At 71.1% G+C, this 57488-nt stretch carries 53 protein-coding genes and 1 riboswitch (2 of these 54 only partly in view); of the genes, 31 read left to right on the forward strand and 22 right to left on the reverse strand.

The window, feature by feature from the left end; translation table 11 throughout:
• From HC028_RS11020 to gcvP, 11 genes are all read left to right on the forward strand, one after another.
• Positions 1–653: the 3' portion of a patatin-like phospholipase family protein gene (locus HC028_RS11020; RefSeq protein WP_168076106.1), read on the forward strand. It extends 301 nt beyond the left edge of the window; the window shows 653 of its 954 coding nt (coding positions 302–954); its start codon lies off the left edge, out of view; the stop codon is at positions 651–653.
• A 126-nt stretch (positions 654–779) separates the two neighbouring features.
• Positions 780–1412 carry a cardiolipin synthase ClsA gene (gene clsA / locus HC028_RS11025; protein WP_168076108.1) on the forward strand — a complete coding sequence of 211 codons (633 nt, stop codon included), beginning with the start codon at positions 780–782 and terminating at the stop codon, positions 1410–1412.
• Positions 1409–2371, forward strand: a complete 963-nt coding sequence (locus HC028_RS11030) for a DUF881 domain-containing protein (RefSeq protein ID WP_168076110.1) — start codon at positions 1409–1411, stop codon at positions 2369–2371. Before clsA ends, HC028_RS11030 begins: the two co-directional genes overlap by 4 nt.
• Complete coding sequence (locus tag HC028_RS11035) at positions 2368–2700, forward strand: small basic family protein (protein WP_168076114.1); 333 nt, start codon at positions 2368–2370, stop codon at positions 2698–2700. Before HC028_RS11030 ends, HC028_RS11035 begins: the two co-directional genes overlap by 4 nt.
• A 2-nt stretch (positions 2701–2702) precedes the next feature.
• Entirely contained in the window at positions 2703–3707 is a 1005-nt protein-coding gene (locus tag HC028_RS11040; RefSeq protein ID WP_240940007.1) for a DUF881 domain-containing protein, read from the forward strand.
• A 49-nt stretch (positions 3708–3756) separates the two neighbouring features.
• On the forward strand, positions 3757–4134 hold the full coding sequence (gene gcvH, locus HC028_RS11045) for a glycine cleavage system protein GcvH (RefSeq protein ID WP_168076117.1): 378 nt from the start codon (positions 3757–3759) through the stop codon (positions 4132–4134).
• 206 nt (positions 4135–4340) lie between these two features.
• Positions 4341–4778 carry an oxoglutarate dehydrogenase inhibitor Odhl gene (odhI, locus tag HC028_RS11050; RefSeq protein WP_168076119.1) on the forward strand — a complete coding sequence of 146 codons (438 nt, stop codon included), beginning with the start codon at positions 4341–4343 and terminating at the stop codon, positions 4776–4778.
• Between the two features lie 147 nt (positions 4779–4925).
• Positions 4926–5669 carry a transcriptional regulator FtsR gene (gene ftsR / locus HC028_RS11055; RefSeq protein ID WP_168076524.1) on the forward strand — a complete coding sequence of 248 codons (744 nt, stop codon included), beginning with the start codon at positions 4926–4928 and terminating at the stop codon, positions 5667–5669.
• Positions 5670–5777: 108 nt separating this feature from the next.
• Entirely contained in the window at positions 5778–6242 is a 465-nt protein-coding gene (locus tag HC028_RS11060; RefSeq protein WP_168076121.1) for a bifunctional nuclease family protein, read from the forward strand.
• Positions 6243–6378: 136 nt separating this feature from the next.
• Entirely contained in the window at positions 6379–6918 is a 540-nt protein-coding gene (locus HC028_RS11065) for a MerR family transcriptional regulator (protein ID WP_168076123.1), read from the forward strand.
• Between the two features lie 166 nt (positions 6919–7084).
• Positions 7085–7180, forward strand: a riboswitch (glycine riboswitch).
• Positions 7181–7264: 84 nt separating this feature from the next.
• The gene (gene gcvP, locus HC028_RS11070; protein ID WP_203981105.1) at positions 7265–10108 is read left to right on the forward strand and encodes an aminomethyl-transferring glycine dehydrogenase; all 2844 of its coding nucleotides are present in this window, start codon (positions 7265–7267) and stop codon (positions 10106–10108) included.
• A gap of 77 nt (positions 10109–10185) precedes the next feature.
• Here gcvP and HC028_RS11075 read toward each other — a convergent pair whose 3' ends face one another.
• Complete coding sequence (locus HC028_RS11075; RefSeq protein WP_168076528.1) at positions 10186–10398, reverse strand: DUF5999 family protein; 213 nt, start codon at positions 10396–10398, stop codon at positions 10186–10188.
• Positions 10399–10592: 194 nt separating this feature from the next.
• Here HC028_RS11075 and HC028_RS11080 point away from each other — a divergent pair, with 194 nt between their 5' ends.
• Entirely contained in the window at positions 10593–11732 is a 1140-nt protein-coding gene (locus HC028_RS11080; protein WP_168076125.1) for a chorismate-binding protein, read from the forward strand.
• A gap of 43 nt (positions 11733–11775) precedes the next feature.
• Here the strand turns inward: HC028_RS11080 and mgrA are convergent, their stop codons facing one another.
• Positions 11776–12813 (reverse strand): L-glyceraldehyde 3-phosphate reductase, encoded by a 1038-nt coding sequence (mgrA, locus tag HC028_RS11085; RefSeq protein ID WP_168076127.1) that lies wholly within the window; start codon positions 12811–12813, stop codon positions 11776–11778.
• Positions 12814–12933: 120 nt separating this feature from the next.
• On the opposite strand from mgrA, the gene HC028_RS11090 reads away from it, so the two are divergent.
• From HC028_RS11090 to HC028_RS11100, 3 genes are all read left to right on the forward strand, one after another.
• The gene (locus HC028_RS11090; protein WP_168076138.1) at positions 12934–15642 is read left to right on the forward strand and encodes a response regulator; all 2709 of its coding nucleotides are present in this window, start codon (positions 12934–12936) and stop codon (positions 15640–15642) included.
• The gene (locus HC028_RS11095) at positions 15639–16046 is read left to right on the forward strand and encodes a response regulator (RefSeq protein WP_239075213.1); all 408 of its coding nucleotides are present in this window, start codon (positions 15639–15641) and stop codon (positions 16044–16046) included. The genes HC028_RS11090 and HC028_RS11095 overlap by 4 nt, the downstream gene beginning before the upstream one ends.
• A gap of 104 nt (positions 16047–16150) precedes the next feature.
• On the forward strand, positions 16151–16393 hold the full coding sequence (locus tag HC028_RS11100) for a hypothetical protein (RefSeq protein ID WP_168076140.1): 243 nt from the start codon (positions 16151–16153) through the stop codon (positions 16391–16393).
• Positions 16394–16405: 12 nt separating this feature from the next.
• On the opposite strand, the gene HC028_RS11105 is transcribed toward HC028_RS11100, so the two are convergent.
• Positions 16406–16894 (reverse strand): hypothetical protein, encoded by a 489-nt coding sequence (locus HC028_RS11105; RefSeq protein ID WP_168076143.1) that lies wholly within the window; start codon positions 16892–16894, stop codon positions 16406–16408.
• Between the two features lie 82 nt (positions 16895–16976).
• Positions 16977–18092 carry a carboxylate-amine ligase gene (locus tag HC028_RS11110; protein WP_338091277.1) on the reverse strand — a complete coding sequence of 372 codons (1116 nt, stop codon included), beginning with the start codon at positions 18090–18092 and terminating at the stop codon, positions 16977–16979.
• A 336-nt stretch (positions 18093–18428) separates the two neighbouring features.
• Here HC028_RS11110 and HC028_RS11115 point away from each other — a divergent pair, with 336 nt between their 5' ends.
• Positions 18429–19712, forward strand: coding sequence for a citrate synthase (locus HC028_RS11115; protein ID WP_168076157.1), 1284 nt, complete (start codon positions 18429–18431; stop codon positions 19710–19712).
• 69 nt (positions 19713–19781) lie between these two features.
• Here HC028_RS11115 and HC028_RS11120 read toward each other — a convergent pair whose 3' ends face one another.
• The gene (locus HC028_RS11120) at positions 19782–20204 is read right to left on the reverse strand and encodes an Imm1 family immunity protein (protein ID WP_168076159.1); all 423 of its coding nucleotides are present in this window, start codon (positions 20202–20204) and stop codon (positions 19782–19784) included.
• A gap of 392 nt (positions 20205–20596) precedes the next feature.
• Here HC028_RS11120 and HC028_RS11125 point away from each other — a divergent pair, with 392 nt between their 5' ends.
• The 4 genes from HC028_RS11125 (at position 20597) to HC028_RS11140 (ending at position 23698) form a co-directional block, all read left to right on the forward strand.
• On the forward strand, positions 20597–21151 hold the full coding sequence (locus tag HC028_RS11125; RefSeq protein WP_168076161.1) for a pentapeptide MXKDX repeat protein: 555 nt from the start codon (positions 20597–20599) through the stop codon (positions 21149–21151).
• Positions 21152–21273: 122 nt separating this feature from the next.
• Positions 21274–21693 (forward strand): response regulator, encoded by a 420-nt coding sequence (locus HC028_RS11130; RefSeq protein WP_338091275.1) that lies wholly within the window; start codon positions 21274–21276, stop codon positions 21691–21693.
• A gap of 92 nt (positions 21694–21785) precedes the next feature.
• Positions 21786–22166 (forward strand): STAS domain-containing protein, encoded by a 381-nt coding sequence (locus HC028_RS11135; RefSeq protein ID WP_168076163.1) that lies wholly within the window; start codon positions 21786–21788, stop codon positions 22164–22166.
• Positions 22167–22180: 14 nt separating this feature from the next.
• Positions 22181–23698: a PP2C family protein-serine/threonine phosphatase gene (locus tag HC028_RS11140; protein ID WP_168076165.1), complete on the forward strand. Its 1518-nt coding sequence runs from the start codon at positions 22181–22183 to the stop codon at positions 23696–23698.
• Here the strand turns inward: HC028_RS11140 and HC028_RS11145 are convergent.
• The 4 genes from HC028_RS11145 to HC028_RS11160 form a co-directional block, all read right to left on the reverse strand.
• Positions 23690–24913 (reverse strand): sensor histidine kinase, encoded by a 1224-nt coding sequence (locus HC028_RS11145; RefSeq protein ID WP_239075214.1) that lies wholly within the window; start codon positions 24911–24913, stop codon positions 23690–23692. The genes HC028_RS11140 and HC028_RS11145 overlap by 9 nt on opposite strands.
• A 77-nt stretch (positions 24914–24990) precedes the next feature.
• Positions 24991–25731 (reverse strand): FAD:protein FMN transferase, encoded by a 741-nt coding sequence (locus HC028_RS11150; RefSeq protein ID WP_203981106.1) that lies wholly within the window; start codon positions 25729–25731, stop codon positions 24991–24993.
• A 7-nt stretch (positions 25732–25738) separates the two neighbouring features.
• A complete protein-coding gene (locus HC028_RS11155) occupies positions 25739–26281 on the reverse strand; it encodes an FMN-binding protein (protein WP_168076176.1) in 543 nt (180 codons plus the stop codon).
• A 25-nt stretch (positions 26282–26306) separates the two neighbouring features.
• The gene (locus tag HC028_RS11160) at positions 26307–27701 is read right to left on the reverse strand and encodes a ferredoxin reductase family protein (protein ID WP_168076178.1); all 1395 of its coding nucleotides are present in this window, start codon (positions 27699–27701) and stop codon (positions 26307–26309) included.
• Positions 27702–28002: 301 nt separating this feature from the next.
• On the opposite strand from HC028_RS11160, the gene HC028_RS11165 reads away from it, so the two are divergent.
• The gene (locus tag HC028_RS11165) at positions 28003–28962 is read left to right on the forward strand and encodes a hypothetical protein (RefSeq protein WP_168076180.1); all 960 of its coding nucleotides are present in this window, start codon (positions 28003–28005) and stop codon (positions 28960–28962) included.
• Between the two features lie 7 nt (positions 28963–28969).
• Here HC028_RS11165 and HC028_RS11170 read toward each other — a convergent pair whose 3' ends face one another.
• Positions 28970–29827, reverse strand: a complete 858-nt coding sequence (locus HC028_RS11170) for an NAD(P)-dependent oxidoreductase (RefSeq protein WP_168076182.1) — start codon at positions 29825–29827, stop codon at positions 28970–28972.
• A 185-nt stretch (positions 29828–30012) separates the two neighbouring features.
• A complete protein-coding gene (locus HC028_RS11175; RefSeq protein ID WP_239075215.1) occupies positions 30013–30765 on the reverse strand; it encodes a COG4315 family predicted lipoprotein in 753 nt (250 codons plus the stop codon).
• Positions 30766–30950: 185 nt separating this feature from the next.
• On the opposite strand from HC028_RS11175, the gene HC028_RS11180 reads away from it, so the two are divergent.
• Complete coding sequence (locus HC028_RS11180; RefSeq protein WP_168076186.1) at positions 30951–32432, forward strand: amidase; 1482 nt, start codon at positions 30951–30953, stop codon at positions 32430–32432.
• Here HC028_RS11180 and HC028_RS11185 read toward each other — a convergent pair.
• Both HC028_RS11185 and HC028_RS11190 read right to left on the reverse strand, forming a co-directional pair.
• Positions 32429–33886, reverse strand: coding sequence for an amino acid permease (locus HC028_RS11185; protein ID WP_239075216.1), 1458 nt, complete (start codon positions 33884–33886; stop codon positions 32429–32431). The genes HC028_RS11180 and HC028_RS11185 overlap by 4 nt on opposite strands.
• Positions 33887–33973: 87 nt before the next feature.
• Positions 33974–34981 carry a lactonase family protein gene (locus tag HC028_RS11190; RefSeq protein WP_168076190.1) on the reverse strand — a complete coding sequence of 336 codons (1008 nt, stop codon included), beginning with the start codon at positions 34979–34981 and terminating at the stop codon, positions 33974–33976.
• Between the two features lie 153 nt (positions 34982–35134).
• Here HC028_RS11190 and HC028_RS11195 point away from each other — a divergent pair, with 153 nt between their 5' ends.
• Both HC028_RS11195 and HC028_RS11200 read left to right on the forward strand, forming a co-directional pair.
• Positions 35135–36715 (forward strand): Na+/H+ antiporter, encoded by a 1581-nt coding sequence (locus HC028_RS11195; protein WP_168076192.1) that lies wholly within the window; start codon positions 35135–35137, stop codon positions 36713–36715.
• The gene (locus HC028_RS11200) at positions 36712–36975 is read left to right on the forward strand and encodes a UBP-type zinc finger domain-containing protein (protein WP_168076194.1); all 264 of its coding nucleotides are present in this window, start codon (positions 36712–36714) and stop codon (positions 36973–36975) included. The genes HC028_RS11195 and HC028_RS11200 overlap by 4 nt, the downstream gene beginning before the upstream one ends.
• Before the next feature lie 13 nt (positions 36976–36988).
• Here HC028_RS11200 and HC028_RS11205 read toward each other — a convergent pair whose 3' ends face one another.
• Positions 36989–38161 (reverse strand): GAF domain-containing sensor histidine kinase, encoded by a 1173-nt coding sequence (locus HC028_RS11205; RefSeq protein ID WP_168076196.1) that lies wholly within the window; start codon positions 38159–38161, stop codon positions 36989–36991.
• A 141-nt stretch (positions 38162–38302) separates the two neighbouring features.
• Positions 38303–39709 (reverse strand): alpha,alpha-trehalose-phosphate synthase (UDP-forming), encoded by a 1407-nt coding sequence (locus HC028_RS11210; RefSeq protein WP_168076198.1) that lies wholly within the window; start codon positions 39707–39709, stop codon positions 38303–38305.
• 282 nt (positions 39710–39991) lie between these two features.
• Here HC028_RS11210 and HC028_RS11215 point away from each other — a divergent pair, with 282 nt between their 5' ends.
• Positions 39992–41686: a putative bifunctional diguanylate cyclase/phosphodiesterase gene (locus HC028_RS11215; protein WP_168076200.1), complete on the forward strand. Its 1695-nt coding sequence runs from the start codon at positions 39992–39994 to the stop codon at positions 41684–41686.
• A gap of 77 nt (positions 41687–41763) precedes the next feature.
• Positions 41764–42126: an STAS domain-containing protein gene (locus tag HC028_RS11220; RefSeq protein WP_168076202.1), complete on the forward strand. Its 363-nt coding sequence runs from the start codon at positions 41764–41766 to the stop codon at positions 42124–42126.
• Between the two features lie 24 nt (positions 42127–42150).
• Here the strand turns inward: HC028_RS11220 and HC028_RS11225 are convergent, their stop codons facing one another.
• The 4 genes from HC028_RS11225 to HC028_RS11240 form a co-directional block, all read right to left on the reverse strand.
• Positions 42151–43194: an acyltransferase family protein gene (locus HC028_RS11225; RefSeq protein ID WP_239075217.1), complete on the reverse strand. Its 1044-nt coding sequence runs from the start codon at positions 43192–43194 to the stop codon at positions 42151–42153.
• 260 nt (positions 43195–43454) lie between these two features.
• On the reverse strand, positions 43455–44930 hold the full coding sequence (locus tag HC028_RS11230) for a glutamate-cysteine ligase family protein (RefSeq protein WP_168076204.1): 1476 nt from the start codon (positions 44928–44930) through the stop codon (positions 43455–43457).
• Between the two features lie 103 nt (positions 44931–45033).
• Positions 45034–45810: a C1 family peptidase gene (locus HC028_RS11235; RefSeq protein ID WP_168076206.1), complete on the reverse strand. Its 777-nt coding sequence runs from the start codon at positions 45808–45810 to the stop codon at positions 45034–45036.
• A 190-nt stretch (positions 45811–46000) separates the two neighbouring features.
• Positions 46001–47587 (reverse strand): MDR family MFS transporter, encoded by a 1587-nt coding sequence (locus HC028_RS11240; RefSeq protein ID WP_308441997.1) that lies wholly within the window; start codon positions 47585–47587, stop codon positions 46001–46003.
• Positions 47588–47710: 123 nt separating this feature from the next.
• On the opposite strand from HC028_RS11240, the gene HC028_RS11245 reads away from it, so the two are divergent.
• Together HC028_RS11245 and HC028_RS11250 are read left to right on the forward strand one after the other, a co-directional pair.
• Positions 47711–48262 carry a TetR/AcrR family transcriptional regulator gene (locus tag HC028_RS11245; RefSeq protein WP_168076208.1) on the forward strand — a complete coding sequence of 184 codons (552 nt, stop codon included), beginning with the start codon at positions 47711–47713 and terminating at the stop codon, positions 48260–48262.
• Positions 48263–48344: 82 nt separating this feature from the next.
• Positions 48345–48971, forward strand: a complete 627-nt coding sequence (locus HC028_RS11250; protein ID WP_168076210.1) for an ATP-dependent Clp protease proteolytic subunit — start codon at positions 48345–48347, stop codon at positions 48969–48971.
• On the opposite strand, the gene HC028_RS11255 is transcribed toward HC028_RS11250, so the two are convergent.
• The 3 genes from HC028_RS11255 to HC028_RS11265 all read right to left on the reverse strand — a co-directional run bounded on the left by HC028_RS11255 (position 48968) and on the right by HC028_RS11265 (position 52304).
• Positions 48968–49387, reverse strand: coding sequence for an ATP-binding protein (locus HC028_RS11255; RefSeq protein WP_168076212.1), 420 nt, complete (start codon positions 49385–49387; stop codon positions 48968–48970). The two genes, HC028_RS11250 and HC028_RS11255, sit on opposite strands and share 4 nt — an antisense overlap.
• Before the next feature lie 159 nt (positions 49388–49546).
• Positions 49547–49843, reverse strand: coding sequence for an acylphosphatase (locus HC028_RS11260; RefSeq protein ID WP_239075218.1), 297 nt, complete (start codon positions 49841–49843; stop codon positions 49547–49549).
• A gap of 37 nt (positions 49844–49880) precedes the next feature.
• Entirely contained in the window at positions 49881–52304 is a 2424-nt protein-coding gene (locus tag HC028_RS11265; RefSeq protein WP_168076214.1) for a hypothetical protein, read from the reverse strand.
• 295 nt (positions 52305–52599) lie between these two features.
• Here HC028_RS11265 and fdh point away from each other — a divergent pair, with 295 nt between their 5' ends.
• The 3 genes from fdh to nrfD all read left to right on the forward strand — a co-directional run.
• The gene (fdh, locus tag HC028_RS11275; RefSeq protein WP_275408211.1) at positions 52600–55893 is read left to right on the forward strand and encodes a formate dehydrogenase; all 3294 of its coding nucleotides are present in this window, start codon (positions 52600–52602) and stop codon (positions 55891–55893) included.
• Between the two features lie 103 nt (positions 55894–55996).
• Positions 55997–57019, forward strand: a complete 1023-nt coding sequence (locus HC028_RS11280) for a 4Fe-4S dicluster domain-containing protein (RefSeq protein WP_239075241.1) — start codon at positions 55997–55999, stop codon at positions 57017–57019.
• 140 nt (positions 57020–57159) lie between these two features.
• Positions 57160–57488: the 5' end (the start) of an NrfD/PsrC family molybdoenzyme membrane anchor subunit gene (gene nrfD, locus HC028_RS11285; RefSeq protein ID WP_168076555.1), read on the forward strand. Its footprint extends 640 nt past the window's final position; the window shows 329 of its 969 coding nt (coding positions 1–329); its start codon is at positions 57160–57162; the stop codon falls past the right edge of the window.

The following is a 57488-nucleotide window of genomic DNA, read 5'->3' on the forward strand; positions in this document are numbered from 1 at the left end:
CGGCCGGCTGGACGTGGCTGCTCGACCCGGCCCCGATGCGGGCGACGCTGGCCAGGCACGTCGGCCGGGCCCGGCTCGGCGAGACGAGTGACGTGACCGTCGTGCTGCCCGCCGTCGACGAAGTCACCGGCACGACCGTCCGGTTCTGCTCACGGCTGCCGCCGAAGCGCCGCCGCGACCCGTGGTTCCGGCAGGTCGACCTGACCGTCGACCACGTGCTGGCCAGCGCTGCCGTGCCGCTGCTGTTCCGGCCCGGCAGCGAGGACAGCCGGGCCCTCGTCGACGCGGGGCTGGTGGCCGCGACGCCGCTCGCGCCCGTCATGCGGTACGAGCCCGAGCGGGTCATCGTGGTCTCCGGCGCCGGGATCAGCCGGCCGACCAGCGCTCCGGACTCCCTCGGCGCGGCGATCGCGCTGCTCGCGGACAACATCGCGGCGGCGGCGCTGGCCGCCGATCTCGGTCACGCCCAGACCGTCAACCGGCTCGCCCGCGCCGCACCCGGCTCGACGGTGAAGCGGGACGTGCCGATCCTGCTCATCGAACCGGCGGCGCCGGGGTACCCCCTCGACTGGTTCCTGGAGTTCTCGGCCACCCGGGCCAGACGGATCATGGAGTACGGGCGTGAACAGGCCGGCAAGGCGCTGGCGGGCTAGCACCAGCCGAGGTGGGCAGGGGGTGCGTCCTCCATTCGGCGACCACCTGGCCCTGCTAGCCTGCTAACCGTTCTCGGCGGTCCGACCAGCGGGTCATCGAGCGGAGCGGCCAGGGGAGCGGCACACGTGGATCCGACACGCGGCGACGCGCCGGTCAGTGCCGGCCGGATCCTGACGATCCCCAACCTCATCAGCTTCGCCCGGCTGGTCGGCGTACCGCTCTTCCTGTACCTGTTCCTGGTCTCGCGCGACTACGGCGCTGCGGTGATCGTGCTCGCCCTCGGCGGCACCACCGACTGGGTCGACGGCTACCTGGCCCGGCGCCTGGGTCAGGTCAGCCGCCTGGGCGAACTGCTCGACCCGCTCGCCGACCGGCTCTACATCCTCGCCACGCTGGTGGCGTTCACCGTGCGCGACATCGTCCCGTGGCCGTTCACCGCGGCGTTGCTGCTGCGCGAGGTCGTGGTCGGCGCCACGATCCCGGTGCTCCGCCGGTACGGGTACGGGCCGCTGCCTGTCCACTACGTGGGCAAAACCGCGACGTTCCTGCTGCTGGCGGCGTTCCCGGTGCTGCTGCTGGCCCGTGTCGGCGGCGGATCGGTCGCCGGGCCGATCGGCTGGGGCCTGGCGTGGTGGGGCATCGTCCTGTACTGGGTCGCGGGCGTGCTCTACCTCATCCAGTTCTTCGCGGTCGTGCAGGCCGCGCGCCGGGAGCGCAGAGCGAACGGGCTCAGGGACGACGGCGCGGTGCCGGCGTGACCGGCCTGCCACCCGCCCGGGGGCGCGCTCGCGTCCGGTCGGACATCCTGACCGAGCTGTTCCGCGTCCCCCTCGACCCCGGGTATGCGCAGGCCGCCCGCAAGCGCGCCGCCGGCGCCCTGGAGCCCGCTACCTGGCGGCGCGGGACCGCCCGCGGCGTCCTGCTGGTCGCGCTGCTGGCGATCGGCTTCCTGCTCGCCGTCTCCTACCGGTACGTCACAGCCGCGCAGCCGGAGACGACCAAGGCGCGGGCCGGGCTCGTCGCCGACGTCCATGCCCGCCGCGCGACAACCGACGAGCTGCAGAAACAGGCGGACCAACTGCGCGAGCAGGTCGTACGGGCGCGCGACGCGGCGCTGGCGGACAGCGATGAGAGCGCCCGGCTGCGCAACCTGGAGGTGGCCACTGGCCTGACCCGGGTGCACGGGGACGGCATCGTGGTCCGGTTGGTCGACGCCCCGGCGCCGGTCGACCCGGTCACCGGCAAGCGGTCCAGCACCAACCCCGGCAGGATCCTCGACCGGGATCTGCAGGACATCTCGAACGAACTGTGGCGGCTCGGCGTGGAGGCGGTGTCGATCAACGGCGAGCGGCTCACGGGAACCTCGACGATCCGGACGGCCGGCGGGGCGATCCTCGTCGACTTCCGCCCGGTCACGGCGCCGTACGAGGTCACCGCCATCGGTCCGGGCTCCCTCAAGGACGAGTTCAACGGCTCCTCGACGGCGAAGCGGTTCCGCGCCTACGTGGGCACGTACCGGATGCAGTTCTCGGTCGACCAGCGCGACGGCATCACCCTCGGGGCGGCCGTACCGCCCCGACTGCGCTACGCGCAGGCGCCGCAGTCCCCGGCGCCCCAGGCGTCCCCGGGGCCGCTGCCGTCCGGCGCGCCCGGGCGGACAGCGACGAGGCGTCCGGCCAGTCCACCCGTACCCTCGGCGTCTGGAGGTAACAGATGATCGCGGTACTCGCGTTGCTCGTCGGTGTGGTGCTCGGCGTCGTGCTGGAGCCCACCGTTCCGGTCGGGCTCCAGCCGTACCTGCCGATCGCCGTCGTTGCGGCGCTCGACGCCGTGTTCGGCGGGATTCGGGCCAAGCTCGACGGGATCTTCGACGACAAGCAGTTCGTCGTGTCGTTCGTTTCCAACGTGCTGGTTGCCGGCCTGATCGTGTACCTGGGTGACCAGTTGGGCGTCGGTGGCCAGCTGTCCACCGGTGTCGTGGTCGTCCTGGGCGTGCGTATCTTCGGCAACGTCGCGGCCATCCGCCGGCACCTGTTCCGGGCGTGACGATGGCGGGCACCGACGACGAGCGGCCCGGGCAGGACAAGGGCACCGCAGGTGAGACCGCCGCCGAGGGGATGGCCGCCGAGGGCGAGGCCGCTTCGGACCAGGCCGCCGCGGACCGGACGATCGAGATCAGCGTGGCTCAGGTCAGCGCGGCCGGGGACCGGACCGTCCCGATCAGGGTGCCTGTCGACGACCGGACGGTCGAGCTTCGGGCGGCTGCGGTGGGGGCGGAGCGCGAGCGGGCCGACGCGTACGACGAGGAGCCCGGCGGGGAGTATGAACCGGACACCGCCACCCGACCGGCGGGCAAGGCGCCCCGGCTCTCGGCGGCGGCCGCCATGATCGGTCTGCTGCTGGGCCTGCTCGGTTTCGCGCTGGTCGTCCAGTTACGCAGCAACGCCACCGACCCCGAGCTCGCCACCGCGCGACCGGAGGATCTCGTCCGCATCCTGTCCGACCTGGACGGCCGCCAGGACCGGTTGCGCCAGGAGATCGCCTCGCTGGAGGCGAGCCAGCGCAAGCTCGCCTCGGGCGTACAAGGCCAGGCGGCGGCCCTCGAGGAGGCCCGCCGTCGGGCCGACGAGCTCGGCATCCTGGCCGGAACCCTGCCCGCCCAGGGGTCAGGGCTGCAGGTCAAGTTCGTGGCCGGCAGCGAGGCGATCGCGGCGAGCACCGTGCTGGACGCGGTCGAGGAGCTCCGCGGCGCGGGCGCGGAGGCGATGCAGATCGCGGGTGAGGGCGGCAGTCCGGTCCGGATCGTCGCCTCGACGTACTTCGCCGACTCCAAGGGCGGGCTGGTCGTCGATGGCGTCCGGCTGACCGGGCCGTACACGCTGTCGGTGATCGGAGATCCGCAGACCATGCATACCGCGCTCAACATTCCCGGTGGGGTGGTCGACATGGTCCACCAGCGCGGCGGTAACGTGATCGTTCAGGAATCGGACACGGTCGGAGTGACGGCGCTGCATGAGGTTGTCGCCCCCAAGTTCGCGCGTCCGGTCTCCTGACACCCATCCGCACGCACCGGCGACCGCCGATTGGGCAAAGGAACGCGACGTGATTCCTGAGGACCTGCGATACACCGCTGAACACGAGTGGGTGCAGCCGCAATCGAACGCGGTCCGCATTGGCATTACCCACTACGCCCAGGATGCGCTGGGTGACATTGTTTATGTCCAATTACCGGACCTGGACACCCAGGTGGCGGCTGGAGACTCGCTCGGCGAGGTCGAGTCCACCAAGAGCGTGTCGGAGATCTATGCTCCGGTCGCCGGTAAGGTGGTCGCCCGCAACGAGCAGCTTGCCGACGCCCCCGAGCTGATCAACTCGGACCCCTACGGCGCCGGGTGGCTGGTTGAGATCGAACCGGCTCAGCCGGACAGCGTGAACGACCTACTAGACGCCGCGGCGTACCGCCAGTTGACCGAACAGTGATCTTTATTGGGCGCGCGGATTCGCGCGTCCAGTTGACCCCACATTTCGGCCATGACTAGGCTCGCTCAGTCGACCGTGAATCCACGGTCGCGGGTGAGGCTACGTCAGGTGGCCGGGGGAACAGCGCCGCAACTCCGCTTCGGGGCAGTGCTCCAGCCGTGTCCCGTCGCATCCGACGCCCGACCGATAACCCGTGAGGTGGTCTGATGACGCGCCCAGACGACGAGTTCCCCCCGCTCGACGTCACGTCCACGCTCAATCTCGGCAACCTTGACGAGACGATCGAAGGCACTGACGCCGACGTGGCGCCGAGTCGGGTGTCCGGCTCGCTCCCGCCGGGGATGGCGCTGCTCGCGGTGCGCCGCGGTCCGAACGCGGGGGCGCGCTTCCTGCTCGACCACGACGTGACGACGAGCGGGCGCCACCCCGACAGCGACATCTTCCTCGACGACGTCACCGTGTCCCGCCGTCACGCGGAGTTCCACCGCGAGGGCGGTACGTTCACGGTTCGTGACGTCGGCAGTCTCAACGGAACCTACGTCAACCGCGAGCGGGTCGAGTCGGCTACCCTCAGCAGTGGTGACGAGGTCCAGATCGGCAAGTTCCGCTTGGTCTTCATCGCGGGTCCCCGCACTGAGGACTAGCGAACGACGGCAGGTCGTGCGTATGCGAGGACTCGCGACGGTGCCCCATCGGGGCACTGTCGCGAGTCCTTGACTTGCGACGGTTGGGGAGGCTGAGTGAGCGGGGCGTCGGCGGCCGCGTCGGAGACCGTGCGCCACGAGGGCTTGATGAGCATCGGTGAGGTCCTCGCCCACCTGCGTGCCGACTTCCCCGACGCCACGATCTCCAAGCTTCGCTTCCTCGAGAGCGAGGGGCTGATCCAACCGCAGCGCACGGCCGCCGGCTACCGCAAGTACAGCCGGGAGGACCTGGCCCGCCTGCGGTACATCCTGACCGCCCAACGCGACCAGTACCTGCCGCTGCGGGTGATCCGCGACCAGTTGGCCGCGCTCGATGCGGGGGCGCCCGCCATCGGCGGGGGCCCGACCGGGATCGCGGACCGGTCCGACGGCCGAGGCGAGGGCGCCCGGCTGCGCCCGACCCTGGTGGCGGTTCCGCCGACGCAGCAGCCAGACCCGCCGGCTGACCTGGCCGACGTGGTCCTGGGCCGCGAAGAACTCCTGACCAAAGCCGGGCTGACCGAATCGACCCTGGCCGCGCTCGAGCAGTACGGGTTGATCGCGGAGCGGCCGGGTGGCGGCTACGACGCCGACTCGTTGGAGGTCGCCACGGTCGCCGTGCGGCTGGCCGAGTACGGGCTGGAGGCGCGCCACCTGCGCGCCTACCGGGCGGCGGCCGACCGGGAGATCGGGCTACTCACGCAGCTCGTAGCGCCGCTGGCGCGGCAGAGCAACCCGGCGGCGCGCGCCCGGGCTGCCGAAACGGTGCGGGAGCTGACGGCGTACACCGACCGTCTGCGCGGCGCGCTCGTACGCGGTGGGCTCCGGCAGACGCTGGGCGGTAGTCGATGACCGGACAGTCTGTAAGGCCCAGCACGGTGTCGGCCGGTACGCCCGTCCCGTTGGTCCGATACGCCGTGTACCGTGCAGGGAGAGGGACGAAGCGACACGGAGGCGGCGGTGCGTGAGCTGAGCGTGGTCGGTGTTCGGGTGGAACTACCCACCAATCAGCCGATCGTGCTGCTCAAAGAGGTGGAAGGTGACCGTTACCTGCCGATCTGGATCGGTGCGGTAGAGGCCACGGCCATCGCCTACGAGCAGCAGGGCGTCAAACCTGCCAGGCCGCTCACCCACGACCTGTTGCGGGACGTCCTCACGGCGCTGGAGGCGCCGCTGCGGGCCGTTGAGATCGTCGAGATGCGCGACAACATCTTCTACGCCGAGCTGGTCATCGGCAACGGCGTCCGGGTGTCGGCCCGGCCCAGTGACTCGATCGCGCTGGCGCTGCGGGTCGGCGCGCCGATCCGCTGTGCTGACCAGGTCCTCACCGAGGCCGCCATCGTCATTCCGGACGAGCAGGAGGACGAGGTCGAGAAGTTCCGGGAGTTCCTGGAGCAGGTGACCCCGGAGGACTTCGCCGGCTGAGTCGAGGCGTCGGGGTGCGCCGTCGTCACCTCTCTGCCGGGCCTGTTGGCAGTTGGTTACGGCGTGTCGAGAAAAATATCCCCGTGGAGCACTGATTTGCGCTATAGGGTGATGACATCGACGCTGGAGGTGTCGTATGAGTCAGCCACCCGACCCTGGTTACGGGGGTGCCGAGGATGCCGTGGGTTACCGCGGAGTGACAGCATGCCACGCGGCCGGCATCAGTTACCGTCAGCTCGACTACTGGGCCCGTACGGGCCTCGTGGTGCCCAGCGTGCGGGACGCGTCCGGCTCGGGCACGCAGCGACTGTACTCGTTCCGCGACATCGTCGTGCTGAAAGTCGTCAAGCGACTCCTCGACGCGGGCGTCTCGCTTCAGAACATCCGGAAGGCGATCGACACCCTCCGTTCGCGCGGTGTCGCCGACCTGGCCGGCATCACGCTCATCTCGGACGGCACGTCCGTGTACGAGTGCCGCTCGCCGGAAGAGATCGTGGATCTGCTCCAGGGCGGGCAGGGCGTCTTCGGTATCGCGATCGCGGGCGCCTTCAACGAGATCCAGGGAACGCTGTCGCACCTGCCCGCCGAGCCGGCCGTCCAGGTCGACGACGAGCCGGTGTTCGACGCGACCGGCGACGAGTTGGCGGCCCGCCGTGCCCGCCGGCGCGCCGGCTGACGTACCCACCCGGTCCAGCCGCGTCGGGTGACCATGCCGTGTGCTTGGTCACCCGTACGTCGGAGTTGTCCCAGCTCCTGCGGCTGTGCGCCGGTTTCCCGGCAACCCGCTGATCATCCGGCTAGGCCGTTGGCGCAGATTCCGCTGGTAGCGTTGTCGGTGCTGGCACGTTTACGCGCGAGAGATCGTCCACAGTTCCGGACGGCGCCGAAGGGGCAAATCCTCCCCGGAACCTCTCAGGCAAAAGGACCGCGTAGGCAGGCACCTCTGGAGCGACCGAGCGCGGCTCGGCCATGACAGAGGGGGAGGCGTGAGATTTTGACACCACGACCTCCCGGAGCGTGCAATGACCGATCCCGTCGACCTGTCCGCGAACCGCGGGTTCGCCCGCCGGCATATCGGCGCCTCACCGGATGAGCAGCGACGCATGCTCGACTCGATCGGGTACGCGTCGATCGACGAGCTGATGAACGCGGCCATCCCGGAGGCGATCCGCTGGCACGGCTCGCTCGATCTCCCCGCTGCCGCCTCCGAGGCGGAGACGATCGGGGAACTGCGCGCGCTGGCCGAGCGTAACCGGCCGATGGTGTCGATGATCGGCCTCGGCTACTACGGCACCGACCTCCCCGCGGTGATCCGCCGAAACGTGCTGGAGAACCCCGCCTGGTACACGGCGTACACGCCGTACCAGCCCGAGATCAGCCAGGGGCGGCTCGAGGCGCTGCTCAACTTCCAGACCGTGATCGCCGACCTCACCGGGCTGCCGATCGCCGGCGCCTCGCTGCTGGACGAGGCGACCGCAGCGGCCGAGGCGATGACGCTCGCCCGCCGCGCTGGCAAGGCCAAGAGCAATGTGTACGTGGTTGACGCGGACACCCTGCCGCAGACGATCGCCGTGCTCGCCACTCGCGCGGAGCCGCTCGGTATCGAGGTGCGCGTCGTCGACACCGAACGCGAGGAGCTTCCGGAAGCGTTCTTCGGCCTGCACCTGCAGTACCCGGGCGCCTCCGGCGCGGTGCGCGACCACGCCGCGCTCATCGCGGCGGCCCACGAGCGAGGCGCCCTGGTCACGGTCGCCGCCGACCTGCTCGCGCTGTGCGTGCTGCGGGAGCCGGGCGCGATCGGCGCGGACATCGCCGTCGGCAGCGCGCAGCGGTTCGGCGTACCGATGGGCTTCGGCGGGCCGCACGCCGGCTACCTGTCGGTCCGCGCGGGCCTGGAGCGGATGCTGCCCGGTCGCCTGGTCGGGGTGTCCAAGGACGCCGCCGGCGACCCGGCCTACCGGCTCGCGCTGCAGACGCGGGAGCAGCACATCCGCCGGGAGAAGGCGACCAGCAACATCTGCACAGCGCAGGTGCTGCTCGCCGTGATCGCCAGCATGTACGCGGTGTACCACGGGCCGCAAGCCCTGCGCGCGATCGCGACCCGCGTCCACGAGCGGGCCGCCCGCCTGGCTGCCGGGCTGGTCGCGGGCGGGGTCGAACTGGCCAGCGAGCTGTTCTTCGACACCCTCACGGCGGTCGTGCCCGGCCGGGCCGACGAGGTCGTCGCGGCCGCCGCGGCGCAGGGAATCAACCTGCGCCTGGTCGATGCGGACCGGGTCGGCGTCGCCTGCGACGAGACGACCACCGAGGCGCACCTGCGGGCGGTGTGGGAGGCGTTCGGGGTGGCCGGGGTCGAGGCGGCCGCTGAGGCGGTGCCGACGGGGCTGCGGCGCACGAGTGAGTACCTGACCAACCCGGTGTTCTCCAGTTACCACTCCGAGACGGCGATGCTGCGCTACCTGCGGCGGTTGTCGGACAAGGACTACGCCCTGGACCGGGGCATGATCCCGCTCGGCTCCTGCACCATGAAGCTCAACGCGACCACCGAGATGGAGCCGATCACCTGGTCGGAGTTTGCCGACCTGCACCCGTTCGCGCCGGCCCACCAGGTCGAGGGGTACCGCCAGCTCACCGACGACCTGGAGCGGTGGCTGGCCGAGGTCACCGGTTACGACGCGGTCAGCCTGCAGCCCAACGCGGGGTCGCAGGGCGAGCTGGCCGGGCTGCTGGCCATCCGCGGATACCACCGCGACCGCGGTGACGAGCACCGCGACGTCTGCCTGATCCCGTCGAGCGCGCACGGCACCAACGCCGCCAGCGCCGTGATGGCGGGCATGCGGGTGGTCGTCGTGGCCTGTGACGACAACGGCAACGTGGACCTGGTCGACCTGGACCGCAAGATCGAGCAGCACTGTGACCGGCTCGCCGCGATCATGGTGACCTACCCGTCGACCCATGGCGTGTACGAGACGGGGATCGCGCAGCTGTGCGCGAAGGTGCACGACGCCGGCGGGCAGGTGTACGTCGACGGCGCCAACCTCAACGCACTGCTCGGGTTCGCCAAGCCCGGTCGCTTCGGCGCCGATGTGTCCCACCTCAACCTGCACAAGACGTTCTGCATCCCGCACGGTGGCGGTGGTCCGGGCGTCGGGCCGGTCGCTGTCCGGTCCCACCTCTCGGCGTTCCTGCCCGGCCACCCGCTGAACCACGGCAAGGGGTCGGGGCCGGTGTCGGCGGCGCCGCAGGGCTCGGCCGGCATCCTGCCGATCCCGTGGGCGTACCTGCGGATGATGGGCCCGGACGGGCTCACGCAGGCCACCGGCGTCGCGGTGTTGTCGGCCAACTACGTCGCAGCGCGGCTGCGTGACCACTACCCGGTGCTCTACAGCGGCAACAAGGGCCTCGTGGCGCATGAGTGCATCCTGGACCTGCGGCCGATCACCAAGGCCAGTGGTGTGACCGTCGACGACGTGGCGAAGCGGCTGATCGACTACGGCTTCCACGCCCCGACGATGTCGTTCCCGGTCGCCGGGACGCTCATGGTCGAGCCGACGGAGAGCGAGAACCTGGCCGAGCTGGACCGCTTCTGCGACGCGATGATCGCGATCAGGGGCGAGATCGACCGGGTGGCGGCGGGGGAGTGGCCCGCTGGGGACAACCCGCTCGCCAACGCGCCGCACACGGCGTCGATGGTGACCGCGGATGAGTGGCCGCACCCGTACCCGCGGTCGCTCGCGGCCTACCCCGCAGGCGGGGACCGTTCTGCCAAGTACTGGCCGCCGGTGCGCCGGATCGACGGCGCGTACGGGGACCGCAACCTGGTGTGCGCCTGCCCGTCGCCCGAGGCGTTCGAATCGGGCGAGTGACGTCCGGATGGGCGAGGATCTTGGAATGGGCGGACGCAGGCCCGCTCATTCCAAGATCCGGCCAAGTCAACGGGTGTTCAGGCAGCCTCGGAAATGACCGTGTGCGGGGCCGGTCCGCGGTGCGGCGCAACCGGTCTGCCGTCGGGCAGCAGTTCACCGGTGTCCTCGAACACGACGACACCGTTGCAGAGCAGGTTCCAGCCCTGCTCGGGGTGGAATGCGACGATCCGGGCCGCATCGTGGTCGACCGCTTCGGAGTCGGGGCAGGGAGGCTGGTGCTGGCAGTACATCGGGGTCTCCGACTGTCGGTGCTCTGGATGGGCTGTGCGGTAGCTCACATGAACAGTGACGCACGTTACCAACGTTTACGGCGCACATTCGAGCATCGTTCAGCGGTTGCCGGGGAATCTCATCCCTTCGGACGAGGCGGATCGATCCGATCGGCCTATCAACATTCGTTACGCTGGGTGACAAGGTACCTGAAATGGTGACGCCGAGTAGAAGGGCGTCGCCCGAGGTCGCGCGCCTGGAGTGGTGGCTCGGCGACGGCGGCGATCCGGCAACCCTGATCGAGGAGTTCCTCGCCAAGCACGGGCTGCTCGGCGAGGACCTGCGCGACGCCGGCCGACAAGGCTCAGGTGACGCCGACGGATGCGCGGCCCAACTGTTCATCTCGGCCGCAGCCAGCGCCCGGATGATCGATCACGACAGCCCGCCGAGCCCAGCGCCCGCCGTCCCCGACGTGGTGATCGTGATCCACACGCCGGGAAGAGAAGCGCCAACCATCCAGTCCAGGCCGTGGACGCTCGGGACGTGGCGGCCGAGCTGGACCCCGCAGGCGCACGCCGACGCGGTCCGCGACGTCCGGGCGGCCATCGCCCGTGGGGACGTATACCAGGTCAACCTCGTCGGCCACCAGAGCGCCGAGTACTCCGGAGATCCGCTGCCGGCGCTGCACCGTGTCGCCGTCCTGCCCGGCGCCCGCTACGGCGGGGTGCTGACCGGCGACGGATGGGCGTTGGCCTGTGCCTCACCGGAGACCCTGTTCGAGGTGTCCGAAGGTCGAATCGTCACCCGGCCGATCAAGGGCACCCGGGCCGCCACCGACCTGGGACGGCGGGAACTGCTCGCCTCGACCAAGGAACGCGCCGAGCACGTCATGATCGTCGACCTCGAGCGCAACGACCTCGCCCGCGTCGCGGCCACCGGATCGGTGCGGGTCGACGAGCTGTACGCGATCCGCCGCTGGTGCGGGCTGTGGCAGGCGGAGTCGGTGGTCTCGGCCCGCCTCGCCGCTCGCGTCGGCCTGGCCGACGTCCTGCGGGCGCTGTGCCCCGGCGGATCTGTGACCGGCGCGCCGAAGCTCGCGGCGCTCGACGTGATCGCCGATCTCGAACCGGTGGGGCGGGGGCCGAGCATGGGCGCGTACGGCTGGGTCACCCGCGACCACATCGACCTCGGCCTGACGATCCGTACCGTCGCGGTCGACGCCGAACGCGTACACGTCTGGGCCGGGGGCGGCATCACCTGGGGCAGCGACCCGTACGCCGAGGTGGCGGAGGCGGCGGCGAAGGCCGCCCCGCTGCGCGCGGCGCTCAGTTCTTCGCCGATCTTGGACGCTTAGACCGGCTACAGCCGGTCTAAGCGTCCAAGATCGCGGAGAGGTTCTACTCGGCGCTGGAGCGGGCCCAGAGGTTGATCTCCGCCTCGGTGGCGTACTGGTCGATCTCGGCGAGCTCGTCCGCTGTGAACTCCAGGTTGTCAAGGGCGGCGATGTTGTCCTCCAGCTGCCGCACGCTGCTCGCGCCGAGGACGACCGACGTCATCCGCGGGTCGCGCAGCGCCCACGCGATGGCCATCTGGGCGAGCGTCTGCCCGCGCCGCGCGGCGATCGTGTTCAGCGCCTTGACCTTCGCGAGGTTGGAGTCGGTGAGCATCGACTCGTCCATCGCGCCGCCGGTGCGTACCCGGGAGTCTTCCGGGATGCCGTTCAGGTACCGGTTGGTGAGCAGGCCCTGCGCCAGCGGTGAGAACGCGATGCAGCCGACTCCCTGCTCGCCCAGCACGTCGAGCAGGCCGTCCTCGATCCAGCGGTTCACCATCGAGTACGACGGCTGGTGGATCAGCAGCGGCGTGCCGAGCTCGCGCAGGATCCGCACCGCCTCCTCGGTCTTGCCCGGCGAGTAGGACGAGATCCCCACGTACAGCGCCTTGCCAGCGCGTACGGCCGAGTCCAGGGCGCCGAGCGTCTCCTCCAACGGGGTGTCCGGGTCGAAGCGGTGCGAGTAGAAGATGTCGACGTAGTCCAGCCCCATCCGGCGCAGCGACTGATCCAGGGACGCGGTCAGGTACTTGCGCGAGCCGCGGTCGCCGTACGGGCCGGGCCACATGTCGTACCCCGCCTTGGTCGAGATCACGAGCTCGTCGCGGTACGGCCGGAAGTCGGTGGCCAGCAGCCGGCCGAAGTTCTCCTCGGCGGCGCCGTACGGCGGCCCGTAGTTGTTGGCGAGGTCGAAGTGGGTCACGCCGAGGTCGAAGGCGCGCCGGCAGATGGCCTGCTGGGTGGCGAACGGGCGGTCGTGGCCGAAGTTGTGCCACAGGCCGAGGGAGACAAGGGGAAGGTCGAGACCACTGCGGCCGGTCCGCCGGTACTTCATCGTGGAGTACCGGTCGGACGAGGCGACGTACGCGTCCTGGATAGGCATTCGTAGAGCGTAGGGCCTGGCCCTGGCCGGATCAGCCAGCGCCAGGCGGTCTGAATCGTCACCGGGACCGGACTTCGTCGTTACCCGGATGTACCGGGGTGGGGGATCGGCGGCGTAAATATGGTCAGGTTGCTCGTCGAGGCGCTGTTCGCGCTGGTGTTCGTACAGGCCCTGGTGGCGTACCTGCGACGCCGTGACCCGATGCAGCGCGATGTGATGGCGGTCTTCTCGGCCGCGGCGATGCTGTTCTTGCTCGACCTGGCGCGCGAGTTCCTCGGCGAGCCGCCGCGGGTGCTCCGTACCGCGGCGCTGATCCTGCTGCTCGCCCAGCCGTACCTCACCCTGCGTCTCGTGCACCGGGTCCGGCCCGGTGCCCGCTCGCTGCAGGTCGTGGCGTTCGTCGCGTTCGGAGTCAGCGTGGTGCCGGTGCTGATGACCCGGCAGCTGACCCTGCCTGAACTGCTCGGGGTCCTGGCGATCTTCTTGATGGGCCAGGCGACCGCCGCCGTCCTGCTCGCGCGGGAGGCGGGCGGGCGTACCGGCTCGCCGCGGGCCCGGTTCGCCACGGCCGCCGTGTCGACGGCGCTGTTCGGGCTGGGCATCCTCTGCGTGGGCTTCGGCATGGTCAACGTCAACCTCCGCGAGGAGGCTCTCACCTGCGGGTACACCCTCTGCCTGGTGTCGGCGCTCGGCTACGTCGTGGGGTTCCGCCCGCCCGCCTGGATCCGTCGCATGTGGTCGGGCGCAGCCTCGTACCGGGTCAGCCGGCGACTGCTGGAGGCGCCCGCCGCGGACGCGCCGGAGAAGACCTGGAGCCGGTACGCGGACACGGTCCGCGAGGTGAGCGGCGCGGACGCGGTCCTGGTCGTACCGCCCTCCGCGGCGGGGGAACGGCCTGTGATCACGGCGGGGGTGCGGCGGCAGACGGTGACGGCCGGTGAGGGGGACGTCAGCCTCCTCCTGTGCCTGCCCGAGATGGCCCGCGTCACGCGGCACGTCGACCGGCTCCCGGCATTCGCCGTCGCGTGCGCCGCGGAGGTGGACGCCCGGTACATCACGGCAGCGCCGCTCCGGTCGGCGCTGACGGGTTCAGGCGCGCTCGTACTGCTCAACCGCAGGCGCGGCCTGTTCGCCGAGGACGACGTGCAGTTGCTGGCGGAGTTGGGCGGGCAGGCCGCACTGATCGCCGAGCGCGGCGCGATCCGGGCGGAGCAGGAGCGACTCGCGCTCGAACTGGCCCAGTCGGTACGCGCCCTGAGCGCCGCCAGTCAGGCCAAGAGCGACTTCCTGGCGAACATGAGTCACGAGCTGCGCACCCCGCTGAACGCGATCATCGGCTTCAGCGAACTGATGCGCGGCGAGGAGAGCATCGGCGACTCGCGGGTCGTGCCCGCGGACTGGATCGAGCACATCTACTCGAGCGGCCGGCACCTGCTCGATCTCATCAACGACATCCTCGACCTGACCAAGATCGAGGCCGGCCGGCTGGAACTGCACCCGGACCGTGTCGAGCTACCGGATCTCGTCACGGCGGCGGTGAACGCGCTTCGCCCGCTGGCGGAGGGCAAGGACCTCGAACTCCGTACCGAGGTGCCCGGCCTGGATGTGTGGGGCGATCGGCTCCGCCTGCGCCAGGTCCTGAACAACCTGCTCTCCAACGCCATCAAGTTCACGCCCGAGGGCGGGCGGATCAGCGTCGAGGCCAGCCGCGCCGACGGCGAGGTGCGCCTCGCCGTCGCCGATACCGGCGTCGGTATCTCCGCAGCGGACATCAACCGGATCTTCGAGGAGTTCCAGCAGGTCGGCGACCCCTCCATGCAACACGCCGGCACCGGGCTGGGGCTTGCGCTCACCCGGCGGCTGGTCGAAGCGCACGGCGGTCGGGTGCAGGTGGAGTCCACGCCCGGGGCCGGATCCCGGTTCACCGTGTGCCTGCCTGACGCCCTGGCCCCGCGGGCCGCCTCGACCGCGGACGGTTCGGTCGAGGCGCGAGCCGTGTCCGCCCCACCGATCGCGCCCGACCCCGTCGAACCGCCGGTACGCGTCCGGGGCGACGTCCTGCTCATCGAGGACGACCCCAGCGCCGCCCGCCTGCTGCGCACGTACCTGGAGGGCGCTGACTACCAGGTCCGGGTGGCCAGTAGCGGCGAGGCGGGGCTGACCGAGGCGCGCCGGGAACGACCAGATGCCGTGCTCCTGGACGTGCTGCTGCCCGGCATCGACGGCTGGGACGTGCTCCGCGAGCTCAAACAGGACCCCGGGCTGGGCGGCGTACCGGTGTTCGTCGCGAGCGTCGTTGACGATCACGACGTCGGCCTGTCGCTCGGCGCGGCCGACTTCTTCGTCAAGCCGATCGACCGGCGCCGGTTGCTGGCGCGGGTCGCCGAGTTCTTGTTGGAGCCGGAGACCGCAGACCGGATGCGGGTCCTCGCGGTCGACGACGATCCCGCGACACTGGAGGTGATCGCGCAGGCGCTGCGCGAGCAGCGGGTCGAGGTGGTCACCGCGCGCAGCGGCCAGGAGGCGGTCCAGTTGGCCCGCAGCGGCCCGTTTGACCTCATCATCAGCGATCTCCGGATGCCGGACATCGACGCCGTCAGCTTGATGAGCGCGCTCAACAAGGATCCCGCGACGAGTAGGATCCCGGTACTCGTCGTCACCGGGCCGGACTCCAGTGACACCGGTCGCAGCGGCTTGCACGCGACCAAAGCGCTGGGCATCCTTCCGAAGAGTGAGGGCCTGATCAAGGCGCTGCACCACTGGATGACCAGGCTGCCGCGCCCGGGCGCGGAGACCAGAGGCAACACCGGACCGGAAGGCACCCCGTGATCGACTCCCCGCCGCGCATCCTCCTTGTCGAAGACAACGAGCTCAACCGGGCACTCGTGCGGGCGATCCTGACGCGCGCCGCGGACCCGGCGGTACGCGGCGCCCACCTGGTCGAGGCCCACAACTTGACGCAGGCGCGAGCGGTGCTCGCCCACGAGAAGGTCGACGCCGTCCTGCTCGACGTCCAGCTCCCCGACGGCAGCGGACTCGCCCTGCTCGACGACTTCGCCGGCCACGCCGACGTCCGCCGCCCCGCGATCATCGCGGTCACCGGCGGCGTGCTTCCCGAGCAGCAGGCCGCCGCGTTCGCCGCAGGCTGCGACGCCATCCTCGAGAAGCCGTTCGTCGCGGCCCAGCTGATCCGCGTGCTCACCGACAGCATCGCCAGTCGCCGGGCCAGCTGACCGCACCGCGGCGCAAACGGGGCTCAGGCGGGTTTACCGGGCACCTGCTGGGTTAGAGGCATCCGTGATGTCCCTAACGCCCCCGCATCCCGGGAGGAGCCGTCATGGGAACCGCCCACACGCCCGCCGACAACATCTTCTACGACCTGGTGTCGATCGAGTACCACGCGCTCAAGGGTGCGTCCCTCTACGACCGCTACATACAGGACGCGCACGACCATACTGACGTGCGCCAGTTCATCGAGCAGTGCAAGCAGGAGGACTCGCAGCGTGCGATCCGCTCGCACGAGCTGATCATGAAGCTGACGCAGGAGGCCACCGCGAAGACGCCCGTCGGCCAGCGGTGAGGGCCGGCGGCCTCAGTCGTTGAGGACCGTGGAGAGCTCGTCGACGAAGCGGCGTTCGGACTCGCTGACCCAGGATCCGCCGATGCCGAGGAAACCCCCGGATTTGGCTGCGTTGACGACCTGATCGGCGATGCCGACGAGCCAGTGCCGGTACGCGGCCGCCTCGCCCGGGCCCGCCTTCGCGGCGAGCACGTCGGCGACCATCCGCGCCCGCGTCAGCACCTCGTTCGGGTCGACCTCACGGGTCCCGATCTCGAGCATCGGCGGCAGCTCACCGGTCTCCGGGTCACCGAGCCTGGTGACGAGCTCCGTGGCGACATCGCGGACCAGGTTGCTGCCGGAGTCGCACCCGGCGGCGATGGCGTCGAGGCCGGCGCTGCTCTCCGACGCGGTCCGGTTCGTGTTGTCGCTCTCGGCGAAGATGGCGGCCATCATGACCGACTCCGGCAGGCCGACGAGCAGCCCCCACTCTGTGTCCGAATAAGCCCGCTGGCTCGTCATCGCACCCGACCTTCCAGATCGATTTCCGCAAAAGCCTAACCCGGTGCCCGGCCGCGTCGCCGGGCAGGCGTATCGGCCTGCGTCACTGTCCACTCGTCTGCCGGGCGAGGAGGGCCAGGACCTCCCGCAGCCCGCCGTCGCTTCGGGCCCGGCGTTGCCGGGCCGCGCCGCTGCCGCGTTCGCGCAGCAGGGTGAGCAGGTCAGCGACGGCGGCCAGGTCGCCATGGCGGACCAGGGCCGGTTCGACCCGCGCGACCAGCCGGTCGACCAGCTGCCAAGCGGGGGTGAGGACGCCGGTGAGAACGTCGAAGCCGATACCTTCCAGGCCGTCGTGCGCCGCGCGCCAGTGGGCGGCCGCCAGCAGGCCGTCGGCGACCTGCGGTACCGGTACGCCCGCGTGGATGTCGTCGATGACCGTCGCGACCAGCGCCCGGATGAGCGCTGCGACCAGCGTGGCGTCCTCCGCCGTGGCGCACACGTCGCTGACGCGCACCTCGACCGTGGGGTACTTCGTCGACGGCCGGGCGTACCAGTAGATCATTCCCTCGTCGAGCATGACGCCCGCGGTGATCAGGCGCTCGATGGTCGCCTCGTACTCCGCCAGGTCGCGCAGGTACGGGGTGGGCCCGGTGCTCGGCCAGCGCGCCCACAGCACCGAGCGCCAACTGGCGTGCCCGGTGTCGCGGCCGGCGGAGAACGGCGAGTTGACCGTCATCGACTGCAGGATCGGCAGCCACGGCCGCAGGTGGTTGCAGACCTCCAGGGCCAGGGCCCGATCGGGCACCCCCACATGGACGTGGCAGCCGCACTGGCCCGACGTGTCCGCGATCGCACCGAACCGCTGCGCCATCCGGGCGTACCGGTAGTCGTCGGTCACCGGTGCGGGCGGCCCGTCGAGCACGGCGGTACCCACCGCCAGGAGCTGGCAGCCGACGCTCGTCGCCGCGGTCGCCACCGTCCGCCGCAGGTGGGCGAGCTGCGCCCGCACGTCGTCGAGGGAGGTGCACACGGTCGTGCCCACCTCCAATTGGGTGGCGTGGAACTCGCGGCTGACCTGGTCGCGGATGCTGGGATCGATGGCCGCCTCGACCTCGTCGGCGCGCGCGGCCGCGATGCCGCTGCCGGTGTCGACCAGGAGGTACTCCTCCTCGACGCCGAGGGTGAGCGGCGCCGGCACGGTCTGCCGGGCCAGGTGGATGGTGGAGGAGGCGCTCCCGCCCGTCTCCACGTTGCGCAGGTCTACGTTCCCCACCGCCATGCCTTGTCCCTCCAGCGTCTTGAGCACCACCCAGGTGCCCCACGAGGACGGACGGCAAACAGGTGGGGTGGGCCGGCCGTGCTCGGCACCGGCGTTGGTCGGGGCTCGAGACGGCGTTGAGCAGGGTGTTTGTCGGTAGCCATTCGATTGCGTTAAGTGACTGAGTGGTCCCCCTTACAGTTTTGATCCGGGACGCTGCGGCAGACTGGGGAAGGTGCAGGATTTATCGGTACGTCCACGGCGCCAAGGAAAAAGCGGAGCGGTTGAGGAGCAGGAATGACGGACTTTAAGCTGGAATACGCCAACGGCCAGCTACCGCTGACGGCGCACGAGGCCACTGAGGGCCCCGCGGGTCTCGACATCAGCAAGCTCTTGAAGGAGACCGACCACGTCACCCTGGACGTCGGCTTCGTCAACACCGCGTCGTGCAAGTCGGAAATCACGTTCATCGATGGCGACGCCGGCATCCTGCGCTACCGCGGCTACCCGATCGACCAGCTCGCTGGCAAGGTGTCCTTCCTCGAGGTCTCGTACCTGCTGATCTACGGCGAGCTGCCCACGCAGCAGCAGCTCGACCACTTCAGCGACCGGGTCCGTAACCACACCCTCCTGCACGAGGAGATGCGGCGCTTCTTCGACGGCTTCCCGCGGGACGCCCACCCGATGCCCGTCCTGTCCTCGGCGGTCAGCGCACTGTCGACCTTCTACCAGGACAACCTGAACCCGTTCGACAAGGAGCAGGTCGACCTGTCCACCGTCCGGCTGCTGGCCAAGGTGCCGACGATCGCCTCGTACGCGTACAAGAAGTCGATCGGCCAGCCGCTGCTCTACCCGGACAACTCGCTGGGCTACGTCGAGAACTTCCTGCGGATGACGTTCGGTGTCCCGACGACGCCGTACGAGGTGGACCCGGTCGTGGCCCGCGTGCTCGACATGCTGTTCGTGCTGCACGCCGACCACGAGCAGAACTGTTCCACGTCGACCGTCCGGCTGGTCGGCTCCAGCCAGGCCAACCTCTTCGCGTCCGTCTCGGCCGGCGTCAACGCGCTCTTCGGCCCGCTGCACGGCGGCGCCAACCAGTCGGTGCTCGAGATGCTCGAGGCGATCCACGCCAGCGGCGACGACGTCGACGCGTTCGTGCGCAAGGTGAAGAACCGCGAGAGCGGCATCAAGCTGATGGGCTTCGGACACCGCGTCTACAAGAACTACGACCCGCGCGCGGCGATCGTGAAGAAGGCGGCGCAGGAGGTGCTCGGCCGGATGGCCAACCCCGACCCGCTGCTCGACATCGCGATGCGGCTCGAGGAGGTCGCGCTGAGCGACGAGTACTTCGTCTCGCGCAAGCTGTACCCGAACGTGGACTTCTACACCGGCCTGATCTACAAGGCGATGGGCTTCCCGACCAAGATGTTCACCGTGCTGTTCGCCCTCGGGCGGCTGCCGGGCTGGATCGCGCAGTGGCGCGAGATGATCGAGGACCCGGACACGAAGATCGGCCGCCCGCGCCAGGTGTACGTGGGCCAGCCCGAGCGCAGCTTCGTCCCGATCGAGCAGCGCTGACCGAGGGCGTCTGAAAGGAAGGGCTCCTCGCGGCGGTGTGCCGCGAGGAGCCCTTCCTTTCGGCTGTGTTCAGGCGTTGCCGTCGAACCGGAGGAAGGTCGGCCTCGCGCCCGTCAGCATGTACTCGCGGGCGGCCTCCATGGCCTGCCGCGGCGTGACCCTGGTCCAGGCCGGCTTGAAGTCGACGACTTCGACGCCGCAGTCGAAGCCGATCGGCTCGGGCCACGCCTCGAGGTCGTCGTCGATGCCGTAGCTGCCACCCGCTGCGGGTCCGGTCTCGCTCGCGTCCAGCCATACCACGAAGGCGCGGTGGGGGTGGCCGATGCCGAGTTGGAGGCCGCCGCCGGTCGCGCCGGCCGGTAGCAGGTCGACGCCGTGCGGCGCACCATCGCGGCCGCGGACGGTGGTGAGAAAGGACAGCAGGCCATCGAGCTCGGCGACGGTGGCGAGACGTCGGGCGTTGTCGCGGCCCCAATGAAGCGTGTACCTCACCGCCATCGCTCCTTCCGGTCGTTGCCGGCACGGGCGCAACCGCGATCGCGAAGAAGCCGATCGTCGCGCCGGTGGCTTGTGTCGCCGCACTTCCGTCGACCGATCGATATGACTCGTAGTCACATCGTTCAGCGGCATCAGTCACCATGCACCAGTCCGGGGCGCTCCGCAACCGTCAATGAAAAACTCTTACCCTCTGCTCGGTTATCGGACACGGTCTGTTATTTCGCCCCGTGTTGCCCCGGGAAACAGCGGTCTGGCGGGGCGGTGGTGAACCGTCATGAATCTGTGATCTACCGCCCGGTTTCACCGATAACAGATGGGGGACCGTCGCGTCCGGGTCGCCGAAGGACGGCGCGTGGCCCGCGTCAAGGGGGGATGAGGTGGAAGAGATGCAGGGATCGGTCGCGACGGCCGTGCGCTCGCCGGTCCAGATGGACCGGCGGCAGTTCCTCAAGCCGGACAGCGCGCTGGTGCGTACGGCGCTCGAGATGATGGCCAAGCATGTGGCGGCCGGTGCCGAGGGGGAGCCGGCGCCGTGCGAGTTCTGCGGGCTGTCCTTTCCGTGCCCCACGGTGATCCATGCGCGGCAGGTGGCCAGTGCCGGCGGGATGCTGCGTGCGTCGGATCGCTCGGTCGAGCGCGCGCCGGCCGTCGTCGCCGAGGACGCAGTGGCCAAGGACGCAGTGGCCAAGGACGCAATGGCCGTGGACGCGATGGCCAAGGACGCAACGGCCAAGGACGCAATGGCCGTGGACGCGATGGCCGAAGACGGAATGGCCAAGGACGAAACGGATGCCGTGGTGGAGCCCGTACCGGACGTCGCGGTCGAGGGTGCGTCGGAGGTGACGGCGGGGCCTGTACCGGACACGCCGACCGAGTCCGTACCGGGCGAGGCCAAAACGGATGGCCCGGTCGACTCTCGCGAGCCGGTCGGCGCCGCATAGGGCCGGGTAGGCGGCGGGGCGGCGGGGCGGCGGGGCGCCGGACACCTGCGGAGGGAACTTCTCAGGATGCCCCGCGCCGCGCCGATTCTGGTCGTTGCGAAGGGCAGCAGTCGGCTGACCCGGTGCCGACGACGAGAGGTGACGGCGTGCGCGCCCTAATCATCGACGATGCCCGCGCGATGCGGTCGATCCTGAAGCGCATCGTGCAACCGCTGGGCTTCGAGATCCACGAGGCAGCGAACGGCCGGGAGGCGCTCGATCACCTCGAGGCCGCCGACGAGGTTCCCGACCTCGCGCTGGTGGACTGGAACATGCCCGAGATGAACGGGCTGGACTTCATCAAGGCGGTCCGTGGTGATCAGCGCTACCGGGGCATGTCGCTGATGATGGTCACCACCGAGAGTGAAAATCACCAGGTCGTACGCGCTCTCGCGGCCGGTGCCCACGAGTACGTGATCAAGCCCTTCCCGCCGACCGCGATCGTCGAGAAGCTTGTCCTTCTCGGCCTGATCCCCGCGGAGGGGGAAGCCGCGGCGGCCTGATCCCCGCGTCCGGTGCCCGACCGACGTAGCGTCCGGGTACCGGGTAATCGGTATGCTGCCCGCGACAGCCTGGTACTGGCCGGAGGGCGGGCATGGACGAGCCGGTTCGCATTGCCGACGAGGGTGACGGCACGCTGACGGTGGCGCTGTTCGGCGACATCGACTTCGCCAACGCGCCCGCCGTCCGGGAGACGGTTCGTTCAGCCGTGTCCGAGGCGGTGCCGACGGAGGTCCGCATCGACCTCGCGGCCGTGACCTTCCTGGACTCGTCCGGGATCGCGCTTCTCGTCACGGTGTACCGGCTGGCGTCTAAGCTCGGTGCCCCGTGCAGCGTGGTGAACCCGACGCGGAGCGTCTACGAGCACCTGCGCCTGACCGGGCTTGCCGAACTGTTCGGCGTGGCCCGACCCGATGGGTCTCGATCCGGCGACGCGCCCGGCCCCGGCCGGCCGGCGCCGCCCGTGGGCCGGTAGCAGTCGGCGCGGCGATGGAGTCGACCGTACAGGCCGTCCTGGATGTGCTGCCGATGTCGGCGGCCGTCCTGTCGCCGGTACACGACGATGCCGGTGAGATTGCCGACTACGTCATCGAGGCGGCGAGCCCGGAGGCGATCGACATCGCCGGTCGGCGCGGTGCCGATCTCGTCGGCTTGCGCGTGCTGGAGTGCTACCCGACGATCCGGAACGGCCCACTGTGGACGGTCCAGCGGCAGGTGCTGGCGGACGGTCAGGTGCGCGAGGTTGGCCCGTTCGCCTATGTCGAGGACGCGCGGGGAGTTCCGGCCGAGGCGGTGTTCTCGTTCCGGGTCAGCCGGCTGGGCGCCGGCCTGCTGGTGTCCTGGGTCCGCCACGACGAGCAGCGGCGCCAGGCCGAGCGGATCGAGCGCGCCGAACGGCTGGGCAACCTGGGCTGGTTCGAGCGGGATCTGATCACCGGCCGGACCGAGTGGTCCGACCAGGTGTACCGGATGTTTGCCGCCGACCCGGCCGATGGCCCGCTGTCGTTCGCTGCGATGGCCGAGCTGATGCCGGCCGAGGACGTGCCGGCGTTCACCCAGGACCTGGCCAGGATCGTCGAGGGCGGCGAGGCCATCGACATCGGGTACCGCATTCGGGTGGGCGGCGTGGTGAAGCACCTGCGGTCGTACGTCGAGGTCATCCGCGACGCCGTCGGCCGGCCGCTGCAAATCTACGGCATCGTGCAGGACGTCACCGCGCGTGAGGTCGCTCGCGAGCGCTTGGGGGCGGCCCGGCGCGAGTTGGCCGAGCACCGGCGCAGCCTCGACGCCGAGCACCGGCTCGCGGTCGAGCTGCAGCAGATCATCCTCCCGGTGCCGGAGGAGCCCGTGGATCTGCCCGGACTCCGGGTGGCCGTGCGCTACCTGCCCGCGGAGCAACTCGCGCGGATCGGCGGCGACTGGTACCACGCAGCGACACTCCCCAATGGACAGACGCTGCTGGCGATCGGGGACGTCGCCGGCCACGGGCTGCGCGCCGCAGCGACCATGGCCCGGCTGCGGCACGCGCTCGCCGCCCTGGCGGCAGCGACGACGGACCCCGCCGAGTTGATGCGGCTTCTCAACAGGGTGTTGTTCGACGCCGACGACGAGGCCACGGCCACCGCCGTGATCGCCCGCTATGACCCGCGACAACAGGTGCTGACCTGGGCGCAGGCGGGTCACCCGGCGCCGCTGCTGGCCCGAGGCGGCGCGCCGGCCCCGCTGCCCCGCCCGCGCGGACTGCTCCTGGGCGCGATCCGGGACGCCACCTACGAGGCGGCGACCGTGCCGATGAGCGTCGGTGACCTGCTGCTGCTGTACACCGACGGTCTGGTGGAGCGGCCCGGCCGCACTGTCGCCGAGGGGCTGGAGCAGGTCGCGGACGCCGTCGCCGACGCGATCAGGGCCTCGCCCGACCAGCCGCTGGCCCGGCTGCTGGGTGTTCTGCGGCAGGCCAATCCGCAGGATGACACGTGCGTGCTCGCCGCCCGGCCGCTGTCAGGGTGATCGCACCGCGCTGCGGCGCGCCGGGTGGGCGCACCGGGCCGTGGTAGGCGAGTGGGTCGGCGCGCGCAGGCGTACCCGGAACGTGGCGCCGGACCCGGGAGCGGTCTTCACGCCGACCGTGCCACCATGGGCGGCGACGACCGCCGCAACGACGGCCAGGCCCAGGCCGTTGCCGCCGGTGTGGCGGGCCCGCGACGCGTCGGCGCGGTAGAAGCATTCGAAAGCGCGGGCCGCGTGCTCCGGCGCCATCCCCGGGCCGTCGTCGGCAACCTCCAGCAGTATCGCCGACCCGTCGTCGCGCGTGACGGTGACGGTGACCGGCGTACCCGCCGGGGTGTGCGTCAGCGCGTTGCTCACGAGGTTGGCGACAACCTGGCGTAGCCGGAGCGGGTCGCCGTTGACGACGCAGGCGCCACTCGTACGCAGCTCGATCCGCCGGTCCGGGGCCACCGCGCGGGCATCGCGCACCGCGTGCGCGGCGACGGCCGCCACGTCGACCGGCCGGCGGCGGAGCGCTCGCCGCTGGTCGAGCCGCGCCAGCAGCAGGAGGTCCTCGACCAGCAGGCCCATCCGGTACGACTCGACCTCGATCCGGCGCATGAACCAGGAGACGTCGTACGCGGAGCTGGCGGCGCCCTGCCGGTACAGCTCGGCGAACCCGCGGATCGAGGTCAGCGGCGTCCGGAGCTCATGGCTGGCGTCGGCGATGAACCGGCGCATCCGCTGCTCGGACGCGCGGGCCTGCGCCTCGGAGGCTTCGCGGTCGCGGAACGCGTCCTCGACGCGCGCCAACATCGCATTCAGGGACCGGCTCAGGTGCCCGACCTCGGTCCGCGGGTCGCGCTCGGGTACCCGTTGGCCGAGCCTGCCCTCCGCCACGGCCGACGCCACGGCCTCGACCTGTCCCAGTGGGCGCAGGCTGGCGCGGACCAGCAGGTACGCCAGGCCGCCGAGCAGTACCAGGACGGCGCCGCTCGCCACGGCGTCGATGAGGGCCACGTGCGTGACGATGTCGCGGACGAGGGGACGGTCGAGACGGGCAGTCAGGTACCGGTCGAGCGCCGCGACCGCGACCGCGCCGGTCGTGACCTGAGCGACGGCGACGAGCGCCAGTACGGCGCCGACCAGGCGGACCCGCAGCGGTACCCGGTCGACCAACGAAGCGATCCGGCGGGTGGCCGCGGCGATGCGGGAGCTGACGGTCCGACTGGTCACCTCGCTACTCTGCTCGCGGCGCTGAAGGATCGCCGCTACCGCGCTGTGAGCTGCCTGGGAATGCGCGCCGGCGGCGGTTACCGCGGCCAGCCGGGCGTGGCGAGCAGGTCACCGTTGTCCCGGACGAGGAGCGCCTCGTACCCGGGCAGGCCGGCGAGCCAGACCACGGCCTGCGGGCCGCGCGCCACGGCGGCGGTGGCGTACACGTCGGCCCATGTCAGTGAGGGCCCGATGACGGTGACCGAGCGCAGGCCAATGGCCGGCGCGCTGGTGTGCGGGTCGATGATGTGCGCGCCCCGGTGGGCGCCGCCGGAGGTGGCCACCGCGCAGTCGGCGACCTCGATGGCCGTCAGCAGCCGGTCCGGCCGGCTCGGGTCCTCGATGCCCACCCGCCAGGAGCCGCGCAGCACCATGTCGCCACCGCCGCTCACGTACGCCTCGTGCCCGGCCAAGCGTGCGGCGGCGCGTTCCAGTCCCCACCCCTTCACCAGGCCGGACGGGTCGAACCGGGTCCCGCCGGAGGGGTCCGGCAGGGTGGCGTCGAAGTAGCCGTCGGTGCGTTCGCGTGCCTGCGCGCACAGGTCGGTCACGGCGTCGAGGAGCGGATCGGACACCGGCTCGCCGCGGTTCACCGCACTCACGAGGCTGTCCGGCCGAAATGGACTGAACAGTGCATCGACCAGGCGTAGTTCGGCGAACACCGTGTCGACGGCGTCGGCCACCTCCGCGGAGCCCGCCTGCGGCCCCCGCACGTGCACGCTGATCGGCAGTCCCATGATCTGCTCGATGAACGAGCGTCTGGTCAGCGTCGTATCCATGAACCGTTCAGCCCTTGAAGTGCGCGCTGTCCAGCGCGGCCTGCAGGGACTCGAGGTAGCCGTCGCTGGTGACCGTCGCGCCGGACACCACGTCGATGGTGGCGCTCTGGGCCGCGAGTACCTCCGAGCGCAGCTGCGGCACCGCATACGAGTTGATCTCGATGTCGCGGTGGTTCCCGCTCGGCACCTGCAGCGCCGTCACCTCGGTGATCTTGCCGCTGGTGATGTGGACCTGTACCTGCACCGGGCCCCAGCGCGTCTGCGCGACCGAGCCGTTGACCACCAGGTTCCCGGTCGACCCGGACGTGGAGCCTGAAGTCGAGCCGGAGCCTGACGTCGAGCCTGAGGTCGAGCCGGAGCCTGACGTCGAGGCGCTGTTGTCGGGCGGGCCGGCGGCCGCCGAGTCCGAGGTGGACCCGGAGACGATGCCGGGCGCGCCGGCGCCGGCCGCCGCGGCGGGCGCGGTGGTCCCCATGGTCGAGGTGCGGTAGCTGAACAGGAGGACGACCACGGCCACCGTGGCGACGAACCACATCGTGATCCTGCGCATGAGGTGTAGTTCCTTCCGACGTGGGTTACCAGGTGAAGCGTTCGAGGTGGATGCGGTCGGCGGGCACGCGGGCCCGGCGGGCCGCGCCCACCACCGCTTCCATCCAGGGATCCGGCCCGCACACGAACACGTCGTGGTGTGCGATGTCCGGGACGAGATGGCGTAGGCCCGCGGCGTCGTCGCCCCAGCCGGCCGGCAGCCACGACCCGTCACGGTCCCGCGGCCCGAGCAGGTACCGCACGTGTACGCCGCGGGCCGCCGCCAGGTGCTCCAGTTCACCCCGGAACACCAGGTCGGCCGCTTCCCGGGCGCGGTAGAGCAGCACCGCGTCGCCGGGCGCGTACGGCAACTCCTCCAGCAGCGCGCGCAGGGGAGTGATCCCGACCCCGGACGCGATCATCGCGACCCGGCGCGCGGTGCGCCGGTCGGCGGTCAGCCGCCCGTACGGCCCTTCGATCAGCACCTTCGTCCCCGGCCGCAGCGCCGCGACCTCCCGGCTGTCGTCCCCGAGCGTCTTCACCGTGATCCGCAGCGCGTCGGGCCGGGGAGCGGCCGACAGCGAGTACGGGTGGGCGCGGGTCCACCCCGGACCGGTCAGGAACCGCCACTGCAGGAACTGGCCAGCGCGCACCGGTAGCCGGTGCAGGTCGCGGCCGCGCAGGTAGACCGAGTGGACCCCGGGCGCCTCGCGGACGACCGTGGTGACCTCCAGACGGTGGCGCATCGACCGCCACAGCGGCAGCCCGAGCCGGAACACCAGCACCGCGCCGGCTGCGACACCGTACGCGGTCCACCAGTACACGGTCGCGACCGGTGAGCTGGTGAAGTCGGCCCCGGTCCACAGCTGGTGCGGCAGTGCCAGGCCCACCCCGAGGTAGGCGTACAGGTGCATCAGGTGCCAGGACTCGTAGCGCAGCCGGCGCCGCGCCGCGCGTACCGAGGTGACGACGACCATCACGAGCGCGGCGGTGCCGGCCACCGCGAGCAGCATCCCCGGGTACGTGGTGACCAGGTCCCACGCCTCGCGTACCACCGACGCGTGGGCCGTGCCGGCGTACCCGACGGTGATGAGCATGATGTGGGCGAGCATCAGGTTGAACGAGGTGAACCCGACCAGCCGGTGCCAGCGGGCGAGCTGGTCCTGACCGTAGGCGCGCTCGATCCACGGCACCCGCGCCATCAGCAGCACCTGTACCAGCAGCAGGTCGGCCGAGATCAGGCCGGCCAGGCGCCCGACCGAGGTAGTGGCGGTCCACAAGCCCCCGAGGTCCTGCAGGCCGCGGCCGCGTACCCACAGCGCCACGACGATCAGCATGCTGAAGGCGGTGACGGCGCCGATGACGTCCGGCCACCAGCCGCGCTTCGGGCGGATCGCCGATCCGGCGGCCGGCCCGGCCGTCCGGGTCGTGGTCGCTGTCATCGCACCTCCAGTTGTTGGCTGCTCAACTGTCGCGGGCGAACCTAAGAAATTCCTGTCGGCACCCTGAGAATTCCGTGATCGAGCGGGGTAAGTCGGATCACATGGCCCGTCCCCGCACCTCATGGTCATTCTCGCCGGCGGCGCCGGCGGCCGGCGGCACCGCCGGCGCCCGGGTGCGGCCGGAAGCCGCGTCCACGTCGTGAACGCGACCGCGCGGACCGGGCCGATGCCGAGTTAAGATGATCGATACCGCGCCACCGGTCTGGGTGCGGGGTCGGTACTCCTGTGGGGAGCCGTTGCCGTGAACTCGCCAGCGAGCCTCGCCGTGCATGCGGGCTTCATTCCCGCCATCGCGGTCACCCTGTGGCTGGGCCTGCTCGGCGCGGCCAGCGTGGTCCTCCTCGCGTCCGGTGTTCTCGCCTGGTGGCAGCGTAGCCGGGTGACGTGGGCGCCGGTGGCTCCGGTGACGCCGGTACGCAGCCGCCGGCCCGCATGCGCGGATCTGGTCCGGTTGGCGGCCGAGGTGGAGGCGCTGACCATGCACGCCGTCAGCGCCGGGATGGCCGCCGCTGAGGCGGAGGCCGCGGTGGCGGCGGCGCGCTCCCGGTGCCGTGCGGCCGAGGCGGCCCGGGAGCGCGCCTGGTACGAGTACGCCACCGCGCACCAGGCCTACCTGTCGGCGCTGAGTGCCGAACCCGGCGGCGACGAAGTCTGGCCCGCCGGCGGCGCACACGCCGTCTGGCCGGTCGTGGTCCCGGCGGAGACTGCGTCCACTGCGGAGGAGGCTTCGGCGACGCCGCTCGACCCGCCCGTACCGCGCCCCCGCCAGGATTCCGAGCTGCGGGACGACGTGGCGCGGGCGGCGCTCACCACCTACCGGCGCGGGGGTATCTCGGTCGAACAACTGCGCCGGATCCTGCGGCACTCCAGTGGATGGAGCCACCTGCACGCCCGGCACGAGCGTGAGGTGCTGCTGCGATGCGCGGCCGAGCGCGAGGCGCGCCGCCGGTACGCTACCGCCGCCGCGACGGAGCGCAGCGCGTACCAGGCCGTCGACGTGGCGACGGTCGCCGCCCGGGCCTGGGCCGACGAAGCCGCCGAGGCGGCCGAGGAGGCGCGGTTGGCGCGGGCCTACGCCAGCGAGTACCTGCGCCGGGCGAGGACCAGGCGGCGACTGCGGGGTCTGGCCGGCGGGAGCGGGACACCGGCGCCCGCCCCCGCGCCGGCGCCCGCCCCCGCGCCGGCGCCCGCGGCCGGCTGACGCTGGCTCACAGCGCCCGACGCGCCGCCAGGTACATGGCCGCCATGTCCTCGTCGCGGTGGCTGCGCTGGGCCACCGTGTCGAGGTGGCTGCGGGCCGCTTCGACGGCCGCCAGATCGACCCCGGCGGATCGGCCTGCCGCGAGGATGAGGTTCGCATCCTTGCGCGCGCCGTTGACCGGGAAGGACGGCGGGAACTCGCGGCGCATCATCAGGGCGCCCTTGACGTGGGCGTACTTGAGGTCGAGCGGCCCGCCGCCGATCACCTCCAGGAACGCCGCGCCGTCCAGGCCGAGCGCGTCGGCGAGGGCGAAGGCGTTCGCGACCCCTTCGGTCGCGGTCAGCACCCACGTGTTGACCACGAGCTTCAGGCGGCTGCCGGTGCCCGCCGGGCCCAGCCAGAGCGCCTTCGCGGCGATCGGCCGCAGCAGCTGCACGACGCTGTCGCGTACCTCGTCCGGGCCGGACGCGAGCACGGTCAGCTTGCCCTGCTCGGCCGGTTCCTTGGTACCGACGACGGGCGCGTCCACGTAGCGCAGTTCATAACTGAGCGCCAGCTCGGCGAGACGGTCGGCGCCTTCGAGGCCGACCGTGCTCATCTGCAGCCACAGGGCGCCGGGGCGCAGCCGGTCGCTCGCGGCCTCCATCGTCGCGGCCACCGCGTCGGCGTCGAAGAGCATCGTCACGATCACGTCGGCGCCGTCGACCGCCGTCGCCGGGTCGTCGGCCACCTGCGCGCCAGCCTCGGCGAGCGGCTCGGCCTTCGCGCGGGTACGGTTCCACACCCGTACCGTCTCGCCGGCCTTCAGCCAGTTGCGGGCCATCGCCGAGCCCATGATGCCCGTGCCGAGTACCGCGATTGTCATGCTGTGCTCCTTCTGCTGTATCCCGCGCCGCGTACCCACTCGCGGCCCGATCAACACAACATCTCAAACGCGGTGCGGCCCCGGACATGGGCCCGCGACGCCGCCGCCAGTTGAGCTGGCGACGACGCCGCGGGGGTCCGTGGAGCGTCGGTGGTTTTGTGTTGAAGGCCGGCTAGCTGCTCCGCCTAGTAGCCGCCACCGCTGCTGCTGCCGCTGTTGCCGCTGTTGCCGCTGGCCGGCGGCTCGACGGCCTTCGGCGTGCCGGTCGGCAGGCAGGTCAGGTTCTTCTTGCCGTTGGGGCTCACCACGAACCACGTGCCGCCGACGCCCTGGCCGGTCCACTTACCCGGGGTCTTGTCACCGATGTAGCGGTACAGCGGCCAGCCGCCGAGGGTGACCTGGGTGCCGCCGTCCGGGCGCTGGATCGTGCCGATAAGCGACGAGTCGACGCCCTCCAGTTGCGGGTTGCCGTCGGTCAGCACCGGGGGCCACACGATCGCGCACTTGTCCTTGCAGTTGGTAGCCGGCGGGTTGGGGGTGTCCTTGTCGAAGCGGTACAGCACCCACCCCTTGTCGTCGACCACGACCTGGCCCATGCGGGGCAGGCTCTTGGCGGCCAGCGACGTCGTCTTGTTACCGACCGCGGTGGCCGGGGCGGCGGCGGGAGCGGCCTGCTCGTTGTTGGCGGCCGCGTTCTCGTTGGCGGCCGCGTTCTCGCCGCCGGCCTGCGGGACGGCCTGGGCGTTGTCACCGCCGGCGACGCCGGCCGCCTGGTTGTTGTTCGGTGCGGCCAACGGGACCGTCTGGTTCGTGTTGCTCGCGGCGTTGTTGGCGGTGCTGTTGTGCGGCGCTCCGGCCGCCCGGACGCCCCACCCCGCCAGTGCGAGTGCGGTGAGCACCCCGCAGACGAGGTATGCTGCGCGGCTGGCTCGGATCACGTCTCCTCCTCGGTAGCTGACCGGATCGAACTTCATCCCGGAGTACGCGTGGGCCCGGCGGGCGGTTCACGGGTTCCTCAAACTAATTTCAGATGCACCTGTGGCCTCGCGAGAGTCGGGCTTGGCAAGCAAGTTACTCACCGGTACCTTGCTGGTCTGCGTACCGAAAGATCGCGGGAGGTCGTATGAGCCCGTTGCCCTTCACCGACATGTCGGCGTCCGCGCTGGCAGCCGAGATCCGCCAGGGGCGCGCGAGCGCGGCCGAGGTGGTCGAGGCGCACATCGACGTCTTCCGGCAGGTCAATCCCGGGCTCAACGCCCTCGTCGCGGAGCGCTTCGACGCCGCCCGCGAAGAGGCCCGGCGCGCCGACGCGCGGGTGGCTGTAGCCGCGCCCGACGAGCCCCTGCCGCCGCTGCTGGGCGTGCCGTGCACGGTCAAGGAGGCGGTGGCGTTCACCGGGATGCCGAACAGCTCCGGGGTGGTCGCCCGCGGCGGCGTCCCGGCCACCGCCACCGCCCCGGTCGCCCAGCGCCTGGTCGACGCCGGGGCGATCGTGCTCGGCGTGACGAACACGTCGGAGATGTGCCTGTGGGTGGAGTCCGAGAACCGCCTCTACGGGCGGACCCGGAACCCCTACAACCCGACGCGGACGGCGGGCGGCTCGTCCGGGGGAGAGGGCGCGGCGGTCGGCAGCGGGGCCTCGCCGTTCGGCGTCGCGTCGGACATCGGCGGCTCCATCCGGATCCCCTCGTTCTGCTGCGGCGTCTTCGGCCACAAGCCGACCCGTGGGCTGCTGCCCGCCACCGGGTCGTGGCCCCCGTGCGACGACGGGAACCGCGCGCTGTTCGCGCACGGACCCATCGCCCGCCGCGCCGAGGACCTCATGCCGCTGCTGCGCATCATGGCCGGCCCCGACGGCGTCGACCCCCTCGCCGCCGAGATGGATCTCGGCGACCCGGCCGACGTGTCCCTGCGCGACCTGCCGGTCCTGCTCATCGACGAGGCCTGGCCGCTGGCCGCGAGCGTGGACATGCTGTGGGCGCGCGAGCGGGCCGCCGGAGCGCTCGCCGCAGCCGGGGCCCAGGTGCGGCGCCGGCGCATGCCGGCGCTGCGGCGCGCGGTCGAGTCGTACATCACCACCCTGGCCCGGATGTCCGGCATCGGCGCGCGCGACGTGCTGTTCGCGGCCGGCGCGAACGAGGTCCACTGGCGGGCGCTGTTGCGCCGCGGCGGGCCGCACACCGTCGCGACCCGGCTGTTGCTGGTCGCCGAGCGGGCGCAGACGCGGCTGCCGCGCCGCTGGGCGGAGCGGTTGATCACGACGGGGGAGGCGATCGCCGACGAGCTGCGGAACGCGATCGGCGACGGCGTGCTGCTGGAGCCGACGCTCGCCACCACCGCGCCGCGCCACGGCCGTACGGTCGGGCGGCCGTGGTGGCTGGCCCACGTGGTGCCGTTCAACCTGGCCGGGCTGCCGGTCACCCAGACGCCCCTCGGGCTGGACCCCGAAGGTTTGCCGCTCGGGGTCCAGGTGGTGGCCGGGCACGGTCGCGACCACGTGTCGATCGCGGTCGCTCTCGAACTCGAACGGGTCTTCGGCGGCTGGACGCCACCGCCGCTGCACGTCGGCGGGCGGCCCGACCGGTTGGTCCGGGTGCTCAGTTAGGCCGACGTCGGGGCCACGGGCTCCTCCGGGGCGCGCTGGCCCGCGCGGCGCAGCCGGCTGTGGCGGGCGCCGTACAGGAAGTACACGGCCAGGCCCACGGCCATCCACACGACGAACCGGATCCAGGTCTCCACCGGCAGGTTCAGCATCAGCCACACGCTCGCGGCGACGCTCGCGACCGGTAGCCACGGCACGCCCGGCGCCCGGAAGGTCCGGGGCAGGTCGGGCCGGGTACGGCGCAGGATCACCACGCCGATCGACACCACCACGAACGCGAAGAGCGTGCCGATGCTGGTCAGCTCGGACAGCTCGGACAGCGGGATGAAGCCCGCGAGCGCGGCGACCACGACGCAGGTCAGGATCGTGACGACCCAGGGCGTACCGAAGCGGGGGTGGACCTTGGCGATGGCCGGCGGCAGCAGGCCGTCGCGGGACATCGCGAAGAACACCCGGGTCTGGCCGAGCATCATCACCAGGATGACGGAAGTGATGCCGGAGATCGCGCCCAGCGCGATGAGCTTGGCGGCCCAGCCCTGCCCGACGTCGTTGAACGCCTTCGCCAGGGGAGCGCCGGTGTTGAGGTTGGTGTACTTGGTCATGCCGGTGACCACCGCCGAGACGGCCACGTAGAGCAGCGCGCAGATGGCGAGCGAGGCGAGGATGCCGCGCGGCATGTCCCGCTGCGGGTTCTTGGTCTCCTCGGCGGCGGTGGCCACGATGTCGAACCCGATGTAGGCGAAGAAGACGATCGCGGCGGCGGCCAGGACGCCGAACCAGCCGAAGTGCTGCGGGGTGACCCCGGCGAGTACCTGCAGCAGCGGTGCGTTGCCGCCGCTGGCCTTCGGCGCGGGCTGCGCCGGCGGGATGAATGGCGAGTAGTTGGACGTCTTGATGAAGAAGATGCCCAGGCCGATCACGAAGAAGATGACCGCGAGCTTGACCCCGACGAGGACGTTGGTCAGCCGGCTCGACATCTTCATCCCGACGATCATGACGACGCCGAGCGCGAGGACGATGAAGATCGCGCCCCAGTCGGGCAGCGCCTTGTCCCCGGCGAGCCATCCCGGCAGGTCCAGCAGTTGCTGCAGGTATGCCGACCAGCCGCGGGACACGACCGCGGCGCCCAGCGCCAACTCCAGGCAGAGGTCCCAGCCGATGATCCACGCGACGAACTCGCCGAGGGTGGCGTAGGAGAACGTGTACGCCGAGCCGGCGACCGGCACGGTGGAGGCGAACTCGGCGTAGCACATCGCGGCGAGGGCGCAGACGACGCCGGCGATGACGAACGAGAGCACGATGGCGGGGCCGGCGTTGATCGCGGCCTGCTGTCCGGTCAGCACAAAGATCCCGGTGCCGACGATGACCCCGATACCGAACGCTGCCAGATCCACGGCGGTGAGGGACCTCCGGAGCCGGTACTCCGGCTCGTCCGTGTCCTTGATCGAGTCTTCCACCGGTTTAGTACGGAATATCCACACCGTGCACCTGCCCGTCACTTGATTGACAGCGTTCATGCCCGGTAGGTGGGGGGTTTGAAACGTTCAGTCCCGCCTGATCAGGACGCAGGCCGGGCTCGGCACGTCGATGCGCGCCCCGGTCGCCCGCGGCACGCCGGTGTCCGGGTCGACCCGCAGCACGGTGACCGCGTCCGAGTACTGGTTCGCCACGTACATCAGGTCGCCGTCGAGCGTGAAGTGGCGGGGCCACCGCCCGCCGGTGGGTGTCTCGTCGACGCCGCGCAGTTCGTCGCCGTCGACCGCGAACGTGGCCACCGTGTCGTTGCCCCGGTTGGCGACGTAGACGTACCGGCCGTCGGGCGACAGGGCGATCTCCGACGGCTGGTTGCGCTCGGCCGGCTCGGTCAGCGTCGCCGGTCGGCGGTACACCAGGCGCAGACCCCCGTCGGCCTGCGGCTCGTACACCGACACCGTGGACGAGAGCTCGTCGGCGACGTACCGGCGGCCGTCCGGCGCGCTGACCAGATGCCGGGGCCCGACCCCGGGGCCCGCGTGCGCCTGCCAGGTCGGGTTCAGCCGGCCGCCGGCGCCCAGGCGGTATCCGTAGATCGTGTCGGTGCCGAGGTCGACCGCGATCACCTCGTCCTCGGTCACCGTGACCTGGTGGGCGTGCGGGCCCTCCTGGCGGGACGGGTCGGGCCCGCTGCCGTGGCGGGTGACCAGGTCGGTGCGGGCGCCGAGCGTACCGTCGCTGTCGAGGGCGAAGACGGCGGCGGTGCCGTTGCCGTAGTTGGCGCACAGCAGGTGCCGCCCGTCGGCAGTGACGGCCAGGTGGCAGGGGTCCGAGCCGCCGCTGGGCTGGCGGGAGACCGGATGGAGGGCTCCGTCGGCGCCGACGGAGAGGGCGTTCACCGCGCCGTCGGCGAGCTCGCTGACCGCGTACAGGACCGGCGCGACCGGGTGGGCGACCAGCCAGGACGGGGCGGCGAGGGCCGACGTGGGCGCTGCGGGCGCGAGCTGCGCGTCCCACACCGAGATGCCGGTGCCCTTCCCGTCGACCTCCGGCGTGTACGACCCGACATAAATCAGCATGCGTGCGACCTTTCCATAGCGAATCCGTTCTCCGGAGAAGCGGTGGCTAATGGGTCTCCGGGGTGGCTGCCGGGTCCACCGCCGCCCGCATGCTCGCTTTCCATAGATCATGCCCGAACTGCCGGAAGTCGATCGAGGACGTAGGGTGAACGGGTGACCTTGCTTCTGGTCGTGGTGGGCCTGGTAACGATCGTCGTGGCCGTCTCGGTCGTGGCCCGCCGGCTCGGAGCACTCGCGCCCATCCTGCTCGTGGTGGTGGGCCTGGCGCTGTCGTTCGTCGTCGCTGGGCCGGAGCTGCGCCTGGATCCCGAGATCATCCTGATCGGCGTGCTTCCGCCGCTGCTGTACGTGGCGGCCGTCGAGACGTCCGTTCCCGCTTTCCGCCACAACCTGCGCCCCATCCTGCTGCTCGCGGTCGGGCTCGTGCTGTTCACCACGGCCTGTGTCGGGTACGCCGTGCACCTGCTGCTGCCGCAGGTCCCGCTCGCCGCCGCGTTCGCGCTGGGCGCCGTGGTCGCTCCGCCCGACGCGGTCGCCGCGACGGCGGTGGCCCGGCGGATCGGCCTGCCCCGCCGGATCGTCGCGATCCTCGAGGGCGAGAGCCTGATCAACGATGCGACCGCGCTGGTGCTGTTCCGCGTGGCGGTCGCCGCCGCCACCGGACACCTCCTCACCCCGCTCGGCGTCGCGGGCGACGCGCTGATCGCTTCGCTGGGTGGTGTCGTGATCGGCGGGATCGGCGCGGTCACGCTCGCCTGGATCCACCGCAGAGTCACCCATCCGCTGATCGACAACTCGGTGTCGCTGCTGGCGCCGTGGCTGGTCTACGTGCCCGCCGAGCAGGTGCACGCCTCCGGCGTCGTGGCGGTCGTGGTAACCGGGCTGTACCTGGGGCACCGGTACCCGACCCTGATGTCGTCCGCCTCGCGTCTGCAGATGGAGGCGTTCTGGCGGATGGTCAAGTTCCTGCTCGAAGGCATCGTCTTCCTGCTGGTCGGCCTGCAACTGCGGTTCATCGTGCACGACCTGGACACCCCGCTCGGCACGATCGTCAAGGCCACCGTCGTCGTGCTCGCGGTGGTCGTGCTGACCCGGTTCATCTGGCTGTACCCGGCGACCTACCTGACCCGGCTCATCCCCCGAATCCGGGAGCGCGACCCCGCGCCGCCCATGCAGTACCCGACGGTCATCTCCTGGGCGGGGATGCGCGGCGTGGTCACCCTCGCCGCGGCCCTCGCGCTGCCGCCGACCCTGGCGGGCGGTGCGCCGTACCCGCGGGACCTGTTCGTCTGGCTGGCCTTCTCGGTGATCGTCGGCACCCTGGTGCTGCAGGGCATGACGCTGCCGGTCATGGTGCGGTGGCTGCGTATCCCGCATGACGACCCGAAGAAGGACGCGCTCGCGGAGGCGTCTGTCCAGCAGGCGGCGGTCCGCGCCGCCCGCGAGCGGCTGGAGGAGGAGGTCAGCCGCGACGGCCAGGTGCCCGAAGCGGTGATCGAGCGCCTGCACACGGTGCTCGCGGACCGTGCCAACATGGCCTGGGAGCGGCTGGGTGGGCGGCGGCGGGAGACGCCGTCCGAGGCGTACAGCCGGCTGCGCCGCGCGATGATCGACGCCGAGCGTGCCGTGTTCCGACAGGCCCGGGACGAGGGCAGGATCCCCGAGGAGGTGCTGCGCCGGGCGCAGCGCGACATGGACCTGGAGGAGTCGCTGCTGTACAGGGAGGACCGATGAGCTGCCCGCACCTGGCCGAGTTCAGGGACCTTGACCCCGCGCCGGTCACCACCGAGGGCTGCACGGGGTGCCTGGAGGAGGGGCGCGAGGACTGGGTGCACCTGCGGCTGTGCCTGTCCTGCGGGTACGTGGGCTGCTGCGACTCCTCGCCGCGCCAGCACGCCACCCGGCACTTCGGGCAGACCGAGCACCCGGTGGTCCGCTCGTTCGAGCCGGGGGAGTCGTGGCGCTGGTGCTTCGTCGACGAGACGATCGGCTAGCCGAGATCGCTGGCTAACCGTGCGCCGAGGGGAAGACGAGGTGCACTGAGGTGCCGTCGCCGGGGCGGTCGTAGAGCGCGATGGTCGCGCGGTGGGCGTCGAAGACGGCCTTGACGTTGCGGAGACTGGGGTTGGGGCTGCGCGCTGGCGGCTGCCGGACCACCGCCTCCCGGTAGAAGTGGCCGAACAGGCTCGGCCGGTCGCCGGCGACCTCCGGATTTCGTACGCGTACCGTCGGCTCGGCCTCCAGGCCGCTGCAGACCTCCAACCGGCCGCCCTCCGCCGTGTACTTCACCGCGTTGAACAGCAGGTGGCTGAGCGCCTGTTCGAGGCGGACCGGATCGCCGCGTACCGGAGTCGGCGTGACCGAGGTGCACAGCACCGGAATGTGTTTGGCGTCGGCGATTGGCCGAACCGTGTCGGTGGCCCGCTGGGTGAGCGGGCTCAGGTCGATGATCTCATGCTGGCGTAGCGCCGCCGGCGGCGCTGGCTCGACCAGGGCCAGCAGTTCGTCGATGAGCCGGCGGAGCGGGCCGGCGTTCGCGGTGACCGCGTCCCAACCGTTGGCCTCGTCCGGGGCGGCGAGGCTGGCGCGGAGCGCGCTGAGCGGCTCGCGCAACCTGCCGACGAGCCGGCCAAGGTCGTCGCGGCGGAGTTCGAGCTCGCGCAGCCGGTTGGCGCCGCGCTTCAGCAGTACGGCGAACGGGCGCAGTTCGAGTTGGATGCTGACCTGCCGGGCAAGGGCGCGCAGTGCCCTGAGCTGCGGCCGGGCCAGGCGCCGCGGGGCCGCGTCGATGACGCAGAGCGCGCCGAGGGGGTATCCGGCGGTGGTGATGAGCGGTGCGCCGGCATAGAACCGGATGCCCGGCCCCCCGGTCACGAGGGGGTTCTCGGCGAAGCGGGCGTCGGTGGCGGCGTCCGGCACGACCAGCAGATCCGGTTGCAGGATGGTGTGGGCACAGAACGACATCTCGCGGGGGATCTCAATGTCGTCGACGCCGACGTTCGCCTTGGACCACTGCCGGTCCCGGTCGATCAGGTTGATCTGCGAGACGGGTGTGTCGCAGATGTCCGACGCCAACCGCACCATGTCGTCGAAGTCCGGCTCGGGCGGCGTATCGAGAACCTTCAACTCGTAGAGTGCCCGGAGCCGCTCCGCCTCGTCGGGCGGCGTCGGGGGACGCATCGCACTCCCTCCCGCCGGGGTCAGTATTAGGTAAATCCTAGCGAAAGGTGTTTTATCGGCCCGGCCGACCTCGGCACCGACCTGCGCAAACAGGTGCCGGCCACGGGGACTTGACTGTCCATGATGGATGAACTGGGCTCGTCAGCACGGCCCGGCGGCGTCGCGCTCACCCAGCGCCTCCAGGAAGTCCTTGGCCCACCGGGTCACGTCGTGGGCGCGCACGTGCGCGCGCATTCGCCGCATCCGATCGTGCAGGTGCTCCGTCGGCGTCCGCAGGGCCTGTATCAGTGCCTCCTTGAGCCCGTCCACGTCGTGCGGATTGACTCCGAACGCCTCCGGTAGCTCGGCGGCGGCGCCGGTGAATTCGCTCAGTACCAGTGCGCCCGTGTTGTCCGTACGCGCGGCGACGTACTCCTTGGCCACGAGGTTCATACCGTCGCGCAACGGGGTCACCACCATGACGTCGGCCGCGAGGTACAGCGCGAGCAGCTCCTCCCGGTCGTAGGAGCGGAACAGATAGTGCACCGGGGCCAGGCCGACCTCGCCGAACTCTCCGTTGATGCGGCCGACCTCCCGCTCGACGCGCTCCCGCAGCTGGCGGTACTGCGCGACCCGCAACCGGCTCGGCGTAGCCACCTGGACGAGCACCGTCTCCTGATTGGACAGTCGGTCCTCCGCGAGGAGCTCCCGGTACGCCTTCAGCCGGTGCTCGATGCCCTTGGTGTAGTCGAGCCGGTCCACGCCGAGCAGCAGGCGCCGGTTGCCACCCAGCTCCTTGCTGAGCTGCTTGGCCCGCTCCCGGATGTGCGGGTCGGCGGCGAGGTGCTCCATCTCGGCGACGTCGATCGAGATGGGGAAGGCCCGCGCGGTGACCGCGCGGCCGTTGAAGACCACCTGGTCGGCCTCTGGCTCGAGCCCGAGCAGGGTACGGGTCAGCCGGAAGAAGTTCTCCGCGCCGCCCGGGCGCTGGAAGCCGACGAGATCGGCGCCGAGCAGGCCCTCCAGTACGCGGGTCCGCCACGGCAGCTGCATGAACAGCTCGACCGGCGGGAACGGGATGTGCAGGAAGAATCCGATGCGCAGGTCGGGGCGCAGTTCGCGGAGCATCGCGGGTACGAGCTGAAGCTGGTAGTCGTGCACCCAGACGGTCGCGCCCGGTGCGGCCAGCTCAGCGGTGGCCTCGGCGAACCGCTGGTTGACCCGCCGGTACGCGTCCCACCAGTGCCGGTGGAACGCCGGCGTCTCGACAGCGTCGTGGTAGAGCGGCCAGATGGTGGCGTTGGACTCGCCCTCGTAGTAGAAGTCGAGCTCCTGCTGGGACAGGCCGATCGGGTGCAGCCGCATGCCGTCGAGATCGAACGGCTCGGGCGGGTCGCCGGTGCCGCCGGCCCAGCCGATCCAGGCACCGCGTCGCGCTCGTACGGTCGGGTGCAGGGCGCTGACCAGACCACCCGGGCTGCGGGCCCACTCGCGCTTTCCGTCCTCGTCGACGTCCTCGTCGACCGGCAGGCGATTGGCGACGACGACGAACCGGTACTGCTCGCTCACGGCTGCCTCTCCGTTTTACGGCTCTATTCCCTGCGTGCCGGTCCATCAAACGCGGCGCGATCTCCGCGGGCCGGCCGACCGGCCGACCACCCCACGGCGACCGGTCGCCTACGGGCGGTAGAGGCTGGACCGCTACGCATTCCCATTGACCTACTTTGCGCATTGCCGCCCGCGCGGTACGGGCCGGATTCGGCCCGCTGGCGGGTACCGCGAGCCACCGTGAAACCCTAGGCTGCCAGCGTGGCGAGGGGTTTGCCGGTGCAGCGCGCGCGAGTGCCCTATATGGACACCGCTCGTTCCGACCTGGACCGTGACGCCCTCGCCCGCCGGTGGGCGAGGGCGATCGCCGACGCCGACCACGCGTCCGTACCCGGGGCGCCGAGGCTGGAGTTCCTCCGTGGCCTGGTCGACCGGGTGGCCGATGCGCTGGACGCCGAGCCGTTCGACGCCGAGCCCGGCCGTCGCGTCGGCGCCGAACTGGTCGAGGCCGACCTCGCGGGCAGCGACACGCTCGGCCGCACCATCGAGATTCTGGGTGCCGGGCTCGACCGGCCCGGAGACGGGCGGCAGCCGTTCCTGCTGGGCGCGCTCGCCGAGGGGTTCACCCACGCCCTGTGGCAGCGGACGCTCCACGAGCAGGAGGCGATCCAGGGCCGCCTGCGGCACCAGGCCCTGCACGACCCCCTCACCGGCCTGCCCAACCGCACGCTCCTGTTCGACCGGCTCCAGGAACTGTTCGACGCGGCGCGAAGCGACGACCGGGTCGCGGTCTGCTACGTCGATCTCGACGGGTTCAAGGCCGTCAACGACAGTTTCGGCCACGACATCGGCGACGAGTTGCTGGTGGCGGTAGCTCGCCGGCTCCACGAGTGCGTGTCCCGGGCCGGCCACTTCGTCGCCCGGATGGGCGGCGACGAGTTCGTGATCCTCGTCCACGGCCACACAGCCGCCGGCGACGCTGTCGGGCTGGCCCAGGCGGTGCTCGACGCCCTCGCGGTGGCGGTAGAGGCGGGCGGACACCGGCTGACGGTCTCGGCGAGCATCGGCATCGTCGATCGCCCCTGCGGCGTCACCACCCCGGCAGAGCTCATGCGGGCCGCCGACATCACGCTGTACTGGGCCAAGGCGGAGGGCAAGCGCAGGTGGGCCCTGTTCGACTCGGCACGTACCGACCGCGAGGTGGCCCGGTACGAGCTGTCCGCCGCGATGCCCGGGGCCCTGCGGCGCGGCGAGTTCGTACTGGAGTACCAGCCGCTGGTGCTGTGCGGCGGCGAGACGGTCATCGGCGCCGAGGCGCTCGTACGCTGGCTGCACCCCCGCCTCGGCCGGCTCGCACCCGACCGGTTCGTCGGCCTCGCCGAGGAGACCGGGATGATCGTCCCGCTCGGCCTGTGGGTGTTGGAAGAGGCCTGCCGGCAGGGCCGCCGGTGGCGCGACCTCGCCGGCGACGCGGCGCCGCTGATCAGCGTCAACCTTGCCGTGCGGCAGGCGCAGGAGCCGGCCCTGGTCGACGACGTCGCGGCCATCCTCGAACGCACCGGGCTCGAACCGGCCTACCTGCAACTGGAGTTGACCGAGAGCGCGCTGATCGGTCCCGGGCACGAGCCGCTCGCCGCGTTGACCAAGCTCGCCGCGATGGGCGTGCGGATCGCGATCGACGACTTCGGCACCGGGTACTCCAACCTGACCTACCTGCGCACGCTCCCGGTGCAGGCGATCAAGCTCGCCGGCTCGTTCGTCGACGGGCTGCGCACCCCGGGCCGCCGCCCCGGGCACGCCGACCTGGCGGGGGAGCGTATGGTCGCGACGCTGGTCCAACTCGCGCACGCGCTCGATCTGACGGTCACCGCCGAGGGGGTCGAGACGCAGGTGCAGGCCGACCGGCTCCGCGCGGTGGGGTGTGACTCAGGGCAGGGCTTCTACTACGCTCCGCCGGGGCCGCCCGAGCGGATCACTGAGATGATCACCAGTGGGTAGCGGGGCGGGGTGCGGCCCGGACGGTGCGTCGACGCGCGTTACGGTGGCGCCTGGCCGAGAAGCTCCACGGGGGTGTCGTGTTAGAGGTGCGGGTGGCGCACTGCGGTGACCGGGTGGTCGTCGCAGCGGACGGCGAGATCGATCTCCTGACGGCGGGTCGGTTGCGCGACGCGTTGGGCGACGCCGTACGCCTGGCGGGCAGCGGGTCGGTCGTCGTGGACCTCAGCCGGGTGGACTTCCTCGACTCCACCGGTGTCCAGGCGCTCGTCGACGGCTACCACACCGCCATGGTCGCCGGGGGGACCCTGACCGTCCGCGGCGCCCACGGCACCGCGGCCAGGGTGCTCCGCGTGGTCGGGCTGGCCCGGCTGCTCGGCGTGGCGCTGCGCGACGGCGACGCCGACGGGCCACCGTGGTACGAGGCCGAGCGGTCGGCCTGAGCCTCCGGCGATGGCGCGGTCGGCTCAGCCTGACGCGACGGCGACCATTGCCGGCTCGGGCTGAGCGGCGGGCGGGGCGGCCCGCGTGCGCTCACCGTGGGGGATGATCGCCGGCCGGCGGCGGGCGGCCAGGTCCTCCACCCAGCCGAACCCGACGACGGCCACCACGATCAGCGCTGCCACGCCCGTGAGCAGGAGCAGGCGGCCGCTGAGACCGGTCAGCTGGATGCCCGACCAGCTCGCGGCGACGACCGTCACGCCGATCGCCGTCTGGTGCCAGAGGTACACCGTCATCACCCGGCTGTTGACCGCGGTCAGCACTCGCGCCATCCAGGGCAGCCCGGGCTCCCGCCCCTGCCGCGCCCCTTCCCGCCGCTGCCGCTCCTGCCACCAGGACGGTGCCACGCCGAGCAGGATCAGCAGGAACGCCATGGTCCAGAGTGCGTTGCCGAGCGGGATGTCGTTGAGGTCGTAGCCACGGGCGCTCGGGTGGGTGAGGAACCAGCCGGCGCCGACGGTGGCCAGGGCGCCGGCGGTGAGCAGCAGCGTCGACCGGCGCATCCGGCCCAGGACGCCGTCGTGCTGGGCGAAGCCGAGCAGCCAGCAGCCGCCGTACAGCGCGAGGTCGGAGATCACGCCGGGCGGCCTGATCCCGGTCAGGGTGCAGACGACCAGCAGCCCCAGCGGCGTGAGCAGGCACATCATGGGCCGCCGCCGGAACGCGGGCAGCGCCAGCGGCGACAGCAGCACGAACCACAGGTACTCCCGCAGGTACCAGATCATGCCGAGCGTGGCCGCGCCCCACCCGTTCACCGGCGGATCCTGTAGGGGAAACAGCCACAGCAGCACTGACCAGTCCAGGCGCATGCCGCCGGCGACCATCACCGGTACGCAGACCGCGGCGAGCATCCAGACCGGCGGGAGCAGGCGGCGCAGCCGATGGGCGACCGCGGCCCGTCCGGCCCGGTCGAGGGACGCCGCCATCAGCGACCCGGAGAGCGCGAACATCACGCCGACGGCCGGGAACGCGACCGTCAGCCAGGCTAGGCCGAGGCAGTGATAGGCCACGACGCGCACGATCGCGAGCGATCGCAGCAGATCGAAGTACAGGTTGCGGGTGCGCCGTGGCCCGGCCGCCGGCCTACCGGGTGAGGTCAGCGCTCCTTGGCAGGAGGGTGGCAAGCGCCCACGTCCCCTCGTCTTCGGCGGCACGCCTCATTCAGCGTGGTACGCGGCTGAAGTCCCCCGTCAGGTCCCGGTAACTATTACCAATGGATCTGGGTGTGGGCTCAGGGGACGCTGTGAGGAGTCTGGGAATGCCGGCAACCTCAGCCGGGCCATTCGTGGACGGGCAGGTTGGCGTGCATGTTTTCGACATAGCGGCGCAGCATCTCGCGCAGCGCCTCCGGTCGGTCCAGCCGACCCTCCCGCTCGAGGCGCCGTACGGTGTCCACCTGCCAGCGGGCCCCGTTGCGGCCGGTCACGCAGCGCCCCTCGATGATGCCGAGGAGCCGGTCGCGTTCATCCGGGTCGACGCCCCACCGGTCGAGCCCCTCGTACGCCAGTGGCAGCAGCGTGCGCAGGACGAGTTCGCTGGCCGGCAGGGTGCCCATGTCGGGCCAGTACAGCCGGGCCTCCATGCCGTGGCGCGCGCCGCGGTGGAAGTCTTGAGTGGCGGACGCAAACGACATCTGCGTCCAGACCGGCCGCTCGGCCTCCGCGAGCGACCGGACGAGTCCAAAATAGAACGCCGCGTTGGCGAGCGTGTCGACCACGGTCGGTCCGGCGGGCAGGACCCGGTTCTCCACCCGTACGTGCGGACGGCCCTGGACGACGTCGTAGACCGGCCGGTTCCAGCGGTACACGGTGCCGTTGTGCAGGCGCAACTCGGCCAACTCCGGGGTGCCGCCGCTGCCCAGCACCTCGACCGGGTCCTCATCCTCGATGATCGGCAGCAGGGCGGGGAAGTACCGCACGTTCTCCTCGAACAGGTCGAATATCGAGGTGATCCAGCGCTCACCGAACCACACCCGCGGGCGTACCCCCTGCTCTTTGAGCTCTTCCGAGCGGGTGTCGGTGGACTGTTCGAACAGCGGGATCCGGGTCTCGCGCCACAGTTCCCTGCCGAACAGGAACGGCGAGTTTGCGCCGACCGCGAGCTGGACTCCGGCGATGGCCTGCGCGGCGTTCCAGTAGGCGGGGAACTGCTCCGGGCTGACCTGCAGGTGGAACTGTGTACTCGTGCAGGCGGCCTCGGGCGCGACGGTATCCGCGGTGGTCGCCAGCCGCTCGACCCCGTCGATCGCGATGTACAGGTCCTCACCGCGGGCCGCGAAGATCTGCTCGTTGAGCAGTTCGTAGCGCGCGTTGTCCGACAGCGCGTCGTGGGTCACGTGTTCGGGGCGCAGCGTGGGCAGGATGCCGATCATGACCAGGTGCGCGCCGACCCGCCGCGCCCGGTCCTCGGCGGCGTTGAGGGTGCTGCGCACCAGCTTCTCGTAGTCGCGCAGGCCGTCCGGCGCCAGCCGCTGCGGGTCAACGTTGATCTCCACGTTGAACTGGCCGAGCTCGGTCTGGAAGGCCGGGTCGGCGATGGCGCGGAGCACCTCCGCGTTGCGCATCGCCGGTTCGCAGCGCTCGTCGATCAGGTTCAGCTCGATCTCCAGCCCGGTCATCGGGCGATCGGCCTCGAAGCGCGACTCGCTCAGCATCCGTGCGAAGACGTCCAGGCAGCGGTGCACCTTCTCCCGGTGCTGCTGCCGGTCCTGGCGGGTGAACTCCCGCAGGTCGACCTCTTGCCCCATCAGGCACGACCCTTCGATCCGTAGTGGCGTCGCGGTCTCATACCCGGTGGTAGGGGCGGGACAAACCGGGCGGGTGACCGTTAGGCCACCCGCCGGTGAATACTCACGTGACCTGCAGGATCGACCAGAAGTCGGACGAGAGGCCGCGCTCGGTGAGGTACGCGTACGGCATGGTGAAGTAGCCGTCCTGGCCCCAGCCCGCGCCCCAGGAGTTGCGCACCAGGAACCGTGCGCTCGCGTCGTCGTAGCCGACGGCGAGGACCGCGTGCCCGCCCAGAGCCTGCTCGTCGGCCTGCGGCATGGGTACGACACCGGTCCGCGCGACGTCCGCGCTCTCGAAGCTCTCGTACACCCGGAAGCCGAAGACGATCGGGAACCCGGCCGCGAGGCACCCCTTGAGCTGGCTGAGGGTTGGCCGCACGCGCTGGTAGGAGGTCGCCCGGTTGCCCAGCGCCTCGTCGTAGCAGGGCTGCGGCGGCTTGACGGTGAACCGGGAGATGTCGTACGGCCAGCTCACCTCGGTGCACACGCCCTGCTTGGCGACGCTCTTGATGCCGTCGCGGATCATCGCGCCGCTGTCGACGTCGACGGTCCCCAGCTTGACGCGCTCGTTGTAGTAGACGAACAGCCGCGACGGCATGAAGTCGGCCAGCCCCTGTCTGAGCAGGTCGAACTCGAACGCGGCGGCGATGGCGTTGGCCGTGCAACTGCCGAGGTTGCCCTGGTCGTAGACCTCTTTGGGGCACTGGTCCCGTAGGTCGATGGCGGCCGGCAGCGTGGCCAGTACGGGCGGCGGGGCGGAGAAGATGTGGTCCCGCTGGTCGGGCAGGTCCGGAACCCACCCGTAACGCTGTACCTTGCGAGGGCTCGGTGCGGTCATGGTCGTCCTGCCTCTCAGCTGGAGAGCGAGTCAGGAGACGACTGTCCGCCCAGGTAGACGCCCCTGGAAGGCAACTGTCCCGAACCGGACCGTTCCCCACCCGTCCCCATGATCACCGAGAGTTGTGAGCGTTACGGCGCGTTACGGCGCGTTTCAGCGCCCCGAACTCTCGGTGATCATGGGTGGGGATTTACGGGCGGGGTGCCGCCGGCACGGCCTCGGTCGCGGCCGGCGCCGCAGAGTCGCCGGGGCCGCCGCGCAGCGGGACCTCCTTGACGAGGATCGCGAGCACCGGGACGACCGCGGCGAAGAGGATCGCCCAGCCGAAGACGCTGGACACCGAGTTCGCCAGCGACTCCAGGAAGCCGGCCTTGACCGGGCTGGGCAGCGCCTTGAGCGCTGCGGGGTCGAGCCGGGCGCCGGCCTTGGTCAGGGCGGTGCCCGCGGCGCCCAGCTTGGCGGAGATCTCGGTGGCGAGTTGGTGGTTGAAGACCGCCCCGAACATCGAGACGCCGAACGAGCCGCCGATCGAGCGGAAGAACGTCGCGGTGCTGCTGGATACGCCGAGGTCCTTCTGCTCGACGCTGTTCTGCGCGATCAGCATCGTGGTCTGCATCAGGAAGCCCATGCCCAGGCCCAGTACGGCGATGAAAATGCCGGTCTGCAGGCGGCTGGTGTGGACGTCCTGCAGCGACAGCAGCCACATGCCAACCGCCATGCCGACGCCGCCGATGATCGGGAAGATCTTGTACCGGCCGGTCTGGGTGATGATCCGCCCGACGAACAGCGACACCACCATCGCGGCCGCCATCATCGGCAGCAGGAGGAGGCCGGAGTTGGTGGCCGAGGCGCCCTGCACGGTCTGCTGGAACAGCGGCAGGAAGTTGATCGCGCCGAACATCGCGAAGCCGAGCAGGAAACCGATCGCCGAGATGAGGCTGAAGTTGCGGTTGGCGAACAGATTCAGGGGCAGGACCGGCTCCGGTGCGCGCCGCTCGACGACCACGAAGGCGGCCAGCGACACCGCGGCGAGCGCCGCGAGGCCGAGGATCTGGGCCGAGCCCCAGGCGTACTCGTTGCCGCCCCACGTGGTGATCAGTACCAGGGCGGTGATGCCCACGGCGAGCAGGCCGGCGCCGAGCCAGTCGATGCGGTGCTCCGTGCGGTACTTCGGCAGGTGGAGCTTTGCGATGAGCAGCGGTATGGCGATCGCGCCGACCGGCAGATTGATGTAGAACGCCCAGCGCCAGCTGAGATGGTCGGTGATGAAGCCGCCGACGAGCGGTCCGGCGATCATCGCCAGCGACATGACGGCGGCCATGATGCCCTGGTAGCGCCCCCGCTCCCGAGGTGGCACGAGGTCACCGATGATCGCGAACGCGTTGACCATGAGGCCACCGGCGCCCAGGCCCTGCAGCGCCCGGAACGCGATGAGCTCGGTCATGCCGTCGTGCACGCCGCCGAGCAGCTCCGAGCCGGCCATCCCGCACAGGGCCGAACCCACCATGAAGATCGCGATGGAGACGAGGAAGATCGTCTTCCGCCCGTACAGGTCGCCGATCTTTCCCCAGAGCGGCGTCGATACCGTTGTGCCCAGGACATACGCCGTCACGACCCAGGACAGGTGTGTCAGGCCGCCCAGCTCGCCGACGATCCGTGGCATCGCGGTACCAACGATCATGTTGTCGAGCATGGCGAGCAGCATGGCCAGTAACAGGCCGGGTAACACCACCATGACCTCGCGCCGGCGTCCTGGCGGGGCCTCAGATGTGGACACGGATACGCTCCCCCTTGATCAAGTAAGCCGACTTCCTAGCCGGCCGGCTAGTAGCGCCAGTGGACGGTAGGTTTGTTACTAGCCGGCCGTCAAGTAAGTAAACAAGGAGAGCGCGAGCCAGTCATGAAAGAGACCGCCGACACGCGTACGCGGATCCAGGATGTCGCCCTGGAACTGTTCACCGAGCAGGGGTACGAGGCGACGTCACTGCGCGAGATCGCCGAGCGGCTCGGGGTCACCAAGGCGGCGCTCTACTACCACTTCAAGACCAAGGAAGACATCGTCACCAGCATGTTCGAAAGCCGGGTGGCGGTGATGGACGAGCTCATCGCGTGGGGGCAGGCGCAGCCGAAGACGCCGGAGACCAGGCGGGAGTTCGTCCGGCGCTACGCGGCCGACCTGCAGAAGGGTCGGCACCACCAGACGATGCGCTTCTTCGAACGCAACCAGACCGCGATGCGCGACAACCCGGCCGGCGAGAAGGTGCGCGAGCGGATGGCGGCGATGCTCGACATCCTCACCGACAAGGACGCCCCGCTGACCGACCAGTTGCGGAGCGCACTGGCCATCTTCGCCATGCACGCGACGTGGTTCGTCTTCCGGCAACCGGAGGTCACCGACGAGCAGCGCCAGGAGGCCGGCCTGCAGGTGGCGCTGGAAATGATCGGCGATTGACCCGAGCCGAGAGCTACCCCGATCGGCGAGCGACGCCGTAGCGTCGGACGTGGATGCCCGCAGCGCTGGCGAGGAGCGGGAGATGAACGGGTGGACCCCCGAAGAGCCGCCGGGCCGCTGGAACGTGCCGCCCGGACGGCCGGTGCCGCAGCCGTCGGTGCCCCCGACCGATCCCGGGATGGCGCCGTGGATGGAGGAGCGGATGTTCGCACAGCGCATCGTGCTCCTGCAGGGGCCGGTCGGCGCGGCGGCGGCGAACCGGGCGGCGGCCACGCTGCTCACCTTGGACGGTTTGGGTGCCGAGCCGGTGCGGTTGCACCTCAACACCCCGAGCGGGGAGCTCTCGGCGGTGTTCGCCGTCGTCGACGCGATAGACGTCATGCGGACGCCGGTCCATGCGACGGTCATCGGTGAGCTGGGTGGGGCGGCGGTCGGGGTGTACGCGGCGGCGAACCGGCGGCTGGCGTACCCGCACGCCCGGTTCCGCCTGGTCGAGCCCGCCTCCGAGGGGGTGAACGGGACCGCCGACGAGGTCGCGGCGGCCGCCGGTCGTTACCTGAGAGCGCTGGAAGACCTGGTGGTACGGGTGGTTCAGGCGACCGGGCGGCCGCGCAGCCGGGTGGAGGACGACTTCAGCGTGGGCCGGGTCATGAGCGCGGTGGAGGCCCACGAATACGGCCTGGTCGACGAGATCGTGCCGCAGCGCTAGTGCGAGAGCGCGATCGTGAGGTGCACCCGCGTGCCCCGCGGTCCAGTCGTGATCGTGACGTTGTCGCAGAGCCGGTGCGCCAACCACAGGCCCCGGCCGTTCAGCGCGAACGGCGACGGCAGGAGATGGCCGTCGATCTGCGCCGCCGGAATGCCGGGCCCTTCGTCGGCAACCTCGCACAGCAGCGTCTGGTCCTGGAGCCACAGGGTCAGCACGCCCGAGCCGCCAGCATGGCGCACGACGTTGGTCATCATCTCGTTGACGGCGAGGACGAAGTCGTCCAGACGCTGGCCGGCCAGGCCGGCGCGGCCGGCGAGGCGGGCGACGGCGTGCCGCACGGAGGTGATGAGGCGATGGTCGAACAACTCGGAGAGCAGGGCCGTCGGTCGTCCCGCGGACCGGGCGTCGCTAGCCATGGTCGAGGCCGACCCACAGGGCACGTCGCCGTGCGAAGGAGGTGTCGGTGTTCACCACGCACCGGTCCTTCCGCTTGAGACGACGACGCCTGCGAGAGTACGCCGAGCCGGGTGCAATCGCAGCTACCGGTACGGAGGTCGCGCGACGCGCGGTGTGATCTATGCCCGCGGAGTCTCCCGGATGGTGAACCCGGACAGGCCCTCGGGCTGCTCGTCGTGGATGTCCAGGTGGGCGACGGTCGCCTGCTCCGGCCCGTGCCGGGCCCAGTCCACGAGCCGCTGGACCGGACCGTCCGCTCCCTCGAAGACCGCCTCGACCCGGCGGTCCGGCAGGTTGCGCACCCAGCCCACGACGCCCTGCGCGAGCGCGACCCGCCGGCAGGTGTCTCGGAAGAAGACGCCCTGGACGGTGCCCGAAACCACGACCCGCTTGCGGACCACAGTCGGAGCCTCCACGGTCACTCGTCGTCCACGCGGATTCCGGCCGGGCGCTCTACGAGGCGCTGGGGCGTGAGCCGGCCGGCTCCTCGTCCCACGCGCGGGCCTTGCGGATCTCATCGAAGAACCCGAGCAGCCGGTTGAGCTCCGACGCGTCCGACGCTGTGGCCTTTTCCTCGTCGCGGACGGCGCGGCCGCCCTTCCCGGACGCGGTCCGGTGCGAGCGGATCTCAGTGCGCTGCAGCAGCTCCTGCGAATCGTCTATCTTCCGCTCCGCCGGCGGCTCGGGGGCGGGCGGCGCCGGCGGAGCCGGCCGGCGACCAGGCTGTGGCATCGGCGGCCCAGCCGGCTGGGGGAACGGCTGGCGGGCAGCGCGTACCGGCTGCGGCTGGTTGCCGAGGTGCGCGGGCGGCGGTGCGATCGGCGTCCCGGGTGGCAGCAGCGGCTGCCGCGTGGCCGGGTAGGGCGCGCGTGCCGGCGGCTGGGTCGGGCGCGTCATCGACGGTGTACCGGGCTGGCGGACCGGGCGCGTCGCGGGTGGGAACGCGGCCGGTGACACCGGCGCCGGCGGCATGGCGGGCAGCGCGGGCTGGCGGGCGGCGTGTGCCGGTGGCGGCACCGGGGCTGGCAAGACCGGCGTAGGCGCCGGAGGCGTCATCGGAGCCATCGGCGGCGCCGCGGCCGGCGGCGAACTCGACTGCCGGACGCCCTGCGCCGAGGACGGGAACGGCAGCCGGCCCGACGGGGGAGCGGCGTGCTGCGCCGCTGGCTGCTGGACCGCGGGGTGGGGCGGGTACGGCGTGGGCTGCCGGACGGCCGGGTGCGGCGGGTACGGGGTGGGCTCGCGGAGCGCCGGCGGGGTGGCGTCGGGCGCGGCGTGTGCCGGCTGCCGGACCGCGGGGTGGGGTGGGTACGGGGTGGGTTCGCGCAGTGCCGGGTGGGGTGGGTACGGGGTGGGTTCACGCAGCGCCGGGTGGGGTGGGTACGGGGTGGGTTCACGCAGCGCCGGCTGGGGTGGGTACGGGGTGGGTTCGCGCAGCGCCGGCTGGGGTGGGTACGGGGTGGGTTCGCGCAGCGCCGGGTGTGGTGGGTACGGGGTGGGTTCGCGCAGGGCCGGCTGGGTCAGGCGCGCCGACTCGCTCGCGGCGCGGGCGCGCCGGCGGCCGCCGGCGGAGACGATTTGGACCTTCCCCTCGCCGGGCAACTGCTCGGCCAGCGCGGCCGCAAGGTTCGTGATCTCGTCGCCGGCGCCGCGGGGCACCGCGAACCGGATCCGGGCGCGCGCGTCAGCGGGGAGCTGGTCCAGCAGCGCGGCGAGCAGCGCGCCGGGCGGCGGCGGGTACGCGCCTGAGGGCGTACCCAGCACGATGGCGCACTCGTCGACGTCGAGCGGCAGGCCGCGCGCCCACTCGGCCGGGTCGGCCGAGTGGGCCGGGCGGATCCACAGCCCCGCCTCGATCACCTCGGCGGCCCAGCCGGAGCCGAGCGCGTACGTGGCCGGGGCGATCGGCTCGGCCAGCATCTCGGGTGCCGGGTTGACCCAGTCCGCCGGCTCGACGGACTCGGTACGCGGGTTGCAGCTCAGCTCGCGGACGAACGGTCGCCAGCGCGGCCGGCCCTCGCAGTCGACGGTGACGAGGGCCCGCTGCCCCCCCGACCCGTACAGCGGCAGGCCGGCGCGGGTCCGCGTGGGCGCCCCGAGCAGGGACGCCGCGACCTCGCCGAGCCGGCCGTCGGCCACCGGATCCGGCCCGTACGGCGTGAAGACGAGCCGTTCGGCGGTCCGGCGGGGCAGGATGGCCAGCGCGCGGGCCAGCTCCTCACGCTGCAGGGGCTCCTCGTCGGGGTGCGAGACGACGAGCGCCGGATTGTCCGGATCGACCGGCACGGAGAAGACGAGGTCGGTCATGCTGCGGTAACCGGCACGGTGCAGCCACAGCCCGGCGGGTACCTGGTCCACGACCAGGCCGTTTCCCAGGTCGCCGACCTCGCCCAGGTCGGCGTCCCACTGGGGCACCGGGTAGCGCCAGCCGACGCGCGACGGGGCGCTGCCGGGAGCGAACCGCCACCAGCCGCCGGGTCGCTGGGCGCCGCGGCCGGCCGCCGCGAACAGGGAGCCGCCGGGAACGCCGAGCAGGGGGCCGGCCGGGGCGATGACCTCGAGGCCGAGCCGCGTCGCGAGTTGGTACGCCGGGGCTGGGCGGTCGTCGTGCAGGCAGCCGCTGTTCCACGCGACGAGGCGCACCCGGTTGCACCGCGGCGGCAGGTGCTCGGCCAGCACATCGGCGAGCTCGTTCATCATCGCCGGGAGTAACCGGAGGGTGTGCGAGGTGACCACGACGGGCAGCTCGGAGCCGCCGGAGGCGTTCGCGACCAGTGCGGTCATGCCGGCCCCGGGCTCCGGTCCGGAGTGCACCATCGCGCAGCCGGACACCCACGTGAGGCGCATGTCCGGCCAGTGCCGGAGGCTTAGCTGCACTGAAAAGGTCACCCTCCGTGAGGACGTTCCGGCGGTGGTGCGTCGGCGAGCATACCGCAAATTTGCGGGCCGGCCGCGTCAGCGCACCCTATGGACAATTCGCGTGTCTCTAGCCCGGCGCAACCCGTGATGGACGATTCCGGTTCGTCACCTGGGTCGGTAGCGCAGCGTGTACCTATCGCATACGCCGCGACGACGGTCGTTCGTAGACGCTCCCGGCAGACGCTCCCGCCTGGAGCCGAAAGTCGGTCCATGATCATGTTTTCGCGCGGCGTGCCGGTGGTAGTGATGTTGCATGGGCGTACGCACCTGGCTCGAGAGCTGGCCGGTCTACCGCCAACTCACCGGATCCGACCCCCTGGGTCGGGGCAAGGCGGCGATGTCCCGCCGCTCGGCGGAGCTCCAGCCGCGCACCGAGACCGCGGATTCGATGGCCAGGTCGGTCTGCCCGTACTGCGCGGTCGGATGCGCGCAGCGGGTCTACGTCTCCGACGGCCGGGTCACCCAGATCGAAGGCGACCCGGACAGCCCCATCAACCGGGGGCGGCTGTGCCCGAAGGGCGCGGCGAGCAAGAACCTGGTGAACAGCAAGTTCCGGCAGACGACGGTGCGCTACCGCCGGCCGTACTCGACGGAGTGGGAGGATCTGGACCTCGACACGGCGATGGACATGATCGCCGACCGGGTCATCGCGGCCCGGGCCGCGCGGTGGGAGGACGCCGACTCCGAGGGCCGGCCGCTCAACCGCACCCTGGGCTTCTCCGGGCTGGGCGGCGCGACGCTGGACAACGAGGAGAACTACCTCATCAAGAAGTTGTTCACGGCGATGGGCGCGATCCAGATCGAGAATCAGGCCCGCATTTGACACTCCTCCACCGTCCCCGGTCTGGGGACCAGCCTCGGTCGCGGCGGCGCCACCAACTTCCAGCAGGACCTGGCCAACGCCGACTGCATCATCATCGAGGGCTCCAACGCCGCCGAGTGCCACCCGGTCGGTTTCCAGTGGTTCATGGTGGCGAAGGAGCGCGGCGCGAAGATCATCCACGTCGACCCCCGATTCACCCGTACCAGCGCGCTGGCGAACACGTACGTGCCGATCCGAGCCGGCACGGACATCGCGTTCCTGGGTGGGATCGTGCGCTACATCCTGGAGAACGAACTGGACTTCCGCGAGTACGTGCTGGCGTACACCAACGCGGCGTCGATCGTCAGCGAGGACTTCCGCGACACCGAGGACCTCGACGGGCTGTTCTCCGGCTACGACCCGGAAACCGGCGTGTATGACCCGACGACGTGGCAGTACGAGGGTCAGGAGGCCGCTGTCCAGGACCGCGACCCCGTCATGGAGCGCGAGACGGCGATGCCGCTGCAGCACGAGTCGCACGGGCCGGGAGTCTCCGGCCGGGTCAGGCGCGACGAGACGCTGCAGCATCCGCGCTGCGTGTACCAGATTCTCAAGCGCCACTACGACCGCTACACACCCGAGATGGTCGAGCGGATCTGCGGCATCCCGCCGGAGAAGTTCGCCGACGTCGCGCGGGCCTGGACGGAGAACTCCGGGCGGGAGCGCACGACGGCGCTGGCGTACGCGGTGGGATGGACCCAGCACGCCACCGGCGCGCAGAACATCCGCACCGGCGCGATCATTCAGTTGCTGCTGGGCAACGTCGGGCGGCCGGGCGGCGGCATCATGGCGTTCCGGGGGCACGCGAGCATCCAGGGATCGACAGACATCCCGACGCTGTTCAACCTGCTGCCGGGCTACCTGCCGATGCCGAACGCGAAACTGCATGAGACGTACGACGACTGGGTCACCAGCATCTGCCACCCCGAGCAGAAGGGCTTCTGGTACCACGCCCCGGCGTACTGCGCGAGCCTGATGAAGGCGTACTGGGGCGACGCGGCCACACCGGAGAACGACTTCTGTTACGAGTACATGCCGCGCATCAACGGTGACCACGGCATCTACAAGCAGGTCCTGGACATGATCGACGGCAAGATCAAGGGGTACCTGCTGTTCGGGCAGAACCCCGCGGTCGGCTCGATCAACGGCCGGGCCCAGCGGCTGGGCATGGCCAACCTCGACTGGCTGGTCGTGCGGGACCTGTTCATGATCGAGAGCGCCACGTTCTGGCAGAACAGCCAGGAGGTCGAGACCGGCGAGATCGTGCCGGAGGAGTGCCGCACCGAGGTGTTCTTCCTGCCGGCGGCGTCCCATGTGGAGAAGGAGGGCACCTTCACCCAGACCCAGCGGCTGTTGCAGTGGCGGGAGAAGGCCCTCGACCCGCCGAACGACGCCCGGTCCGACCTCTGGTTCATCTACCACCTGGGCCGCATCATCAAGGAGAAGCTGGCCGGCTCCACCCTGCGCCGGGACCGGCCGATCCGCGACGTGGCCTGGGACTACCCCTTGCACGGCGAGTACGCCGAGCCGAGCGCCGAGGCGGTGCTGCGCGAGATCAACGGGTACTCCCTCGAAACCGGGCAGACGCTGCGCACGTTCGGCCAGTACCGCGATGACGGCACGACCGTGGGTGGCTGCTGGATCTACTGCGGTGTCTTCGCCGACGGCGTCAACCAGGCAGCCCGGCGTCGGCCGGGCAAGGAACAGACCTGGGTGGCCCCCGAGTGGGGCTGGGCCTGGCCGGGCAACCGGCGTGTTCTGTACAACCGCGCCTCCGCCGACCCCGAGGGGCGGCCGTGGAGCGAGCGCAAGGCCTACCTGTGGTGGAACGAGGAGACGGGCTGCTGGGACGGGTACGACGAGCCCGACTTCGAGAGGACGAAGCCGCCGACGTACCGGCCGGGCCCCGAAGCCGAGGGCACCGAGGCCCTCGCCGGCGACGACCCGTTCATCATGCAGGGCGACGGAAAGGGCTGGCTGTACGCGCCGTCGGGGCTGATTGACGGGCCGATGCCGACGCACTACGAGCCGCCCGAGTCACCCGTACGCAACCAGCTGTACGGGCAGCAGGCCAACCCGGCCCGCAAGGTGTACGACCGGCCGGAGAACACGACGCATCCGAGCCCGCCGGAGCCGAACGTCGAGGTCTACCCGTACGTGTTCACCGTCGCCCGGCTCACCGAGCACCACACGGCCGGCGGCATGAGCCGCTTCGTGGAGCACCTGGCGGAGCTTCAGCCGGAGATGTTCTTCGAGGTGTCACCGGAGCTCGCCGCCGAGCGGGGCCTGACCCACCTCGGCTGGGGGCACGTGATAACCGCCCGGGGCTGTGTCGAGGGCAAGGTGCTCGTCACCGACCGGCTCACCCCGCTGCGGATCGCCGACCGGATCGTCCACCAGGTGTGGATGCCCTACCACTGGGGCCCCTCCGGCTGGTCGACCGGTGACTCGACCAACGACCTGTTCACGATGGTCCTCGACCCCAACGTCCTCATCCAGGAGGGCAAGGCCGGCACGTGTGACGTACAGGCGGGGCGACGACCACACGGACCGGATCTTCTCGAGTACCTGAGGGAGTACCGCCGGCGTGCGGGTATAGAGGAGTTTCACCACACGCCGATCATCACAACAGACGCCGCCGAGGCGTCCCACAGATGCGGGAGGACTGACGATGGTGGCGCATGAGCCGAGGACGGTGCCGACGGAGACGGATCTCCGCGATGAGAGATTGATCCGGGAGAACCGCATCTTCGGGCCGCTCGACCCGGCGCCGGAGGCGGGGTACGGCATGGACGCCCCGCCGCGCATGGGGTTCTTCACCGACACCAGCGTCTGCATCGGCTGCAAGGCGTGCGAGGTGGCCTGCAAAGAGTGGAACAACGTCCCCGAGACGGGCCTGGACCTGCTCGGCATGTCGTACGACAACACCGGCGACCTGACCGCCAACTCGTGGCGCCACGTCGCCTTCATCGAGCAGCCGGTGTCCCGCGAGAAGCTGGCCGAGCGCGGGACGGCCACGGGCGGCCAGGCCGGCAAGGAGACCCCGGCCTTCGAGGGGCTGCCGACGTCCAGGGTGGCGGCCCCCGACATGGCGGCACGCGCGGCCACCACCGGCAAGGAGACCGGCACCCGGCCGGGTGTGCCGCCGAGCCCCGAGCCGGGCGCCGCGGTCGAGATGGCGACCGAGTTCCTCGGCATGCCGTCGACCGTGCTCCCCGGCCAACTTCCCGGCGGGGAGCGTACCGACTTCCGCTGGCTGATGATGTCGGACGTGTGCAAGCACTGCACCCACGCCGGCTGCCTGGACGTCTGCCCGACCGGCGCGCTGTTTCGGACCGAGTTCGGCACCGTGGTGGTGCAGGAGGACATCTGCAACGGCTGCGGGTACTGCATCTCGGGCTGCCCGTACGGCGTGATCGACCAGCGGGTCGGCGACGGCCGCGCCTGGAAGTGCACGCTCTGCTACGACCGGCTGAAGGACGGGATGATGCCGGCCTGCGCCAAGGCCTGCCCGACCGAGTCGATCCAGTACGGGCCCCTGGACGAACTGCGGGAGCGGGCGGCGCGCCGGCTGGACCACCTGCACGACATCGGGGAGACCGGCGCCCGGCTGTACGGCAACGACCCGTCCGATGGCGTCGGCGGCGACGGCGCGTTCTTCCTCCTCCTCGACGAGCCCGAGGTGTACGGGCTGCCGCCGGACCCGGTCGTGCCGACCAAGGACCTGCCGGCCATGTGGCGGACGGCCGGTCGGGCGGCGTTGGCCATGGCGGCGGCCGTAGCGGTCGCGTTTCTGGGACGGCGACCGTGACCGCCGGGGAGATGGGCAGCATGGGCAGGGAGGCCGCGAGCCGCGAACCGTCCGGTCGCCCGCCGGTCGGTGAACGTTTCCGGGCGTTCCAGGAGTCCCGGAGACGGGGTGAGGGTAAGCGCGAGGGCGGCGAGCAGCCGATGGTTCCCCGCGCCGAGTTCAGGTCGTACTACGGCCGGCCGATCCTCAAGCCGCCGGTGTGGCACCACGACATCGCGGCGTACCTGTTCACCGGCGGCCTGGCGGCAGCCTCCTCGATGATTGCCGCCGGCGCCGACCTCACCGGCCGGCCGGTCCTGCGCCGGACGGGCCGGGTGACCTCGCTCGCCGCGCTCGGCGCGAGCACCTACTTCCTGATCCACGACCTGGGCAAGCCCGAGCGGTTCCACCACATGCTGCGGGTGGCCAAGCCGACCTCCCCGATGTCGATCGGCACCTGGATCCTCGCCGCCTTCGGGCCGGCGGCCGG

Origin of the sequence: Planosporangium flavigriseum, assembly GCF_011947225.1 — a bacterium.
Taxonomy (GTDB): Bacteria; Actinomycetota; Actinomycetes; order Mycobacteriales; family Micromonosporaceae; genus Planosporangium; species Planosporangium flavigriseum.

Coding starts and splice junctions, on each gene's coding strand:
- HC028_RS11035 (WP_168076114.1), top strand. CDS start 2,368: ATGATCGCGGTACTCGCGTTGCTCGTCGGTGTGGTGCTCGGCGTCGTG.
- HC028_RS11040 (WP_240940007.1), top strand. CDS start 2,703: ATGGCGGGCACCGACGACGAGCGGCCCGGGCAGGACAAGGGCACCGCA.
- odhI (WP_168076119.1), top strand. CDS start 4,341: ATGACGCGCCCAGACGACGAGTTCCCCCCGCTCGACGTCACGTCCACG.
- ftsR (WP_168076524.1), top strand. CDS start 4,926: ATGAGCATCGGTGAGGTCCTCGCCCACCTGCGTGCCGACTTCCCCGAC.
- HC028_RS11065 (WP_168076123.1), top strand. CDS start 6,379: ATGAGTCAGCCACCCGACCCTGGTTACGGGGGTGCCGAGGATGCCGTG.
- gcvP (WP_203981105.1), top strand. CDS start 7,265: ATGACCGATCCCGTCGACCTGTCCGCGAACCGCGGGTTCGCCCGCCGG.
- HC028_RS11075 (WP_168076528.1), bottom strand. CDS start 10,398: ATGTACTGCCAGCACCAGCCTCCCTGCCCCGACTCCGAAGCGGTCGAC.
- HC028_RS11080 (WP_168076125.1), top strand. CDS start 10,593: ATGGTGACGCCGAGTAGAAGGGCGTCGCCCGAGGTCGCGCGCCTGGAG.
- mgrA (WP_168076127.1), bottom strand. CDS start 12,813: ATGCCTATCCAGGACGCGTACGTCGCCTCGTCCGACCGGTACTCCACG.
- HC028_RS11090 (WP_168076138.1), top strand. CDS start 12,934: ATGGTCAGGTTGCTCGTCGAGGCGCTGTTCGCGCTGGTGTTCGTACAG.
- HC028_RS11100 (WP_168076140.1), top strand. CDS start 16,151: ATGGGAACCGCCCACACGCCCGCCGACAACATCTTCTACGACCTGGTG.
- HC028_RS11105 (WP_168076143.1), bottom strand. CDS start 16,894: ATGACGAGCCAGCGGGCTTATTCGGACACAGAGTGGGGGCTGCTCGTC.
- HC028_RS11115 (WP_168076157.1), top strand. CDS start 18,429: ATGACGGACTTTAAGCTGGAATACGCCAACGGCCAGCTACCGCTGACG.
- HC028_RS11125 (WP_168076161.1), top strand. CDS start 20,597: ATGCAGGGATCGGTCGCGACGGCCGTGCGCTCGCCGGTCCAGATGGAC.
- HC028_RS11135 (WP_168076163.1), top strand. CDS start 21,786: ATGGACGAGCCGGTTCGCATTGCCGACGAGGGTGACGGCACGCTGACG.
- HC028_RS11140 (WP_168076165.1), top strand. CDS start 22,181: ATGGAGTCGACCGTACAGGCCGTCCTGGATGTGCTGCCGATGTCGGCG.
- HC028_RS11150 (WP_203981106.1), bottom strand. CDS start 25,731: ATGGATACGACGCTGACCAGACGCTCGTTCATCGAGCAGATCATGGGA.
- HC028_RS11155 (WP_168076176.1), bottom strand. CDS start 26,281: ATGCGCAGGATCACGATGTGGTTCGTCGCCACGGTGGCCGTGGTCGTC.
- HC028_RS11160 (WP_168076178.1), bottom strand. CDS start 27,701: ATGACAGCGACCACGACCCGGACGGCCGGGCCGGCCGCCGGATCGGCG.
- HC028_RS11170 (WP_168076182.1), bottom strand. CDS start 29,827: ATGACAATCGCGGTACTCGGCACGGGCATCATGGGCTCGGCGATGGCC.
- HC028_RS11180 (WP_168076186.1), top strand. CDS start 30,951: ATGAGCCCGTTGCCCTTCACCGACATGTCGGCGTCCGCGCTGGCAGCC.
- HC028_RS11190 (WP_168076190.1), bottom strand. CDS start 34,981: ATGCTGATTTATGTCGGGTCGTACACGCCGGAGGTCGACGGGAAGGGC.
- HC028_RS11200 (WP_168076194.1), top strand. CDS start 36,712: ATGAGCTGCCCGCACCTGGCCGAGTTCAGGGACCTTGACCCCGCGCCG.
- HC028_RS11205 (WP_168076196.1), bottom strand. CDS start 38,161: ATGCGTCCCCCGACGCCGCCCGACGAGGCGGAGCGGCTCCGGGCACTC.
- HC028_RS11215 (WP_168076200.1), top strand. CDS start 39,992: ATGGACACCGCTCGTTCCGACCTGGACCGTGACGCCCTCGCCCGCCGG.
- HC028_RS11230 (WP_168076204.1), bottom strand. CDS start 44,930: ATGGGGCAAGAGGTCGACCTGCGGGAGTTCACCCGCCAGGACCGGCAG.
- HC028_RS11235 (WP_168076206.1), bottom strand. CDS start 45,810: ATGACCGCACCGAGCCCTCGCAAGGTACAGCGTTACGGGTGGGTTCCG.
- HC028_RS11245 (WP_168076208.1), top strand. CDS start 47,711: ATGAAAGAGACCGCCGACACGCGTACGCGGATCCAGGATGTCGCCCTG.
- HC028_RS11250 (WP_168076210.1), top strand. CDS start 48,345: ATGAACGGGTGGACCCCCGAAGAGCCGCCGGGCCGCTGGAACGTGCCG.
- HC028_RS11255 (WP_168076212.1), bottom strand. CDS start 49,387: ATGGCTAGCGACGCCCGGTCCGCGGGACGACCGACGGCCCTGCTCTCC.
- HC028_RS11280 (WP_239075241.1), top strand. CDS start 55,997: ATGGACGCCCCGCCGCGCATGGGGTTCTTCACCGACACCAGCGTCTGC.